Consider the following 56,537-nt stretch of genomic DNA (forward strand, 5'->3'; position numbering starts at 1 on the left):
GCGACGGGCCCCAATGCCTGCGTGCTGCACTATCGCGCCGGCCCTGCCGAGTTGCGCGATGGCGACCTGTGCCTGATCGACGCGGGCTGCGAACTGGACGGTTACGCGTCGGATATCACCCGCACGTTTCCGGTATCCGGCCGCTTTTCCCCGGCGCAGCGCGAGCTGTATGACCTGGTGCAAGCCGCGCAGGACGCCGCGATTGCCGAGACGCGTGTAGGCGTGCCGTACAACGTGCCGCATGATGCCGCCGTGCGCGTATTGGCACAGGGCATGCTGGACACGGGCCTGCTCGACCGCAACAAGGAAGGCACGCTCGACGACGTGCTGGCCAGCGGCAGCTATCGCCGCTTCTACATGCACCGCACCGGCCACTGGCTCGGCATGGATGTCCACGACGTGGGCGAGTACCGTGTGCCCGGCCCGCTGCCGGCCGGCCAGGAAGGCGAGCGCCCGTGGCGCCCGCTGGAGGCCGGCATGGTGTTGACCATCGAGCCGGGCATCTATGTGCGCCCGGCCGAAGATGTACCCGAACGCTACTGGCACATCGGCATCCGCATCGAGGACGACGCCGTGGTGACCTCGGGGGCTTGTGAACTGATCACGCGCGGCGTGCCTGTGAAGGCCGACGAGATCGAGGCACTGATGCGCGACACCGGAGGCACGTCGCGATGAAGGCATTGTTGAGCAAACTGTTCGGAACCGGCGTGACGAAGACCCACTCGACGCGCGCAGTCGATCCGAACGAACCATTTGTGATCAATCTCTACGACGATCGCGTCGTGGTGCATCGCCCCGATGGCCAGCGCGAGGAACTGGCCTGGGACGCGCTGGAGAAGGTCGTGGTGCGCGTCTCTGACCGCGCGCCGTGGGCTGGCCGCGCGTGGCTGATCCTGGCGGGCGACGCAGCCAGCCATCAGGGCTGTGTGGTGCCGATGAACGCGGCCAACAGCGATGCGCTGGTACGGCGCCTGCAGGCGCTGCCGGGCTTCCATCAGCAGAAGCTCGACAACGCACTGCGCGACGCCGCGGCAAGCAAGTCGCGCACCGATGCGAACCTGTGGAAACGGTCGGAGGCGGAAGCCAGCGCCCAACAGGACGAGGAAGCCAGCCATGACGCCACCGGACAGCACTGAGACGCTCGCCGAGCCGCACGACATTGCCATCGTCGGCGGCGGGCCGGTGGGCCTGGCGCTTGCAGGACAACTGCTGCGCACCACACCGTGGCGCATCACGCTGATCGACGCGGCAACCCCCGCTCGCGCTGCTCGCGATCCGCGTGCGATTGCGCTGTCGCACGGCAGCCGCCAGTTGCTCGAGCAGATCGGCGCGTGGCCGGTGCCGGCGCAGCCGATCGAGCATATTCATGTGTCGCAGCGTGGCCGTTTCGGCCACGTGAAGCTCCACGGTGACGACTACGGCGTGCCCGCGCTCGGCTATGTGGTCAAGTACGGCGACCTGTGCCAGACGCTCGAACGCGCACTGGCCCGCGCCGCCGATGCCGCGCCCGGGCGGCTCGAACGCGCGTTCGAGACACGCATCGACAGCATCGACCAGGGTGACCGGAACGAAAGCGCCGTCGTGCAGCTGACTGGTACCTCGCACGCGGAACAGGAAGGCATGCCGGTGGTGTTTGCCGCACGCATCGCGGTGCAGGCGGAAGGCGGGCTGTTCCACCAGCAGATACAGCGCCTGTCGCCTGGCACCGAAGCCACGCGGCGGCGCGACTATCAGCAAACCGCGATCATCGGCCATGTGACCTGCACGCAACCACAGCCAGGCTGGGCATGGGAACGCTTTACCGAGGAAGGCCCGCTGGCGCTGCTGCCGCATGATGAACACGGCCAGCCGGGTTACGCGCTGGTCTGGTGCTGCCCGCCCGAGCAGGCCGCGCGCCGGCTTGCGCTGCCCGACGACGCGTTTGCCGAAGAACTGGGCCAGGCTTTCGGCACACGCCTGGGCAGGTTCACGCTGGTCGGCAAGCGCCATGCGTTCCCGCTTGGCCTCAATGCCGCGCCGATCACGGTGAACGGCCGCGTGGCCGCCGTGGGAAATGCCGCGCAGACGCTTCACCCGGTGGCCGGGCAGGGTCTGAACCTGGGCCTGCGCGACGCGTTCGCGCTGGCGGACTCGCTGCGCGTGGGCTGCACACCGCAGGCGCTGCAGGCGTTTGCCGGACGTCACCGCGTCGACCGCGCCATGACGATCGGCATCACGGACCTGCTGCCGCGCGTCTTCGCCGTTGGCGGGCCGCTGGCCGCCCACGCACGTGGTGCATCGCTGGCCGCGCTGGCCTGCATGGCACCGCTCAAGCACGCGCTGGCGCGACAGATGATGTATGGGGCACGTGGGTAATTCGCCCACCCCTCAGCTCGGTAGCGCTTGACGAGCCTGCCCTCTCCCCCGGCCCCTCTCCCGCAGAGCGGGAGAGGGGAGAAAATCACCAGCCTTTGATAGCTTCACCGCCCTGCCCATGATATTTGCTCATTTCTTGAGCAACCGTACCAGTTTGGCGGTAAAATGCCGCCCTCGCGCATGACCCGACTCGCGCCGGCCCAAGGGTTCGGCAGGGGCATGTCGTGGCATATCGCCAGCAACGCCAGAACGCATCCAACGCACCTCCATCACCGCTCCATCGTGCAGATCGGTCCGCATCAACTTCGCAACAACCTGTTTGTCGCCCCAATGGCCGGGGTGACCGACCGGCCGTTCCGGCAGCTTTGCAAGCAGCTTGGCGCGGGCTATGCGGTGTCCGAGATGGTGGCGTCCAACGCGCAACTCTGGAAAAGCGAGAAGACCATGCGCCGTGCGAATCACGCCGGCGAGGTGGAACCGATCTCCGTGCAGATCGCCGGGGCGGAGCCGTCGATGATGGCCGAGGCGGCGCGCTACAACGTGGACCGCGGCGCCCAGATCATCGACATCAATATGGGCTGCCCGGCCAAGAAGGTCTGCAATGTGGCTGCCGGATCGGCGCTGCTGCAGAACGAGCCGCTCGTGGTGCGCATCGTCGAAGCCGTGGTGGGCGCCGTGGGCGACCGTGTGCCGGTCACGCTGAAGATCCGCACTGGCTGGGACCGCGAGCACAAGAATGCGCTGCGCGTGGCGCGCATGGTCGAGGACGCCGGCATCAGCATGCTGACGATCCACGGCCGCACGCGCGCCGATCTTTATCACGGCGAAGCCGAGTACGAGACGATCGCCGCCGTCAAGGCGTCGATCCGCATCCCGGTGGTTGCCAACGGCGACATCACCACCCCCCAGAAGGCCAGCCACGTGCTGGCCGTGACCGGCGCCGACGCGATCATGATTGGCCGCGCCGCGCAGGGCCGCCCGTGGCTGTTCCGCGAGATCGAGCACTATCTGAAGACCGGCGAACTGTTGCCGTCGCCCGAGGTGGCGGAGATCCGCGCGATCATGAACCATCACCTGGCGGACCACTACGCGTTCTATGGCGAGTTCACCGGGGTGCGCACCGCGCGCAAGCATATTGCTTGGTACACGCGCGGGCTCAAGGGTGCGAACCTGTTCCGGCATCGCATGAACACGCTGGAATCGACCGACGCGCAGCTGGCGGCCGTCAACGCATTCTTCGACGAACAGGCACAGATCTCCGATCGCCTGGTCTATGTCGACGAGAATGCCGCGGCGGACGACGACGAGTGCATCGACAACAACAAGAAACGGGAACTGCTTGCCGCATGAGCCGCAACGCCATTGACCAATGCATCCGGGACAGCCTGGATACCTACTTTCGTGACCTGGACGGCGAAGAGCCATCCAACATGTACAACATGGTGCTGGAGGCCGTGGAGCGGCCCCTGCTGGAAGCCGTGATGGTGCGCGCAGAGCGCAACCAGTCGCTGGCGGCCGCGTATCTCGGCATCAATCGCAATACCCTTCGCAAGAAGCTGCAGCAACACGGTTTACTTTGAATTTGACGCGTTCCTCCAAGCCATGATCAAGCAAGCTCTTCTCTCCGTTTCAGACAAAACCGGCATCGTCGATTTCGCGCGTGAACTCAACGCGCTCGGCGTTACGCTGCTTTCCACCGGCGGTACCGCCAAGCTGCTGGCCGACGCCGGCCTGCCGGTGACCGAGGTGGCCGACTACACCGGTTTCCCCGAAATGCTCGACGGCCGCGTGAAAACGCTGCACCCGAAGGTTCACGGCGGCATCCTGGCGCGCCGCGACCTGCCCGAGCACATGGCCGCGCTGGCCGAGCACAACATCCCGACGATCGACCTGCTGGTGGTGAACCTTTACCCGTTCCAGCAGACCGTGGCCAAGGATGATTGCACGCTGCCCGACGCGATCGAGAACATCGACATCGGCGGCCCGACCATGCTGCGTTCGGCGGCCAAGAACCACCGCGACGTAACCGTGATCGTCGATCCGGCCGACTACGCCGTGGTGCTCGATGAGATGCGCGCCAATGGCAACAACGTTGGCTACGACACCAACTTCCGCCTGGCCACCAAGGTGTTCGCCCACACGGCCCAGTACGACGGCGCGATCACGAACTACCTGACCAGCCTTGGCGCCGACAAGTCGCACCAGGCGCGCAGCGCCTATCCGCAGACGCTGAACCTGGCCTTCGAGAAGGTTCAGGAAATGCGCTACGGCGAGAACCCGCACCAGTCGGCCGCGTTCTACCGCGATCTCAAGACCGTGGATGGCGCGCTGGCCAACTATGTGCAGCTGCAGGGCAAGGAACTGTCCTACAACAACATCGCCGACGCGGACGCCGCGTGGGAATGCGTGAAGTCGTTCAACGCCGCTGCCGGCGCCGCATGCGTGATCATCAAGCACGCCAATCCGTGCGGCGTGGCCGTCGGCGTGAACGCGCTGGAGGCCTACGACAAGGCATTCAAGACCGATTCGACCTCGGCCTTCGGCGGCATCATCGCCTTCAACGTGGAACTGGACGCAGCGGCAGCGCAGGCCGTGGCCAAGCAGTTCGTGGAAGTGCTGATCGCCCCGTCGTTCAGCGCTGCCGCACGCGAAGTGTTTGCCGCCAAGCAGAACGTACGCCTGCTGGAGATCCCGCTGGGCAAGGGCGTGAACCAGTATGACCTGAAGCGCGTGGGCGGCGGCCTGCTGGTGCAGGGCCCGGACGCACGCAACGTGCAGCCGTCCGAGCTGCGCGTGGTGACGCGCCGTCATCCGACGCCGAAGGAAATGGACGACCTGATGTTCGCCTGGCGCGTGGCCAAGTTCGTCAAGTCGAACGCGATCGTGTTCTGCGGCAACGGCATGACGCTGGGCGTGGGCGCCGGCCAGATGAGCCGCGTGGACTCGGCCCGCATCGCCAGCATCAAGGCACAGAATGCAGGCCTGACGCTGGCTGGTTCGGCGGTGGCGTCTGACGCGTTCTTCCCGTTCCGCGATGGCCTGGACGTGGTTGTGGATGCTGGTGCGACGGTAGTGATCCAGCCGGGCGGTTCGATGCGCGACGACGAAGTGATCGCCGCTGCGGACGAACGCGGCATCGCGATGGTGCTGACCGGCACGCGCCACTTCCGCCACTGATCCCGAAGGCCGAATCGAGGCTGTTGGTTGTTTAACGACCGACGCCGCCGGCCGCGCCCAAGTGGGCTCAGGAGGTAGTGTCTTGGCTCTCTCTCCCCTCATGGGGAGAGAGTAGGAGAGAGGGGTGGTACAGCAAGGGACCACATCGAGCAAAGCTGTCGGTTTGATCCAGCACGGCGGCACTTGAAGCCCCTGCCCTCTCCCCCAACCCCTCTCCCGCCTTGCGGGAGAGGGGAGCAAACCAGTGGCACGGGTCAGGTGCCACATCAAGCAAAACCAGCGGGAGAGGGGAGCAAACCCGCAGCAATTCGGGCTTTGCCAGCGTACACTACGCGCATTTCCCCCCTCCCCTTGCTGCATGCGTATTCTCGGCATCGATCCCGGATTGCGAACCACTGGCTTTGGCGTGCTCGAAAAGCACGGCAACAAGCTTGTCTATGTCGCTTCGGGCACGATCCGCAGCAATGGCGAGACGAGCCTGCCTGAACGCCTGAAAACGCTCTACGACGGCATTTCGGAAGTCGCCCGGACCTACACGCCCGACTGCGCGGCGATCGAAAAGGTCTTCGTCAACGTCAACCCGCAATCGACGCTGATGCTCGGCCAGGCGCGTGGCGCGGCGATCTGCGGGCTGGTCGGGCAAGGGCTGCCGGTGTTCGAATATACGGCGCTGCAACTCAAGGTGGCGGTAGTCGGCTATGGCCGGGCCAACAAGGAACAGGTGCAGGAGATGGTGATGCGGCTGCTGTCGCTGTCCGGCCGTCCCAGTTCCGATGCGGCCGATGCGCTTGGCGTGGCGATCTGTCATGCCAACGGCGGCGATACGCTCGGCACGCTCGCGGGCCTTGCGCCCGATCTGGCGCGCAAGGGCATGCGCGTCAGGCGCGGCCGACTGGTGGGCTGACGGTAAGCTGAAGGTTGGCTGAACCGCCCCTTACAATCGGCATTCGCGACATTGTCAGGAATGCCCCCGATGCCCGATCCGCTCGTCACCCGACGTTCATTTGCCGCAGCAATCGCCAGCCTGGCCGCTAGTCTGATCGCCGGCTGCGCTGCGCCACCGCAAGCACCCACGACTGCAGCGCCCGCCGCTCCTACCGCTATCGCGCCGAAGCCGCTGGTCATCGGCCATCGCGGCGCCAGCGCGCTGCGGCCCGAACATACGCTGGCGTCCTACCAGAAGGCCATCGACGACGGCGCAGACATTATCGAGCCCGATCTCGTTGCGACGAAAGACGGCGTGCTGGTGGCGCGCCACGAGAACGACATCACCGGCACCACCAATGTGGCCGAGCTGCCCCAGTTTGCCGACCGCAAGCGCCTGAAGGTCATCGACGGCGAACGGTTGACCGGCTGGTTCACCGAGGACTTCACGCTGGCCGAGCTGAAGACGTTGCGCGCGCGTGAGCGGATTCCAAAACTGCGCCCGGACAACGCGAAATACAACGACCAGTTCGAAATCCCGACATTCGACGAGATCCTGAAGCTGGCCGCGCAGGCGGCCACGAAGCGCGGACGCCCGGTGGGGATCTATCCCGAACTCAAGCACCCGAGCTACTTCCGTGGCATCGGGCTGCCGCTCGAGGAACGGCTCGTGACTGCGCTGCGGGGTAACGCCTACGCGAATGACGCGCCGATCTACGTGCAGTCGTTCGAGACCGCGCCGCTGCGAACGGTAAAGCGGCTGCTTGGCGGGTCCATGCCGAACGTGAAGATCGTGCAGCTCATCGGCAATCCACGTAGCCGCCCGGCTGACTGGCGACTGGCCGGCGACACGCGCACCTACGCAGACATGGTGACGCCGTTCGGCCTGCGCGAAGTGGCCACCTATGCGAACGGCATCGGCCCCGAGAAGAACGCCGTGATTCCGCGCAATGCACAGGGAGACCTTGCCGCGCCGACAGCGCTCGTCGCCAATGCCCATGCGGCGGGCCTGGTGGTGCATCCGTACACGTTCCGGCCCGAAAACGCGTTCCTGCCGAAGTCGCTGCGCGCACCCGGCGGCGACGCCACGCGTAACCCAGCCGGCATGATCCGCGAAGTGCAGGTGTTTATCGATGCGGGCATAGACGGGTTCTTTACCGATGATCCCGCGCTCGGCCGTCGCGCCGTGGACGTCTCTCCCGTCTCCCACTAGCGTGAGAAGGAAGCAAACACGGCGCATGGATGCCGCTGGCCGCGCTACACTTGCGGCCAGTTTCGCATCTCCATCGCACCCATCATGATCGGACGCATCGCCGGCACCCTGCTTGAGAAGAATCCCCCGCATCTGCTGGTCGACTGCCACGGCGTCGGCTATGAGATCGACGTGCCGATGAGCACGTTCTACAACCTGCCCGCGATTGGCCACCCCGTCACGCTGCTGACCCAGCAGATCGTGCGGGAGGACGCGCACCTGCTGTTCGGTTTTGCCACGGCCACCGAGCGCAATACGTTTCGCGAGCTGATCAAGATCACCGGCATCGGCGCGCGCACGGCGCTGGCCGTGCTGTCGGGGCTATCTGTGCCGGAGCTGGCGCAGGCCGTCACGATGCAGGAAGCGGGCCGGCTGACGAAGATCCCCGGCATCGGCAAGAAGACCGCCGAACGGCTGCTGCTGGAACTCAAGGGCAAGCTCGGTGCCGAACTCGGCCACGCGCCGGGGGTCACGCCGGTATCCGATAGCGCCGTCGATGTTCTCAACGCGCTGCTGGCGCTGGGCTACTCGGAGAAGGAAGCCGCGCTGGCGATCAAGCAGGTTCCGGCCGGCACTGGAGTATCCGACGGCATCAAGCTTGCGCTGAAGGCACTGTCGAAGGGTTGAAGAACGGCTGAGGAAGCGTTGTGGGAGAGTTAAGGGAGAGTTGAGGCCGGGGGCCGCAGCGTAGAATGGCGGCAAATTGCTTCTGACTGCCATGATTGAAACCGACAAGCTGACCGGCGCCGACCGCCTGCCCGACCGCGTGATCTCGGCCACGCCCGCCTCCAGCCACGAGGAAGCGTTCGAGCGCGCACTGCGCCCGAAGCTGCTCGACGAGTACGTCGGCCAGGAAAAGATACGCGGCCAGCTGGACATCTTCATGCACGCGGCCCGCAAGCGCCGCGAGGCACTGGATCACGTGCTGCTGTTTGGCCCGCCTGGGCTGGGCAAGACCACGCTGGCCCACATCATCGCGCGCGAGATGGGCGTCAACCTGCGGCAGACTTCGGGCCCGGTGCTGGAGCGCCCGGGCGACCTGGCCGCGCTGCTGACCAACCTCGAAGCCCACGACGTCCTGTTCATCGACGAAATTCACCGGCTGTCGCCGGTGGTCGAGGAAATCCTGTATCCGGCGCTGGAGGACTACCAGATCGACATCATGATCGGCGAAGGCCCCGCGGCCCGGTCGGTCAAGCTCGACCTGCAGCCGTTCACGCTGGTGGGCGCCACCACGCGCGCCGGCATGCTGACCAATCCGCTGCGCGACCGCTTCGGCATCGTGGCGCGGCTGGAGTTCTATACGCCGGAGGAACTGTCGCGCATCGTGGCGCGTTCGGCCCATTTGCTCAACGCCACCATCGACTCCGCCGGAGCGCTGGAGATCGCGCGCCGTGCGCGAGGCACGCCGCGAATCGCCAACCGGCTGCTGCGCCGCGTGCGCGACTACGCCGAGGTCAAGGGTGACGGCACAATCACCCAGAAACTTGCGGATGCGGCACTTGCGATGCTCGATGTCGACACCGTCGGCTTCGACCTGATGGACCGCAAGCTGCTGGAAGCCGTGCTGCACAAGTTCGACGGCGGGCCGGTTGGTGTGGACAACCTGGCCGCCGCGATCGGCGAATCGCGCGACACGATCGAAGACGTACTAGAGCCGTATCTGATCCAGCAGGGGTATCTGCAGCGCACACCGCGCGGCCGCGTCGCCACAGCCGCCGCATACCGCCATTTCGGCCTGGCATCGCCGCGGAACAACGGCGGCGCCGAGATGTTCGACGCTCCCTGATCCTTCCTGCTCCTCCGGCACGCGGCGGGCGCCTCAATTAAACGTTTTAGGGCCCGTCGCAAATTTTTTCGAAGTGGATTGCTGGCCTCTGGCCGGTTGTCCACAATGGCTGAATCCCTTTACTACAAGCGCGCTCGCGCAATAAGGATCAGCCATGACACTCCGAGCCAGCCGTACCTCCCTGATTTCCGCACTCTCCGCCGCTGCCTGCCTGGCATTCGGCGTGGCAGGTGCAGCCCATGCACAGAAGCCGTCGACGACGCCGGCGCCGATCGGCGTGGCCGAGGAGGCCGTGGTCAGCGGCAAGGTGGTCGATATCGACCCGCAGTCCAAAGCCGTGCTCGTACAGGGCCCGCGCGGCAATCTCGTCGAACTGGTGGCCGGTGACGAAGCCAAGAACATCGGCAACGTGCGCAAGGGTGACATCGTCACGCTGACGCGCGGCGCGGCCATCGTCGCGTCGCTGGAGCCGGTGGGCAGCAAGGACACCGCGCTGATGGAACAGGTGGAGCGCGTTTCCCATGCACAGGAGGGCGGCAAGCCGGGCGTGATGCGCGAGATCACGACCACGATCACCGCGCAGATCACCAAGGTGGATGTGGCCAAGCGCCTGGTGACGTTCCGCGGCCCGCGCGAAACCCTGCGTACCGTGAAGGTGCAGGATCCGAATATCGACCTGGCGAACGTCAAGCAGGGACAAATGGCCAAGATCGTTGTGCGCGAAGTGGTAGCCATCACCGTCAAGTCGCCGACCGCCGGCTGATTTCCAGCCTGTGACCCGCCTGCGATCCCAATCAGGAGAACAACAATGAATCGACGCCACTTTGTCACCCGCGTGGCCGGGTCTGGTCTGCTTGCCGCCACCGCGGTGGCGGCGGGCTGCACGACCACCGGCTCCAGCGATTCGAAGGACCCCGTGGCCCGGCGCCAGGAGATCGACGCTGGTTCCGAGGGGACATTGAACCGTCTGTTCACCTCGGTCGACGGCTCGCGCGATCTGGCAAACAAGGCCCAGGGCATTCTGGTGTTCCCGCGCGTGCTGGCAGGCGGGCTGGTGATTGGTGGCGAGTACGGCGATGGCTCGCTGCGCAGCAAGGGTTCGACGGTGGGCTACTACCGCACGATCGCCGCATCGTTCGGCCTGACCGCCGGCGGCCAGTCGCGCTCGGTGGTCATCATGTTCATGACGCCGGAGGCCTACAACAAGTTCGTGCAGTCGAAGGGCTGGACGGCCGGCGTGGATGCCAGCGTGGCGCTGGCCAAGGTCGGCGCCAACGGCAAAGTGGACACGGTCACGGGACAACAGCCGGTGATCGCCTTCGTGCAGACCAATGCCGGCCTGATGTTCGACGTTTCGCTCGATGGGTCCAAGATCAGCAAGCTGGAGCTGTAACGCGCAGGGTTTCTCCTCCTCCTGCGATTGGACAACTCCCGGCTCAGGCCGGGAGTTTTTTATGGTGGGACCGGGTGCCGGCGCCAAGCGCGTGGTGCTGGCGAAGTCGAAGCTGTGGTCCGGCGGCCGCTGGCCCCGCCACGCTCCCGCTTCTAGGGGACGCGTCGATCCACTTCGTCGAGCGTAAGCGCTTCCAGGTGGCTGACATCGGCCCACTGGAGCAGCGTCAGGTTGGCGCTGTCGCAGCGCAACCGGTTGATGCTGGCATTGAGCAGTTCGTGCTCGCGCGGGGCTTCAAGCGTCATGCCCATCGCCTCGCGATAGAGGCAGTCGAGCACGCCGCCGTGGGCCACCAGCGCGATCCGCTCGCCGGGATGGCGGCGCGACAGCGACAACGCCACCTCCACGGCCCGATCGTGAAACTCGCGCAGCGATTCACCGGCGGGCGGCGCGTAATCAGGCACGCGCGCCTGCCAGCGCGCGAAATCCTCGGGGCGCTTCTCGGCCACCTCGGCGTAGGTCATGCCTTCAAGGTCGCCATAGCAACGCTCGCGCAGGCGCCGCTCGCGCCGCACCTGCAGCCCCAGCGTCTCGGCAAGCGGCGCAGCCGTTTCCATGGCACGGCCGAGGTCGCTCGTGTAGACCGCATCGATCGGCTCGCCGGCCAGCGCCTCGGCCAGCGCGCGGGCCTGTGCGCGTCCGGTCTCGTTGAGCGGAATGTCGATCTGGCCCTGCAGCCGCCGTTCGCGGTTCCAGGCCGTCTCGCCATGGCGGATCACGATCAGGTGGGTGTAGGCCAGCGTTTGCGGGCCGGTGCTTTGCAACATTCCGGTTCCTCGGGGGGCGGCGGTTCGCGCCAGGTCTGGTGCCCGGCATCGCGAACAGGGTTATTTCACGAGCCTCGGGTTAAGGGTGTACGTCCCGGTCAGGCGGGCCTCGGCCAGCACATGACCCTGGATCGCACGACGAACGTCCGCACCGGTGAACTTGCCCTCGACCGGCACGCGGTCGATGTCCAGCGCGTACACGGTGAAAACGTAGTGGTGGATGATCGAATCGTTCCACGGCGGGCACGGGCCGTCATAGCCGAAATAGTCGCCCTTCATGTCCGCGTCGCCAGCGAACCAGCCCGTGTAGTCGTTCAGGCCGTGGCGCAGCCCGCCTGCCGTGGCGGTACCCGCCAGCGCCTCTGGGCCCGGCTTGCCGCGCGCGATCACGCCGTCGCTGTGCGAGCCGGCAGGGACCGAGTTCAGGCCGGGCGGGATGTCCACCAGCACCCAATGGAAGAAGTCCACGCGCGGCAGCGATGCCGGTATCTCGCGGCCCTCCTGGTTCACGTCGTCACCCTTGCTCGGCACGTCGCCATCGTGGCAGATCAGCACGAACGAACGCGTGCCGGCAGGTGCGTCATCCCAATGCAGGTCCGGGTTGCGGTTGCTCGACAGCGTCACATGGCTAGCCGCGTCGGGCACGCAGAACGCAAATTCGCCGGGGATCGGCGCATTGTCGGCAAATGCCTTGCTCCAGAGTTTCATGGGGATCTCCTTGGATGTCGATGTCAGGCGGCGGTCAGGCGTTCGCGGCCGGCGGCACGCGCAGCCAGAACGTCACGGGACCATCATTTGTCAGGCTGACTTGCATCATCGCGCCGAATTCGCCGGTCTGCACCGACGGATGCGCAACGCGCGCGCGGGTCACGAAGTGATCGTACAGGCGGCGGCCGTCCTCGGGCGAGGCAGCCGGGGTGAAGCTGGGACGCGTGCCGCTGTTGGTATCGGCGGCCAGCGTGAACTGGGACACCACGAGCAGGCCGCCCGCCGTCCCGCTGCCATCGATGTTCTGCACCGGCAGGTTCATCTTGCCATCCGCGTCGGAAAACACGCGGTACGACAGCAGCTTGGCCAGCAACCGCTCGGCCTGCGCCTCGGTATCGCCGCGCTCGGCGCAGACCAGCGCCAGCAGGCCAGCGCCGATTTCGCCGGTGGTACGGCCATCCACGGTCACGCGCGCCTGCGATACGCGCTGGATCAGGGCGATCATCGCTGGCTCGGGCTCAGGACAGCGTCACGCGAGCAAAGCGGCGCTTGCCCACCTGCACCACGTACGTGCCCGCCGTCACCTTGGTCGACTTGTCGCTGACCACGGCGCCGTCGATCTTCACGCCGCCCTGCTCGATATTGCGGTTGGCCTCGGACGTCGACGGCACCAGGTTGGCCTGCTTGAGCAGTTGCGCGATGCCCAGCGGCGCGCCTTCGAGGCTCACGGCCGGGATGTCGTCGGGCACGCCGCCGCGCGCGCGGTGGTTGAAATCCTCGAGCGCGCGCTCGGCGTCAGCCTGGCTGTGGAAGCGCGTGACAATCTCCTGCGCCAGCGCCACCTTGCAGTCGCGCGGGTTGCGGCCCAGGGCCACCTCTTCCTTCATCAGGTCGATTTCGTTCATCGGGCGGAACGACAGCAGCGTGTAGTACTGCCACATGAGGTCGTCCGAGATGCTCATCAGCTTGCCGAACATGTCGTTCGGAGCCTCGGTCACGCCGATGTAGTTGTTCTTGGACTTGGACATCTTCTCGACGCCGTCCAGGCCCACCAGCAGCGGCATGGTCAGGATGCACTGCGACTCCTGGCCGTACTCCTTCTGCAGTTCGCGCCCCACCAGCAGGTTGAACTTCTGGTCGGTGCCGCCGAGTTCCAGGTCGGACTTCAGGGCGACCGAATCGTAACCCTGCATCAACGGGTAAAGGAACTCATGGACCGAAATCGGAATCCCAGACCGGAACCGTTTGGTGAAGTCGTCACGCTCCATCATCCGGGCGACGGTGTACTTGGCCGCGAGCTGGATCATGCCGCGTGCGCCCAGTGGGTCACACCACTCGCTGTTGTAGCGGATCTCGGTCCGGGCCGGGTCCAGCACCAGGCTGGCCTGCCGATAGTAGGTCTGGGCGTTGGCCTCGATCTGCTCGCGGGTCAGCGGCGGGCGGGTGGAGTTGCGGCCGGACGGATCGCCGATCGTCGACGTGAAGTCGCCGATCAGGAAGATCACCTGGTGGCCCAGGTCCTGGAGCTGTCGCAGCTTGTTCAGGACCACCGTGTGGCCCAGGTGGATATCGGGAGCAGTCGGATCCAGGCCAAGCTTGATCCGCAGCGGCACGCCGGTGGCCTCGCTGCGGGCCAGCTTGCGCAGCCATTCGGATTCAACCAGGAGCTCGTCGCAGCCGCGCTTGGTGATCTCCAGTGCGCGCATCACCGACGGCGTAAGTGGATAGTTGGCCGCGGCGGCCGGGGACACTTCACTCATGACGTAAGTCGTTGAAATCAATAAAGAATCTACGACGGACATCCAGACTTGTTCTGGTATAATCCGCGCTTTGTGCCAGTCGGGGCTACCCGTCGGCCAACCGTCATTTTAGGCGGCAAACAAACAACGCCCGCACCGCACCTCGGGGGAGGAAGGCAGACGACACATATCGTCGCGGCAGCGGCCCTGGCAATACAGAAAGCTTGAATTCTACGTGATGTGGTCTAGTCTCCGCGAAGTTTTCGCGCGCGAGCTGGTGGTCCTTGTCGACCCTACGAACCCCCAGCATGCCCGCCGCCGCAAGCAATTGACCGTCGCCGTCGGCGCGGTCTTCACGCTCGGCATGGCTGCGGCAATGGGCGTTGCCCCCCGCAACGCATTCGACGATCCGCTCGCCCCGCGCGTGCAGCAGTCTCTGCGCATGCCGGACGTGCGCCAGCAGCTTGAACTGCTGACTGAAACCGATGAACACAGCGTCTACGTGCGCCAGGAACGCATGCAGCGTGGCGATACCATCGCCACGCTGCTGCGCCGGCTCGGCGTCGACGATCCTGACGTGCAGTCGTTCATCATCAAGAACGCGACCGCGCGCGGCCTGTTCGACCTGAACCCTGGCCAGACCGTGCAGGCCGAGGTCGACGACAGCAACCTGCTGGTGTCGCTCCACGCCAACCTTGGCGGCGATGCCTCGGCCTCGCGCGAACTTGTGGTGGAGCGCGTGGCCCCGCAGAAGGAAGGCGGCGACTACTCCTACAAGGCGCGCGTCGCGTCGGTGAACAACGACGTGCACTACGAGATGGCCTCTGGCGCCATCGACGCCAACGGCTTCTTCAAGTCGATGGACGCCGCCAACGTGCCGGACGATGTCGTCGGCCAGATGATCTCGATCTTCTCGGGGGTCATCGACTTCCACCACGACATTGCGCGTGGCGACCGCTTCCGCATCGTCTACGAAGCGGGCTTCCGCGACGGCGCGTTCGTGCGCAACGGCCGTGTGGTGGCCATCGAGCTGATCAACCGCAACACGCTGTACCAGGCACTCTGGTACGCGCCGACTGACGGCGAGTCCGGCGCCTACTACACGTTCGACGGGCGCAGCATGAAGCGGCCGTTCCTGCGCTCTCCCGTGGAGTTCTCGCGCGTGTCGTCTGGCTTTGGCGGGCGCGACCATCCGCTTCACCACAAGTGGGCGCAGCACAAGGGCGTCGACTTCGCCGCCCCCACCGGCACCAAGGTATTTGCGTCGGGCGAAGGCACGGTCGAATTCGTCGGCCAGCAGAACGGCTACGGCAACCTCATCGTCCTGCGGCACGCTGGCGGCTACTCCACGTACTACGCGCACCTGTCCCGCTTTGCCGGCGTGCGTGACGGCCAGCACGTGAGCCAGGGCGAGGTGATTGGCTATGTCGGCGCCACGGGCTGGGCCACCGGGCCGCACCTGCATTACGAGTTCCGCTACAACGACGTACCGCAGAACCCGCTGACGACGACGCTGATGGAAGCACCGACGCTGACCGGCAAGTCGCGCGGGGAATTCCTGAACTACACGAGCGCCATGCTGAGCCGCATCAACATGCTGCGCACCTATAACGTCCTGACCGCAAGCAACTGACCATGCCCGCCGCCACGCAGTCCAGCGAGATGTATATCGGCCTGATGTCCGGCACCTCCATGGACGGCGCGGACGGCGTGCTCGTCGATTTCTCGGGCGCGCAGCCCGTGGTGCTGGCGGCCGCCCACACCCCGTTCCCCGCGCCACTGCGCGAGGCGTTCGGCGCGCTGCAGCAGCCTGGCGACGATGAGATTCATCGCGAGGCAATGGCATCGAACAGCCTGGCGCGAGTCTATGCGGACTGCGTGGCCGCACTGCTGCGCACGGCCGATGTGCCGGCCGGCAGCGTGACCGCGATCGGCGCGCACGGCCAGACGATCCGCCATCGGCCAGGCCAGTACGACGGCATCGGCTATACCCGCCAGAGCCAGCACCCCGCGCTGCTGGCCGAGCTGGCCGACATCGATGTGGTGGCGGACTTCCGTAGCCGTGACATTGCCGCCGGTGGCCAGGGCGCGCCGCTGGTGCCGGCGGTGCACGCCGCGCTGTTCGGCGCTGCCGGCGAAACGCGCGTGGTCTGCAATATCGGCGGCATCTCCAATATCAGCATCCTGCCCGCAACCAATACCGGACGTCCGGTGACGGGATTCGACTGCGGTCCCGGCAATGCGCTGCTCGACGACTGGAATCAACGGCACTGCGGCACGCCCTACGATGATGGCGGCGCGTGGGCCGCGAGCGGCAAGGTCGATACGGCGCTGCTGGCGCAAATGCTGGCCGAGCCCTACTTCCGCGCCCCGCCGCCCAAGAGCACCGGGCGCGACCTGTTTCATCCGGGATGGCTGCAGACGCTGCTGGAGCCGCTTGACGATAGGCAGCCGCCTGCCGTTGACGTGCAGGCGACGCTGGCCACGCTGACGGCCACCGCGATCGCTCAGGACGTTCAGCGGTACGCGCCCCATGCGCAAAGGCTGATCGTCTGCGGCGGCGGCGCGCACAACGCGTTTGTCATGGCCACGCTGGCGCAGCTGTTGCCGCACGTGCAGGTACAGACAACGGCGGACTTTGGCGTGCCGGTATCGCAAGTGGAAGCCATCGCGTTTGCATGGCTGGCACGGCAATGCGTGCGGCGCGCTTTTGGAAACGTTCCAACCGTTACTGGCGCTGCAGGCCCGCGCGTGCTGGGAGCCATCTACCCGCGCTGAATATCAGGCTCAGCCGGAGACGTCGGGATAAAAAAAGCGCACCAGCTGGTGCGCTTTTTTCTTGGGGACGAGCCCGGATCAGACCGAGAACGACGAACCACAACCGCAGGTGGTCGATGCATTCGGGTTCTTGATCACGAATTGCGCGCCGTTGATGTCTTCCTTGTAGTCGATCTCGGCGCCAACCAGATACTGGTAGCTCATCGAGTCGATCAACAGCGTCACGCCATTCTTGACCATCGTGGTGTCGTCTTCATTGACGTCTTCATCAAACGTGAAGCCGTACTGGAAGCCAGAGCAGCCGCCACCCTGCACGAACACGCGCAGCTTCAGGTCGGCATTGCCCTCTTCCTCAATCAACTGCTTGACCTTGTCGGCTGCGCTGTCAGTAAAGACGAACGGTGCCGGCACGTCTTCGGTTGCGGGTGCCTCTGCGACTGCGTTCATGGGGAATCTCCTGGTTAGATACGCCCGTATTCTAAGCGCTACTCACAAATCGTGCCGAAACCCTTGGTTTTCAAGGGACTATGGCTACTTATGCAGCACTGCTCGACGACGCCAAATCAGCGCGTCATCAACAGCTCAAGCGGCGACTCCGGCACCTTCCGGAGCCTTGCCGTCCTCATCGGACTCCTGCCCCGATGGTGCGGCGGCGGCATCGGTGACGTCGCAAGCCTCCACTGCCGGAACGGACGGGGCATGGTTGGGGAGGGCCTTCACTTCGGTCTGTACCAGCGGTACCAGCCGGCCCTCGACAATCGCGCCCTGGTGCATTTCAAGCGCCGCGTAGCGCACCTCACCGTAGACCCGCGCGTGCGGCTGCAGCTCCAGCAGTTCGCCCGCGTGCACGGGACCAGTTACGGTGCCGTTCAGGATCAGGTGGTCCACGCGGACCTCGCCTTCGACCACGCCCTTCTCGCTGATCACCAGCATGCTGGGCTTGCCTTCGGCAGCCACCACGTTGCCACGCACCCGACCATCGAGGCGCAGTCCGCCGGAAAACGTCACATCGCCCTCCATGGAGGCGCCCTGGCCAATCAAGGTGTCGATGGACAGGCCCTTCTTCTTCGAAAACAGCATGTTTTTTCTCCTCTTCACGCGAACTACGGCGTTGCCGACTGCGTCGCCCGTACCTGGCCGTTCTGAACGATACGGACCGAGACGGTACGCACTTCGGCATCCTGCGGAATCCTCAGGTCGCCTTCCAGGCGTTGGTAATGTGTCAGCCGAACCGCTGGCAATGGCGGGTCGCCCGGTTGCGGCAAGGCCAGCGTCAGCGGCTTGCCACCCCGAATCGCTGATACCGTGAATTGCAGATCACCCTTGAACTCGGACTGCTCGACAAACGCTTTTGACCCTCCTTGCATCGCGAGCAGGCGATAGTGCACGGCGCGCGGCTGCGCTTCGTCCAGCGAGACGCGGAAACTGCGTACATGGATACCCGACGTATCCCCGGTAGCTGGAAGCAGCGATTCGAAGAACCCCAAATCCTCCTTCAGTTGACCGGTTTCGGCCTCCGCGGCCTTGAACTGCTGTGCAAGCCGTTCCTGCGCCGTACGCGACATCTGCAACTCGGCCTCCGCAGTATTCGCGGTGGCGCGCAGGCGATCCCGCTCCGCGGTCAGGTCAGCCAGTTGCTGACGCAACTGCGCCACGGCTTCAGCCGAATCAGCCACCGGACCGGCAACCGGCGTGGCCGAACGCCGCCCGGCATCGTACGCCCCGGCAGCCAGCACGCCGCCAACCAGAACCGATGCAAGCAGTGCCAGCAACAGGGTCCGCCAGGGTCGGTGCGCACGGATCACCGATGCCGGCAGCCGCAAACCGCGGCGCGGTCGCAATGGCCGGTATCTCAAACCCATCGTGCGTTCCCATCACCCATTGTCGCCCCCCTCGCTTCACAGGCCCGTGATTGTATCGCTGGCTGAACATTGCGCGAATGAAAAGTGTGACAATTGGTATACATGCACCATAAAGGCGGAAGTACTCGGCTGTTTTCGGACGAAAAAAAACCGCACGGCATAGCGTGCGGTTTTTTCGGATTTGCCGGCCCCGCGCAGCGGAACCAGCAAATGCGCATCAGCGCTTCGAGAACTGCTTCCGGCGACGTGCCTTGTGCAGACCGACCTTCTTACGCTCGACTTCACGAGCATCACGAGTCACGTAGCCAGCCTTCGACAGAGCCGACTTCAGCGTGGCATCGTAATCGATCAGGGCGCGCGTGATGCCGTGGCGGACAGCGCCGGCCTGGCCGGTTTCACCACCACCGGTCACGTTGACCTTGATATCGAACGTTTCGCCGTGAGCCGTCAGCTCCAGCGGCTGGCGCACGATCATCAGCGAGGTTTCGCGAGCGAAGTACTCTTTGATGGGCTTGCCGTTGACGACGATGTCGCCCTTGCCAGACTTGATGAAGACACGAGCCACAGCGCTCTTGCGGCGGCCAGTACCGTAATTCCAGTTACCGATCATGGATTGGCCCCCTTAGATTTCCAGCACCTTGGGCTGCTGTGCGCTATGCGGATGCTCGCCTTCGGCATAAACCTTCAGCTTCTTGATCATCGCGTAGCCCAGCGGACCCTTCGGCAGCATGCCCTTCACGGCCTTTTCCAGGGCGCGACCCGGGAAACGCTGTTGCATCTTGCCGAACGTCGTTTCGTAGATACCGCCCGGGTAGCCCGAGTGACGGTAGTACTTCTTGTCCTGTTCCTTGGTACCCGTCACGCGCAGCTTGGCTGCATTGACGATGATGATGAAATCACCGGTGTCGACGTGAGGAGTGAATTCCGGCTTGTGCTTGCCGCGCAGTCGGCGTGCCACTTCGCTGGCAACACGGCCGAGGACCTTGTCCGTCGCGTCAATCACGTACCAGTCGCGCTTTACCTCTGCAGGCTTGGCGGAAAAGGTCTTCATGATTTTTCCTGATTTTTGAAATCTGCCCGAAGTTGACGGTCGCCGTTTTAGCGTCCTGTCAATTGGCCGGCCCTTGGGACCTGGCCTTCCTGCTTGGATCTGCAGGCTCTCCCTACTCTTTTTCCGGGGGCAATGACCGGAAAAGTCGGCCATTATACGGGCTGACGATCAGATCGCACAAGCAAAGTTGTGCCTTTTCGTCAAGATGCTGACGCATCCCCATGCATCCGGGCACCAGAAGCGCAGCCGGAATCACTACATCGCCCGACAAGCCTTGTAAGCAGGCCTTGTAAAAGACGAAAAAAAACCCAAGTCGGTTGGACTTGGGTTTGAATCCACCAAAGGAGGAGGGTGGAGGAGACACCGGGCGATCAACGGGGCCAGTCATGGCGGGCGGTGCGGCGAGCGATTTGGGTACGTTACCGGCTTTCGCTTTCGCACTCTGGCGCGCTCTTGTGCGCCGTCGTTCGATGGATTGGATTATACATATCGCAGCCCATAACGCAAGAAAATTTGCAGTGCGAAATGCAATACCATAATACGAAATGATTTATGCGTCACGCATAAAGATGTTTTTTCCTTTAAAAACAAATATTTAAACCAAACATACCGATGGATCCGAGACGTCGCTTTAGAGGAGACCCTCGGAAATATGAGGGTAATCCCGCACCCAGGAGCCATCCCTTCGATGTCATATACTGACGAAATGCAAGGTGCGTGATCGCGCGGTGCGGCGCGGCCACAGACAATCAGGAACCGAGGAACGAAAAAGATGGAATGCAAAGTGACATGGATGGGCCCGGAAGGCATGAGCTTCGTGGCCCAGACGGGCAGCGGACACATCGTGGCCATGGATGGCGCCCCCGATGGTGGCGGTAATAATCTTGCGCCGCGTCCGATGGAAATGGTGCTGCTGGGCACCGGCGGCTGCACGGCTTATGACGTGGTGCTGATCCTCAAGCGCGGCCGCCAGGATGTGCGCGGCTGTACGGTCAAGCTGGAAGCCGAGCGCGCCGAGACAGAGCCGAAGGTCTTCACGAAGATCAACTTCCACTTCACCGTGACGGGCCGCAACCTGGACCCGGCCAAGGTGGAACGGGCCATCGAGCTGTCGCACGAGAAGTACTGCTCGGCCTCGATCATGCTGGCCAAGACGGCCGAGATCACCCACACGATGGAAATCGTCGAGGGCTGAGACGCCCCCTGAGAGCAGCCCAAAACAAAAACGCCCGGTGCAATGCCGGGCGTTTTTGTATCTGAAATCTGAAGCAAAGCAGGCCGATAAGCCGGATTCTGTGCACCCCGCGTGCCTTGCGGCCCTTGGGGCGTGACAACCATTCCTCTAGGCCGACCGTTACCGGCCGGCTCCAGCTCCCTACCCGCAGACTCGGCGGGCCGCTTCATCGTCTGCCTATTTGGGATTGCTCCAGGTGGAGGTTACCGCGTTTCACCCTTCCCGCCAGCCGAAGCCGGCGGCAAGACTCGTCTCTGTGGCCCTATTCCGCACGTTGCCGTGGATGGCTGTTAGCCAACACCCTGCCCTGTGGAGTCCGGACTTTCCTCCCCTTGCATCTTGCGATGCAAGCAGCGGTTGTCTGTCCTGCTTTGCGGGCCGCAGTCTAACACCGATGCGTTCGCCGGTCAGCCTGCCAAGGCCTCGGCACCGGTATCCCGGCGTCCGGGACGGAACACGCTGGCATCGTCATAGAAGCCGGGATCGGCATTTTCGTTGCACCAGTCCGGTATGCCCAGCACCGGCAGCGGCGCGAAACTGCGGCCGCCCTTGAGCCGGCCCTGCTCAGCAGCCTCGGCCAACGACACCGCCAGCATGCCGTCGAGAACGTGCAAAGGCGTGGCCGGGGACGCGGAAATCCACCATGTGTGAGCGGTCACGGATTTGTACGGTCGCACCAGCCTTTCCAGCAGCGCATGGCCAAAGGGCATCACCATGCAGGCTTCGGCCCATGCATCACGACGTGATATAAACAGCTCGCGCCATGCAAAACCACACAGTGCATCGGCCATGGACCGATCCTCACAAACGAGGATGACCGCGTTTTCGTCGAAAAGCGTCGCCGCATCACGAAGGCCGCCGCGCACGGCTTGCACGCCATCGCGCGCAATGGCCTCGGCTTGCAGCCGGTTGAGCAGCCGCTTGGTCTCGGGGAAATGCAGCCAGATCAGTGCGTTGAACGCGTCGTGCAGGTTGTCGCGCGTTGGCACCTGGCCGGTGGCGAAGATGTGGGCCTCGTAGGCCACGCCTTCAGGCAGATCTTCCTGCGGAACAAAGCGCAGCGGCAAACCCCGGGCATTAAGCCAGCCCGAGGCCGCCGCATTGAGCCCCTCGCGCAAATCCACGCCACGCAGGCGAGAAGCGGACGCGGCGAACGGCCGGAACCACGGCCGCGTCCAGTCGATCGCCGACAGCAAGCGGATCAGCTCGCGCGCCAGCGCAGTGTCTCGCCGGCACGGAGCGGCACCAGCGTGGTGTCGCCATACGGCAGCTCGGCCGGCAGTTCCCAGTCTTCGCGCGTCAGCGTCAGCGTGCCGGTGTTGCGCGGCAGGCCGTAGAACGCCGGACCGTTGAAGCTGGCGAACGCCTCGAGCTTGTCCAGTGCGCCCGCTGCGTCGAACGCTTCGGCATACAGCTCCATCGCATGCAGCGCCGTGTAGCAACCGGCACATCCGCAGGCATGCTCCTTGAGACCGCGCGCATGCGGCGCGCTATCCGTGCCGAGGAAGAAGCGCGGGCTGCCCGAAGTGGCGGCCTTGACCAGCGCTTCACGGTGAATTTCGCGCTTGAGCACCGGCAGGCAGTAGTAATGCGGACGGATGCCGCCGGTGAAGATCGCGTTGCGGTTGTACAGCAGGTGATGCGCGGTGATCGTCGCGCCAACCGGGCCTTCTGCTTCGGCCACGTACTGTGCGGCATCACGCGTGGTGATGTGCTCGAACACTACCTTCAGTTCGGGGAAGTCGCGGCGCAGCGGCTTCATCACGCGATCGATAAACACCGCTTCGCGATCGAAGATATCGATGTCGCCATCGGTGACCTCGCCGTGCACCAGCAGCGGCAGGCCCTCGCGCTGCATCGCTTCGAGCGTGGCGGCGCAGCGGCCGATATCGGTCACACCGGCGTCGCTGTTGGTCGTGGCGCCGGCCGGATACAGCTTGACCGCGTGGACAAAACCGCTGGCGCGTGCCGCGATGATCTCCTCGGGCGGCGTGTTGTCGGTCAGGTACAGCGTCATCAGCGGCTCGAAGGCCATGCCGGCTGGCAGCGCGGCCAGGATGCGGGCGCGATAGGCACTGGCCTGCTCCACCGTGGTCACGGGCGGCTTCAGGTTCGGCATGATGATGGCGCGCGAGAACTGGCGCGCCGTATCGGGCAGCACGGCTGCCAGCGCCGCGCCGTCGCGCAGGTGCAGGTGCCAGTCGTCCGGGCGGGTGATCGTGAGCTTCTGGGTCATGGGGACGAGCGAAAACGAGAGAAAACGGGGAGAACTAGAGAATCAGGATGGCGCGGTAGTCGTTCACATTGGTACGTGTCGGGCCTGTCACGACGAGGTCGCCAACGGCGTCGAAGAAGCCCCATGCGTCGTGGGCATCAAGCTTCTGCCGGGCCGATACGCCGCCACTTTCCGCCCGCGCGAGCGAATCGGGCGACAGCAGCGCGCCGGCATTGTCCTCGGACCCGTCGATGCCATCGGTATCGGCGGCGATCGCGTGGACATTCGGTGCTCCACTGATTTCGATCGCCAGCGACAGCAGGAATTCAGAACAACGCCCGCCGCGGGCTGCCCCGGACGCGCCACTCGGCAAAGTGACCGTACATTCACCGCCCGAGATCAACGCCACCGGCGCGGAGAACGGCGCATTGTACGCCCGAATTTCGCGCACCAGTGCCGCGTAGACGCGCGCCACCTCCTGCGCCTCGCCGGTCACGGTATCGCCCAGCACGACGGCCTCGATGCCATGGCGACGAAATACCGCCGCGGCTGCCTCCAGGCTGTCGTGGGCAGTGGCGATCATGCGGTTGTCCACACGCATGAACAGCGGGTCGCCGGGCTTCGGGGTCTCGTCGACCTCGCCGCGCGCACCGCGTTCCAGATGCCCCTGCACCGACGCTGGCACCGTGGCGCCATAGCGTTTGAGAATCGCCAGTGCATCGGCGTAGGTGCTCGGGTCCGCCACGGTCGGGCCCGATGCAATGGCACTCGGGTCGTCACCGGCTACGTCCGAGACGATCAGCGTGGTCACTGGCGCACGGCTGGCCTGCGCCAGGCGCCCGCCCTGGATACGCGAGATGTGCTTGCGCACGATGTTCATGTCGGTGATTGGCGCCCCGCAGCGCAGCAATTCCCGAGTGGTGGCCTTGAGGTCGGCCATCGGGATGCCGTCGGCCGGCAGTGACAGCAGGCTCGACCCTCCGCCCGAAACCAGCACGATCAGCCTGTCGTCGGGGCCCAGCGACTGCACACGCGCGAGGATGTCCGCTGCGGCCTGCTCGCCTGCCTCGTCGGGTACCGGGTGGCCAGCTTCGATCACGCGGATTTGCTCGGTCGGCAGGCCGTGCGCGTAGCGCGTCACGACGATGCCTTCCAGCGCGGCGCGGCCCTTGTAGGCGCGCTCGACGGCCAGTGCCATCGACGCCGCAGCCTTGCCGGCACCCACCACCAGCGTGCGGCCGTCGGCATGCGGCGACGGCAGGTGGGCGGCCACGATCTCGAGCGGATCGGCTGCCGCCACGGCGGCGCGGAAGCTGTCGAGCAGCAATGTACGGGGATCGACCTGAGCGTTCACAGCGCCTCCGCAATGGCCTGGCCAAGATCGGCCGTGGAAGCGGTGCCGCCAATGTCGCGCGTCAGCGGCGCATGGCCCGGCCCTGCTGCCAGCACCCGCTCGATCGTCTGCAGCACGGCTGCGCCGGCATCGGCGTGCCCCAGGTGCTCGAGCATCATTGCACCGCACCAGATCTGGCCGATCGGATTGGCGATGCCCTTGCCCGCGATGTCGGGCGCGGAGCCGTGCACGGGCTCGAATAGGCTCGGGTAGACCTTGTCCGGGTTGATGTTGCCCGACGGCGCCACGCCAATGGTGCCCGTGCAGGCCGGGCCAAGATCGGACAGGATGTCGCCGAACAGGTTGCTGGCCACCACCACGTCGAACCAGTCGGGGTGCTGCACGAAGTGCGCGGTCAGGATGTCGATGTGGTACTTGTCGACCTTCATCCCCGGGTAGTTGGCGGCCATTGCCTCCACACGCTCGTCCCAGTACGGCATCGTGATCGAGATGCCGTTGGACTTGGTGGCCGACGTCAGGTGCTTCTTTGGGCGTTTCTGCGCCAGTTCGAACGCGAACTTCAGGATGCGGTCCACGCCGTGACGGCTCATCACTGTTTCCTGCACCACGATTTCACGCTCGGTGCCGGGATACATCCGGCCGCCGATGCTCGAATACTCGCCCTCGGTGTTCTCGCGCACCACGTAGAAATCGATGTCGCCCGGCTTGCGGTCGGCCAGCGGGCTCTTGATGCCGGGCATCAGCCGGACCGGGCGCAGGTTCACGTACTGGTCGAACGAGCGCCGGAATTGCAGCAGCGAGCCCCACAGCGACACATGGTCGGCGATCTTCGCGGGCCAGCCCACCGCGCCAAAGTAGATCGCGTCGTACTTGACCAGCGTGTCGAACCAGTCGTCCGGCAGCATCTTGCCGTGGCGCTCGTAGTACGCGTAGCTGGAAAAATCGAAGTGGTCCCACTGGAAGTCGATGCCGAAGCGGCGTGCGGCGGCGTCCATCACGCGAATGCCTTCTGGCATCACTTCCGTTCCGATTCCATCACCGGGAATGACAGCGATCTTGTATTGACTCATGGCTGGGAAGGAGGGATGACTGCGCGGGGAGGCGCGTACCGCCGCCGCGCTTGGCAGCGCCCGGCACGCGCAGGATAATGCCTGCATTCTATTGCAAAGCGGCAGCCCCCTGCCGCACGGTGCCCTTGCCATGTGCCAGCTTCTAGGCATGAACTGCGCCACGCCCACGGACGTGACGTTCTCCTTCACCGGCTTCGCCGCCCGCGGTGGCGTGACCGACCATCACGCCGACGGTTTCGGCGTGGCATTCTTCGAGGACAAGGCCTGCCGGCTGTTCATCGACAACCAGTCGGCCGGCACTTCGCCGGTGGCGGACCTGATCAAGCGTTATCCGATCAAGTCGAAGAATGTCATCTCGCATATCCGCAAGGCCACGCAAGGCACGGTCCTGCTGGAGAACTGCCATCCGTTCATGCGGGAACTGTGGGGGCGGCACTGGATCTTCGCCCACAACGGCGACCTGCACGGGTTCACGCCGTTCCTGTCCGGCGTCTACCAGCCGGTGGGCGATACCGACAGCGAGTTGGCGTTTTGCACACTGATGCAGGGCCTGCGCAAGCGTTTTCCGGGCTCGCAGCCGCCGCTCAACGAACTCGGCCATGCGCTCGCGGACATCACGCGCGACATCACGCTGCATGGGGTGTTCAACTTCTTGCTCTGCAACGGGCAGGCGCTGTTCGCACATTGCTCCACGCGGCTGTATTACATCGTGCGGCAGTGGCCGTTCTCGAAGGCGCACCTGATCGACGCCGACCTGTCGATCGACTTCGCGCAGGTCACCACTCCCGACGACCGCGTGGCCGTGATCGCCACCGCACCGCTGACCGATAACGAAACGTGGACGCAGTTCCAGCCGGGCGAGCTGATCATGTTCGAGGACGGCAGGCCGACCACGACGTGGTCGGTGCCGATTCCGCCTGAGGTACAGGCGAAGAACGCGGCGAATACGGCTTGTACTTGAGGGAGATCGGCGGATTGCCGGTGGTGTGGTCCCCTCTCCCGCTACGCGGGAGAGGGGCTGAGGGAGAGGGCAAGGGTATCAAACGCTGACGGAATGGAACAAACCGCCAGCTTCGCTGAATGTGGCGCCTTGCTGAGCCACCCCTCTCTCCCACTCTCTCCCCATGAGGGGAGAGAGAGCCAAGACACTATTACCTGATAGCACTTGGGCGTGACTCGCGGCGTCGGCCGTCAAACAACCGACAGCCCCGACACGCGCCGCTTGCTTCAATGATGCAAAATCTTCGACAGGAACTGCTTTGCGCGATCCGAGCGCGCATCGATGTTGCCGAAGAACTCTTCCTTGGCGCAGTCTTCCACGATCTTGCCGGCGTCCATGAAGATCACGCGGTTGGCCACCTTGCGTGCGAAGCCCATCTCGTGGGTCACGCACATCATGGTCATGCCTTCCTGCGCGAGCTGCACCATCACGTCCAGCACTTCGTTGACCATTTCGGGGTCAAGCGCCGAGGTCGGTTCGTCGAACAGCATGCAGATCGGATCCATTGACAGCGCGCGGGCGATTGCCACACGCTGCTGCTGACCACCCGAGAGCTGGCCCGGATACTTCGCGGCCTGGTTCTTGAGGCCCACACGCTCCAGGTACTTCAGGCCCTTGGCCGTTGCCTCGTCCTTCGAGCGGCCCAGCACTTTCATCTGGGCGATCGTCAGGTTCTCGGTAATCGACAGGTGCGGGAACAGTTCGAAGTTCTGGAACACCATGCCCACGCGCGAACGCAGCTTGGGCAGGTTGGTCTTCGGATTGCCCACCGACGTGCCGTCAACGAGGATGTCGCCCTTCTGGAACGGCTCGAGCGCATTCACGGTCTTGATCAGCGTGGACTTGCCCGACCCGGACGGGCCGCACACCACCACCACTTCACCCTTTGCGACCTTGGTCGTGCAGTCGGTCAGCACCTGGAAGGCGCCGTACCACTTGGAAACGTTATTAATTTCGATCATACGGCCACCTTTTTCTGATAACGCTTGACCAGCAGCGAAGCGGAGAAACAAATGATGAAGTACACGAGGCCCGCGAACAGCAGCATCTCGACAATGCGGCCGTCACGCTCGCCAATGCCATAGGCCTGACCGAAGAAGTCCGCCAGCGCGCTCACGTAGACCAGCGACGTATCCTGGAACAGGATGATGCCCTGCGTCAGCAGCAGCGGCACCATGTTGCGGAACGCCTGCGGCAGGATCACCAGGCGCATGGTCTGGCCATAGGTCATGCCCAGCGCCTGCGCCGCGAACATCTGCCCGCGCGACACGCTCTGGATACCGGCGCGGATGATCTCCGAGTAATACGCGGCTTCGAACAGCGAGAACGCGATCAGCGCGGAGGTCATGCGCAGGTCGGACGCCGCCGACAGGTTGAACGTCTTCTGCAGCAACTGCGGGATGATCAGGAAGAACCAGAGCAGCACCATCACCAGCGGAATGGACCGGAAGAGCGTCACATACGCTTGTGCAAACCAGTTCAGCGGCTTGATCGACGACAGGCGCATCATCGCCAGGATGGTGCCCCACACGATGCCGACGATCACTGCGGTCACGGTGATCTTGGCCGAAACGAGCATGCCTTCGCCCAGCACATGCAGCGTGGACGGGTTGATCGAGCTGAAATCGAATTCGTATGCCATGTCAGCTCCTTACTTGCTGCCGATAAAGCCCGGCACGCGGGTACGGCGTTCCACCCAGCGCATCAGGAACATCACCGTGAAGTTGATGAGGGCGTACAGGACCGTAACCGCGATGAACGATTCATACGGGCGCGCGGTGTAGTCCACCAGCTGGCGGCCCTGTGCGGCCAGTTCCAGCAGGCCGATCGTCGACGCCACGGCCGAGTTCTTGAAGATGTTCAGGAATTCGGACGTGATCGGCGGCACGATGACGCGAAACGCCATCGGCAGCAGCACGAAGCGATACGTCTGCGACAGCGTGAAGCCCATGGCCAGGCCGGCGTTCTTCTGGCCGCGCGGCAACGAGTTGATGCCCGAGCGCACCTGTTCGCAAACCCGGGCCGCCGTGAACGTGCCCAGGCAGAGCATGGCGGCCAGGAACTGCTGCGTGAACGGATTCATCTGCTTGATGGCTTCGCCGCCCGGCAGCAGCTCGGGACCGACGAAGTACCAGATGAACAGCTGCACCAGCAGCGGAATATTCCGGAAGATTTCAACGTAGGTGGCTGCAATCCCCGACAGCCACTTGTTCGGCACGGTGCGCAGCACGCCAAGCACCGATCCGATGACGAGAGCGATGATCCACGACGTCAGGCCGAGCGCGATCGTCACCTTGAGACCGGAAATCATCCAGTCCAGGTACGTCTCGTTCGCGGCAGCCTGTTCGAGGAAGACTCCCCAGTGAAAAGCGTAATCCATGATGCGTCCTCAAAAAGAAACGGAAGGACTGCTCCTTCCGTTTCGCACTGCTCAAATCTCTGGGATCAGTCGAGTGCCTTGTCGTTCGGATTCTTGAAGAGCGCCTTCATGTCGTCGGACAGCGGGAAGTCCAGGTTCAGGCCCTTCGGCGGCACCGGTTGCATGAACCACTTCGTGTACATGGTGTTGATCGTGCCATCCTTCATCAGGCCGGCGATCACGTGATCGGACACCTTCTTGAACGGTGCGTCATCCTTGCGGATCATGCAGCCATAGGCCTCACGCGATTGCGGCTTGCCAACCACGATCCAGTCGTTCGGGTTCTTGGCCTTGGCGCGCTCGCCATAGAGCAGCGCATCGTCCATCATGAATGCCACAGCACGGCCCGATTCCAGCGTCAGGAACGACTGGCCATGGTCCTTGGTGCTGATGATGTTCATGCCCAGCTTCTGGTCATCGTTCATCTTGCGCAGCAGGCGCTCGGATGTCGTGCCAGCGGTGGTCACCACGTTCTTGCCCTTCAGGTCGGACCAGTCCTTGATGCCGCCGTCCTTCTTCACCATGATGCGCGTGCCGATGATGAAGATGGTGTCGGTGAACCCGACCTGCTTCTGGCGCTCCAGGTTATTGGTCGTGGAGCCGCACTCGATGTCGATCGTGCCGTTCTGCAGCAGCGTAATGCGGTTCTGCGACGTGATCGGGATTTCCTTGACCTGCAGATTCGGCAGCTTCAGTTGATCCTTGATGGCTTCCACGATCTTCATGTTGATATCGTAGGAATAGCCCACCTGGCGCACGCCGCCCAGGTTGTAGTTGAAAGGAATCGACGAATCCCGCACGCCCAGCGTGATGACACCCGTATCCTTGATCTTCTGCAGCGTGCCCGTCAGCGGCTCGGCGGCCTGCGCGGTACTGCACAGGACGCCTGCGGCGATCATGAGGCCAGCCAGCTTGGCTACATTCATAACATCTCCTTGACCTTGAAGAGAATGGCGGGGCCATACCAATTGCCCCACCGGCGAAACAGTATTGCCTAGCTCGTCACTCCGCACATCGGGTTTTCCCCTAATTGGTGCGAAATAAGGCATGAATTCGCGACAAAGCTCAAAAACGAGACACAAGTGAGAACGAATGCACCGGAGCCATCAGGGATAAAAAAACGCGGCGACCGGAACAATCCGATCGCCGCGCCTTGATGTCATCCAGGCAACGGAACGGCATGCTGCATCGCAGCATCCACGTTCCGTCCCAAGCCCTGTCTCATCAGGGGTACAGGCCGCGCATTTCGCGCGCCTGCAGGATGCGCGTACAGGCGACGATAAACGCAGCCGTCCGCAGCGTGACCTTGTTGTCCAGGGCGACTTGCCAGATTGCCCGGAATGCCTCTTGCATGATTCGTACCAGGCGCTCGTTAATCTCCTCCTCGGTCCAGAAGAAGCTAGAGAAATCCTGCACCCACTCGAAGTAGGACACGGTCACGCCGCCGGCGTTGGCGATCACGTCCGGGCAGACGAGGATGTTGCGCTCGCGCAGGATGTCGTCCGCTTCAGGCGTGGTCGGGCCGTTGGCGCCCTCGATCACGAGCTTCGCCTTGATCTTCGGTGCGTTCTTGGCCGTGAGCTGGCCTTCCAGCGCGGCCGGGATCAGGATGTCGCAGTCGACTTCCCAGAACTGCTCGGTCGAGATGACTTCGGCGCGATAACCTTCGATCGTGCCGCTGTGCGCGGAATATTCCATCATGGCCGGGACGTCCAGGCCAGCCGGGTCGAACAGCGTGGTGCGGTGATCCTGCACGGCCACCACCTTGGCGCCCGCCTCCTGGAACAGCTTGGCAGCCACGGCGCCAACGTTGCCGAAGCCCTGCACGGCCACGCGCGCACCCTTGATGTCCATGCCCAGATTGCGGGCAGCTTCCGAGCCAACGACGAACACGCCGCGGCCGGTTGCTTCGTGACGGCCCAGCGAGCCGCCCAGCGAGATCGGCTTGCCGGTCACCACGCCGGTGGACGTGCTGCCCGAGTTCATCGAGTACGTGTCCATCATCCAGGCCATGACCTGGGCGTTGGTGTTCACGTCCGGCGCCGGAATGTCCTTGGTCGGGCCGATGATGAGGTTGATTTCGCTCGTGTAGCGGCGGGTCAGGCGTTCCAGTTCCGCATGCGACAGCGTGCGCGGGTCCACGCGGATACCGCCCTTGGCACCGCCGTACGGCACGTTCACGGCCGCGTTCTTGACCGACATCCATGCAGACAGCGCCATCACTTCAGACAGCGTCACGTCCTGGTGGAAACGGATGCCGCCCTTGCCCGGGCCGCGCGACAGGTTGTGCTGCACGCGATAGCCCTCGAAGTGGGCAATCGTGCCGTTGTCGAGTTCGATGGGGACGTCGACGACCAGCGCGCGCTTGGGGCGCTTCAGGGTTTCCACCCAGCGTGCCAGCGAGCCCAGGTAGGGCGTGACACGGTCGACTTGCTGCAGGTAGATGCCCCACGGGCCGAGATTGTCGGCGTTCAGGTACGAAGGCAGGGCGTGAGCATTGGAGACGTTTTGCGTCGGTGCTGCGGAAGACATCGTTGGGTCCCGAGTAAAGGTGACCGGGAGCATATCGGTGGCCCCATACCCGAATCCAATGCCGATTGGTCATCCACCCCCGCATGGTTATGCAAGTCCCGCATAACCCTTATCAGTGACCCCCGAACTCCCCTGAAGACGCCATCAAAATGAAGCGAAGTGGCATCTCATGGCGTCCCATCGCACCCCCGTCGCATCGAATCACGCGCCTCAAGCCGTCAGCGCAGCCCAGACCTTGTCCACAAGCTGCCGCTTGCGGCGCTGCTGGCCGCCGCGGCGGTCGTTGGCGTTGTCCGACGGACTCTCGCGATATAGCCGAATCTCCATGTCGATCGACTGGGGCAAGCCCCGCGCGGCGTCGGCGCGCACCAGCCGGCCGGCGGCCACGTCTTCGCGCACCGCACTCTCGGGCAGGAACGCCATACCGTGACCGGCCAGCGCCATGACCTTGAGCGCCTCGGCCATATCGGTCTCGTAACACTTGTCGAGCTTGAGCGTTTCCGTCGATTCGGCCAGCAGCATGTCCACCATGCGGCCCAGGAACGCATTGGGCGTGTAGCTCAGGTACGGCACCGGCTTCTTGTCGGTACCGGGCAGACGGAACAGTGGCCGGCCGGCCGGATCGGGCACGCTGTATGGCGACAGGCGCTCGGTGCCGAGCACCAGCATGTCGTAGTGGGCGGGATCGAGCTGGATGGCCTGGCGCGAATGGTGGTAGACCATGACGAGGTCACACCCGCCTTCCACGAGCATCAGCACGGCATCATGGACGTTCAGCGCACGCAGCCGGCACGGCAGCGTGCCGACCTTGCGCTCCACCGCCTTGAGCCACTCGGGGAAGAACGTCAGCGAAAGCGTATGCGGCACCGCGAATTCCAGCACCTGCGCGTTCGCCGACCGCTGGCCGCGCATCAGCGCCCGCGTCTCGCTGACTTGCGCCAGCATCGCCAGTGCCTGTTCGTAAAAGACCTTGCCGGCCGCCGTCAGGCTGGTCGGGTAGCTCGAACGGTCGATCAACTCGGTGCCGACCCACGCCTCTAGCGACTGGATCCGGCGCGAGAACGCCGGCTGCGTGACGTGCCGCAGCTCCGCCGAGCGCGAGAAGCTGTGCGTCTCGGCCAGGCTGACGAAGTCTTCAAGCCATTTGATTTCCATGGCGCGGATTATCGCCTGCCGTCGACCCTCGCGCACGATGCGCAAAATTATTCCCTTACGCTCGCAACCAATAGAACAGGATTACAATTTCCAACCATTCCAGACCAAAATTTGCATGTCTGTGCTCGGAGGGCCCCCTTATGATGGCTGCCATAACACCACCAATACGAGTTCGCCATGCAAACCTCCGCCCTCTGTGCCCGTTCAGGCACCCCGGAACCGTCGCTGCTGACGCCGTTCGCCGCCGGGATGGAAGCCACCCTGGCTCAAAGTGCGCGCCTGGTTGCCGCGGAAGTCGCCGCAAGCCTGCCCGATGCCGAGACGCTGCTGGCCAGCCTGCCGCCGGGTGCCCTGGAAGGCAGCCCGGAAACGTACACGCGCCATCTGGTCCATGCCGATCCGTTCGAGCGCTTTTCCGTCATGGTGCTGGTCTGGCGCCCGGGACAATTCAGCCCCGTCCACGGCCATCGCACCTGGTGCGCCTATCGCGTGCTGCGCGGCACGCTGGCCGAACGTCACTACCGCTGGGATCCGGCAAGCCGCACGGCGTCGCAAGTTGGCGCCGTAACGCGCGAGGCCGGCGACACGTTCAGCGTCCCGGCGGGCCTGCAACATATCCACTCCCTCGGGAATGCCAGCGATGCGGTGGCCGTATCGCTGCACATCTACGGCGTGGAAGCGGACCGCATCTCCACCGGCGTCAACCTGCTGGTGGACACCGTCACAAGCTGACACTCGCACCGCACGGGTGGCGGGTGTTCAGCGCGCTCTCACCCTTGACCGCGAGATCCCATGGACCGCTATGACCGCCAGATCCTCGGCATCCTGCAAGAGGATGCCACCGTGCCCGTCGCCGAGATTGGCGAGCAGGTCGGACTGACATCCACGCCTTGCTGGCGGCGGGTACAAAAGCTGGAGGAATCCGGCGTCATCCGCAAGCGCGTTGCGCTGCTCGACCCAGCCAAACTGAATGTCGGCGTAACCGTCTTCGTCTCGGTCCGCACGAGCCAGCACAACGTGCAATGGCTGAAGGCCTTCCACGGGCTGGTGGCAACGATTCCCGAGGTCACCGAGTTCTACCGGATGGCGGGCGACACCGACTACCTGCTGCGCGTGGTGGTACCCGATATCGCCGCCTATGACGCCGTCTACAAGAAGCTGATCCAGGGCGCGGAGCTGGCCGACGTAAGTTCGAGCTTTGCGATGGAGCAGATCAAGTACACGACGGCGCTGCCGCTGGACTACGCGTAGCGGCAGCGCAGGTCGCCCATGCTCCCGGGGCGACCAACTCGGCTGGCTTACCGCCTGATTAGCGCCTGTAACGCGTCGACATGACGCGCAGCAGTTCGCCGTTATCATCCCCCGAGAAATCGCTGGCGAATACGCCGCCAAGCTTGCCTGGCTCCTGGATCAGGTCGACCTTGCGCTGTACGACCGCGCGACTGTCCCAGGACCAGAACGTCCAGCCATCGTAGCGGAACGCACCCATTGACGTCGTGTCGACGTAGCTGCGATAGCCACGCAGACGCTTGATGTCCCGGTAGTCCTTGACATCGCTGCCGAACCGGCTCGCGGCACTGCGCCCATCCATCCGCAGCCCGTTCTGCCGGCCTCGCTGAACATCGGTCCAGCCATGGCCATGCATCGGTATGCCATAGACCTGTTTCACTTCCGGCACTCCGGCATCGCCCACGCGCTGCATGACGCCAGTCAGGCTCCGGTGACGCATGTCGGCCGCATTGCCCGGCGTCGCCCCGTTCGGCACGCGGATTGCACTGGCATGGCCAGTCGTCGCGTCGGCACCGACGGTGAAGTCATACGCATGCACGTTGATCCAGTTGAGCTCGGAGGCAATGGCGATCGCCGTCTTCCTACCGGGGAAGTCCTCGGCCGGGTTCATGCTCGCCGTCAACAGGTGATCGCCGCCCGCCGTGTCGATCGCATCGCGAAATGCCTTGACGAGTTCGAGATAGTCGCTCCACTCGATCGATTGCACCGCGCCCTCGCGCACATTGGCCGTACGTGGTGCCAGCCATTCGAGGTTGATGCCATTGAAGACCCCTTTCGCCACGCCATTGCCGCCGGCGCTGCGCGGAATCGCCGGCAGGTTGCCTGCGATATAGCGATCGACGCAGCTTTCGGCCAGCGCCTTCCGTCCCGCCGCTGTACTTGCAGCCACGGCGAAAGCGGCATGCTTGCCCTCGCCACCGATCGAGATCAGCGTCTTCATGCGGTAAGCCTGCTTGAGTTTGCGCAGCTGATTGAAATTGCCGCGCAGCGGCGAGCGCGACGAATTGTCACTGATCCGATCGACCGAATCCACGCCGATGAACAGCTTGCCATAGTCTGCGAACGCATCGGTCTCGCCTGCCGCGCACCGGTAGTGCCCGTCTGCGCCTGCCTGAATATCGGCATAGCCATAGTTCAGATACGAAAGGCTGCCTGCCGTGCCTGTTCGCCGCAGATCGCTGATCTTGAAGTTCCGGGCGTAGCCGCTTTCGCGCGTGTACGTGCCGCCGATCTGGCGAGTACCGGGCGCCAGGTGGACTCGTCGCGGCTCGGCGGCCGGCTCCGACCCGCCAGGTGTTTCCGGATCCGCCGGCGTGACGGGGTCGTCCGGGTCCACAGGGTCGGGGGCCTTCGTGCCGCCTTCAATCTGCAGATCCACATCGAGGCTGAAGACACGATGCGCCTGATCGGCGAGTGCACCTTCAGCGTTGCGCAACGCGACCTGGTGTGGCCGCACAGTGCGCAGCCGCATGGCGGCGGCAGGATCGCGCAGCGACTGGTTGTCTTCGTCCAGCAGTTCCAGCACAAGGAAGCCGATGCCATTGGCCCCAGGGCCCGGCAGCCGGCACGACGCCGCCACACGCTCGCCGGTCGCATCCTCCTGCGCGGCACGATAGGCGCGCAGCGTGAGTACCGTGTCATCGCCGCGATCGTCAAAGGCTTTCACGGCAAATTTGTCGAATCCGCCAGCAGGACAAGCGGACGTGCCTTGCTCCGGGCCCGACATGTTGGCGTAAGTGGTGGCATACCACGCCGTACGATTGCCGACAGGTGCCAGCGGCAGCACGACACGTCGCTTGTCCTTGTCAAATCCGATCGACTCCGAACGTGCGCTGCGATGGACGATGTCAACGCCCAGCGTCAATGCCTGCAGCACGGGCCGGTCGGCGAGATCCCCGCCGATCGCCTCAAGACGCAGCCGCTGCGTGGCCGGCGTGCGATAGCGTTGCCCCGGACGCAGCCCCTGATTGTCGGCCGGTTCATACCAGACCACGAGCGTGCCCGGGCCGGCGGGACCGCCGGATCCATCCATCTGAACACGCGCACCGTCATAGCCGGTACCTGTGGTATTGCGCTGCGCACGCAGCCGCACCGGTACCAGGCGGCCAGGCTGCGACGCCTGCTCTGCCATGACGTCAAGAAACGTGACCTGCCCCTCCACGGCCGGGCGCGCATCGTTTCGAGGCTGGCCCGGCCGGACGGCCAGGAAATGAACACTCGTGCGTGCGGACGGAATGACAACATGAACCCGTGGCTGCGGGTCCTGGCCCGCGGCAACGGCCACTTCGATGTCAGGATTCGCCTTTGGCGCCACGTACTCGCCCAGCTCGAACCACAACTGGGCGCTCGGACCACGTTTGTCGCCGGGATATACCGAGTACGGGAAGCCGGGGAACTGCCCCGGGTAGGCGTGGCGGTCATTGGACCAGACGCGGCCTCGATACGTGATACAGCTTTCAGCAGGATACGCGGCAGTGAATCGCCACGGCACCACATCCCGGCAGTCTGCCGGTGTAGCCGGGCGGGCGGCCGCGGCACTGCCAGTTGCCGATACAAGTGCAGCGAAGACCGCTGAGGAGATAGCGGCCTGGCGGAAGGGGTTCGCAATCATGGTCGGACCTAGAGTCGTTAAGGAAAGCGCCGGTATCAACCGGCGCCGAGACTCTAGGTCGAAGACTGGACGACGAATATCGCCCTATCGCCAAATTCGGGAGCGTCTTAACTACGATCCATCAAACTGAGAAGTTTCCGAGATCATTGCGAATTTGTGCAACGATTTCCGCCCGGACGCATCTCGCCGGCCATGCGGTTTTCGATCGCCACGAACCGCGTGCCGGCGCCCGACTCCGCTATGCATCCTGCGTGGCATCGCCCACGTCGATCGCCAGCGCATCGGCATCGGGCCCTCCCTGCGCGGCGTTGCGCGCCTGGATCTGCCACATCTCCGCGTAGTGGCCGTTCGCGCGCATCAGTTCGGCATGGGTGCCGCGCTCGATGATTCGGCCGCGATCCATGACCAGGATCTGGTCAGCGTGCACCACGGTTGAAAGCCTGTGCGCGATCAGCAGCGTGGTGCGGTTCTGCGCAAGCCGCATCAGTTCGGCCTGGATAGCCTGCTCGGTGCGAGAGTCCAGCGCCGACGTTGCTTCGTCGAACACCAGGATCGGCGGATTCTTGAGCAGCGTGCGCGCGATGGCCACGCGCTGCTTCTCGCCGCCGGACAGCTTCAGGCCGCGCTCGCCCACCGGCGTATCGTAGCCTTGCGGCAGTTCGCTGATAAAGCTGTCGATCTGCGCGGCACGCGCGGCGGCGATGACTTCCTCGTGCGTGGCCTCCGGGCGGCCATACGCGATGTTGTAGTAGATGCTGTCGTTGAACAGCACGGTGTCCTGCGGCACGATGCCGGTCGACGCGCGCAGGCTGGTCTGGCGGACCTTGCGGATATCCTGCCCATCGACCTCGATGCTGCCCTGCGTCACATCGTAGAAGCGGAACAGCAGCCGCGCGAGCGTCGATTTCCCGGAGCCGCTGTGCCCGACCACAGCCGTCGTCGTGCCCGCCGCGATCGTGAAATCGACATCATCGAGAATCACGCGGTTCTTCTCGTAGCCAAAGCCGACATGCCGGAAGCGCACCTCGGCGCCGTTGACGCGCAGCACAGGCGCGTCGGGGGCATCGGCCACCTCCTGTTCCGTGCCGAGCAGCACGAACATGCGGTCCATGTCCGTGGTTGCCTGCTTGATCTCGCGATAGATCACGCCCAGGAAGTTGAGCGGGATATAGAGCTGGATCATCAGCGTGTTGACCAGCACGAGGTCGCCCAGCGTGAGCTTGCCGGCAGCCACGCCAACCGTGGCGCGCCAGAGGATCAGGATCAGGCCCACGGCAATGATCGCCTGCTGGCCGAAGTTCAGCAGCGACAGCGAGTTCTGCGAACGAATCGCGGCCGTGCGGTAGGTGCGCAGGTTCTCGTCATACCGGCGCGCTTCGTACTCCTCGTTGCCGAAGTACTTCACGGTCTCGAAATTCAGCAGCGAATCGATCGCCTTCTGGTTGGCGCGCGAGTCAAGCTCGTTCATCTTGCGCCGGAAGTGGGTGCGCCACTCGGTGACGACGATCGTGAAGATGATGTAGCCAGTCAGCGCGCAAACCGTGATCGCGGCAAACCAGATGTCGTAGCGCACGACGAAGAAGCCGATCACGAGCGACATCTCCACCAGCGTGGGCAGGATGCTGTACAGCGAATAGGAGATCAGTGACTGGATGCCGCGCGTGCCGCGCTCGATGTCGCGGCTCATGCCGCCGGTCTGTCGTTCCAGATGAAAGCGCAACGACAGCGCGTGCAGATGACGAAACACCTGCAGCGCAATCTCGCGCACCGCGCTTTGCGTGACCTTCGAGAAGAGGATTTCGCGCAACTCGGTGAACAGCGTGCCCGAGAGCCGCAACAAGCCGTAGCCGACGATCAGCCCCACCGGCACCACCAGCAGCGCCGCTGGATTGCCAGGGGCGATGTTCATGCTGTCGACCAGCTTCTTCATCAGCACCGGCACGCCGAGGTTGGCGACTTTCGCCGCCACCAGGCAGGTCAGCGCCAGCATCACTCGCCACTTGTAATGCCAGACGTAGGGCAGCAGGTTGCGGACGGTCTGCCAGTCGCTGCGACGCGTACCGGCACCCTGGAACAGTGAATTGGCCGGCTCGGCGGGGGCGGGCTCGGCAGTCGTGGAAAAGCGGCGCATACGTTAGAATTTGGGCCAATGCCGCGATTGTCGCAGAGATCCGACAACCCGGCAGGCCACTGCATCATCCGCCCCGGAAAGACCCGCCATGACCGCCTCCAGCCCCATCTCCGAACTCCCTTCCGGCAAGAATCCCGCGCTGCGCGTGGTGCCGATGCCGGCCGACGCCAATGTGCACGGCGATGTATTCGGAGGCTGGATCATGTCGCAGGTCGACATCGCCGGATCGATCCCCGCCGTGGAGCGCGCGCAAGGCCGCGTGGCCACCGTGGCGGTGAACTCGTTCCTGTTCAAGTACCCGGTGTTTGTTGGCGACCTGGTCAGCTTCTATGCCGGCATCGTCAAGACCGGCCGCACGTCCATCACCGTGTCGGTCGAGGTCTACGCGCAACGCATGCGCCACGCCAACGAGATCGTGAAAGTGACGGAAGCCACGCTGACTTACGTGGCCACCGATGAAAGCCGCCAGCCGAGGGTGCTGCCGGTGGTTTGAATGGCGCGGTGTATTAAGCTCCCCTCTCCCATGCAATGGGAGAGGGGTTGGGGGAGAGGGCGTTGCGATTCAAATCGCGACATCGCATCTTGAGACGCCTGCCCTCTCCCCCGCCCCTCTCCCGCCATGCGGGAGAGGGGAGAACACCAACAGCGATGTAGTCACATCAGTTGAACTTCGAAAAGTCCGGCTTCCGCTTTTCGAAGAACGCGGTGAAGGCCTCCTTGGCTTCCGGCGCCAGCAGCATGCGGCCGAACACCTCGCCCTCCTCGGCCATCTTCTTGTCCACGGCCGCCACATCGTCGCCCTTCATCAGCCGCTTGGTCTCACGCAACGACGACGCTGGCAGCGCTGCCAGCTTGGCCGCCTGCTGACGCACGTACGCCTGCAGTTCCGCCACCGGCAATACCTTCGTCACCAGGCCAATCGCATGAGCTTCCTGGGCGCTGAATGCCTCGCCGAGCAGCAGCTTCTCGGCGGCGCGCTGATAGCCGAGCATGCGCGGCAGCAGCAGGCTCGAAGCAGCCTCCGGGCACAGGCCCAGTTGCGCGAACGGCAGGGACAGCTTGGCCGTATCAGACGCGTAGACCAGGTCGCAATGCAGCAGCAGCGTGGTGCCGATGCCAACGGCCGCGCCGCTGACCGATGCCACCACCGGCTTCGTGGCATGGCTGATTGCATCGAGGAACTGGAACACCGGCGGCTTCGTGCCGTCGCTGCCTGGCGTCGGCGGACGCTTCATGAAGTCTTCCAGGTCGTTGCCGGCCGTAAAGACCTCGGGCTTGCCTTCGATCACGATCACGCGCACGGCGGCATCGGTTTCCGCGGCGCGCAGCGCGTCGGCCATGGTCTGGTACATGGCCGCGGTAATCGCGTTCTTCCTGTCGATGCGATCGAAGCCAATGGTCAGTACGCCCTGGTCGATGCTGGTTGCAATACTCATCTCTACCTCGTCTCCGTATAAGAACGAAACCGCTCACACAAACGGTGGTGGCGATTCAGAAAGATAACTCACGCCAAACGCGCCCGCTCCCACGTTCAGCGCAACGGTCAGGCTCATCGGTGCCAGCATCAGCTCAATGTCTCGCGATGCTGCAGTGCGTTTCAGTGACTCCCAGGCCGGCCACGACTCGACTTCGTCGATATCGCCCGCATAGCAGGCGGCAACGGTCGGCGTCAGCAGGTGACCGCCCCGGATACAGGCTTCCACATGCGCCAGCAAGCGACGGATACCGTCCTCGGTGCCGCGCGCCTTGGCAATCGCAGCGGTTTCGCCCTGATGCATGCGGATCACCGGACGGATGTTGAACGCGTTGCCGAGCATGTAGCGGCTCCACGTGATGCTGTTCTCGCCCTTGAGCTTGGCGCGCGTGTACATGTAGAGCAGCTCGTCCGGAATCAGGAACATGTGCGCTGCGTCGCGCAGCCGGTTCTCGACCGCGTCGACCACCGCCGTCGCACTGGCGCCGGCAGCCAGCATGCGCGCGGCCTCATGCACGATCAGCGCCTGGCCGGGACCGATCGCGCCCGTGTCGATCACGGTCAGGTCAAACAACCCGCTGCGGCCAGCGTCCTTGCGCAGCTTGAAGCTGCGCGCGACGGTGCCGACGACCGCGCCCGTGGCATTCGCGTAGAGCTTGCTGCGGCTGCTGGCAATCGTCAGCAGGATGGCGCGATCACAGCCAGCCACCACATTCTTGAGCAGGTGGTCTTCAAGCTCGCGCTCGAGCAGCGGGATGGATTCCGCGTAGTGGTCCTGCTTGCCGACCAGATACTGCTGATATAGGTTGGGAAGTTCGGCTTCGTCGCGCGTGTCGGCAACAAAGCGGTCTCCGGCGCGAACGCGGAACGGAATCGTGCGAACGCCCAGCGCGTCCATCGTCGCGCGCGGCATGTCACATGCCGCGTCGGCCAGAATCGTTGTCTCCTGCATATTGTTTTTTCCTCCGCTTCAGTGTGTTGGCATCTCCGTGTCCATACATTTCTTCACCTGATCGAAGGTCGGGACAGCCCCACCCTGCGGGCTGCCCCAAGGCGCGTTTTATTTACACGCGCTCGAAAATTCCGGCTGCGCCCATGCCCGTACCGACGCACATGGTCACCATGCCGTACTTCAAGTTGTGGCGACGCAGTGCGTGCACCACGGTGGCCGAACGGATCGCGCCGGTCGCGCCGAGCGGGTGGCCCAGTGCGATCGCGCCGCCCATGCGGTTCACGCGGGCCGGGTCGAGCTCCAGGTCACGCATTACCGCCAGCGATTGCGCGGCAAAAGCTTCGTTCAGCTCGATCCAGTCGATCTGGTCCTGCGTCAGGCCTGCAGCCTTCAGCGCGGCCGGAATCGCGGCCTTCGGACCAATCCCCATGATCTCCGGCGGCACGCCACGCACCGCGAACGATACGAAGCGGGCCAGCGGCACCAGGTTGAACTGCTTGAGGATTTTCTCCGAAACCAGAATCAGCGCGCCAGCGCCATCGGACGTCTGCGAGCTGTTACCGGCCGTCACGCTGCCCTTGTTGGCGAACACCGGGCGCAGCTTGCCCAGACCTTCCACCGACGTATCGGGACGCGGACCCTCGTCCAGCGAGATAGTACGCGTCTTGACGCTGATCTGACCAGATGCGAGGTCCGGGAACTTCTCGACTACCTCAATCGAGGTAATCTCGTCGTTGAACTCACCCGCCTGCTGCGCCGCAATGGCCTTCTGGTGCGATGCCAGCGAAAACGCGTCCTGGTCCTCGCGGCTGACGTTCCATTGCGTGGCTACTTTCTCGGCGGTCAGGCCCATGCCGTAGGCAATGCCGATGTTCTCGTCGCGCTCGAAGATCGACGGCGACATCGACGGCGAGTTGCCCATCATCGGCACCATGCTCATCGATTCAACACCGGCGGCGATCATCACATCCGACTCGCCCACGCGGATGCGGTCAGCGGCCATCGCCACGGCGGACAGGCCCGAGGCGCAGAAGCGGTTCACCGTGATGCCGCCAACGGTATTAGGCAGGCCGGCCAGCAGCGCACCGATACGTGCAACGTTCAGGCCCTGTTGCGCTTCGGGAATCGCGCAGCCGACGATCGCGTCTTCGATCAGCGCGGGGTCCAGGCCCGGCACCTGGGCCACGGCCGATTTCAGGATCGTGGCCAGCAGGTCATCGGGACGCGTGTTCTTGAACGCGCCCTTGGGGGCTTTGCCAATCGGCGAACGGGTAGCCGCAACAATGTAGGCGTCTTGCAGTTGTTTCATGATGAAGGTTCCTCGTTGGCCTGATTAGTTGCGCACCGGCTTGCCCGTTTGCAGCATGCCCATGATCCGCTCCTGCGTCTTGCCATTGCCCAGCAGGTCGATGAAGGCGCGACGCTCCAGCGCCAGCAGCCAGTCTTCACTGACCAGCGAGCCCGCTTCCACGTCCCCGCCGCAGACCACTTCGGCGATGCGCGAGGCGATCAGGAAATCGTGCGCGGAGATGAAGTTGCCATCGCGCATGTTGACCAGCGACGCCTTGATCGTGGCAATGCCCGAGCGGCCGGCCACCGGAATCAGCTGGCCGGGAAGCGGCGCGCGGTAACCGGCGTTTGCCAGCGCGCGCACTTCGCTCTGCGCCACGTACAACAGTTCATGGACGTTGTAGACGATCGTGTCAGTGGGTTGCACGTAGCCGATCTTTTGCGCGTCCAGCGCCGAGGTCGATACCTTGGCCATCGCCGCCGCCTGGAAGCGGTTGGTGACGAAGTTCAGGTAGTTCGTGCTGCCGGCAGCCTGCGCGGCCTTGGCAGCTGCGATTGCCGCTTCCTTGAGACCGCCACCGGCCGGCACCAGACCCACGCCGACTTCGACGAGACCAACATAGCTCTCCAGTGCCACCACGCGCTTTGCCGAATGCAGCATCAGTTCGCAGCCGCCGCCGAGCGCAATGCCCGACACGGCCGGCACCACCGGCACCGCTGCGTACTTCACGCGCATCATCGTGTCCTGGAACTTCTTGACGAACGGCTCGATGCCCTTGGCACCGCCCATCATGAAGGCCGGCATGGCCGCTTCCAGGTTCGCACCCGCCGAGAACGGGCCGCCCGGCGCGCCCAGCTGCAGCGACGTGGGCTGCCACACCACCAGGCCCTTGTAGTTCGCTTCGGCCAGTTCCACGGCGCGCACGATGGAATCGAGCACATCCGGACCAACCGTGTTCATCTTGCTCTTGAACGAGATCACGAGCACGTCGTCAGCGCCTTCGCTGGTCCAGATGCGCGCGCCGTCGTTCTCCTCGATCGTCTTGCCCGCACGGCGCGGGTCGGCGGATTCCGTGCCCTTGATCGCGGCACGGAACACCTGACGCTGGTACACCGGCAGTTCGGCACGCTTGACGAACGCATTGGCCGCCGGCGACCACGAACCCTGCGCGCTGTGCACGCCCTGGTTCTCGGCCACGGCGCCGTTCAGCACCCATGCGGGCAGCGCTGCGTTGGACAGGGCCTTGCCTGCCTCGATGTCTTCCTTGACCCACTCGGCCACCTGCTTCCAGCCGGCGGCCTGCCAGTCCTCGAACGGACCCGAGTTCCAGCCGAAGCCCCAGCGGATGGCCAGGTCGATATCGGCAGCCGAGCCAGCGATCTGCTCAAGATAGACGGCGATGTAGTGGAAGACGTCGCGGAACACGCCCCACAGGAACTGGGCCTGCGGGTTGGTCGATTCGCGCAGCAGCTTGATACGCTCGGCCGGGTCCTTCTTCAGGATGCGCACGACGATCTCGTCGGCCTTCTTGCCCGACTCGACGTACTGGCCGGTCTTCGCGTCCAGCACCTTGATTGCCTTGCCTTCCTTCTTGTAGAAACCGGCACCGGTCTTCTGGCCGAGTGCGCCAGCGTCGACCAGACCCTTCAGCACGGCCGGCGTCTTGTAGACCGGCGCGAACGGATCGTCGGTCAGGTTGTCCTGCATCGTCTTGATGACGTGTGCCATCGTGTCCAGACCCACCACATCGGCGGTGCGGAACGTGGCGGACTTGGCGCGGCCCAGCTTGGTGCCGGTCAGGTCATCGACGATATCGAACGGAATGCCGAACTTCTCGGCTTCGGCAAACACGGCCAGGATCGAGAAGATACCGACGCGGTTGGCGATGAAGTTCGGCGTGTCCTTCGCACGTACCACGCCCTTGCCGAGCGAGGTGGTCAGGAATGCCTCCAGGCGGTCCAGGATCTCCGGCTTCGTCGTGGCGGTCGGGATCAGTTCCACCAGATGCATGTAGCGCGGCGGATTGAAGAAGTGCACGCCGCAGAAGCGCGCCTTCAGCTCGGCGTCGAAACCGTCCGACAGTGCCGTGATCGACAGACCCGACGTATTGGTGGCGAAAATCGCGTTCGGCGCCAGGTGCGGGGCCACCTTCTTGTAGAGGTCGTGCTTCCAATCCATGCGCTCGGCGATCGCCTCGATCACCACATCGCACTCCTTGAGCAGGGCGATATCGTCCTCGTAGTTGGCCGCGCGGATCAGGCCGGCTTCCTCCTTGATGCCAAGCGGCGCTGGCGACAGCTTCTTCAGGTTCTCGATCGCACGATTGGCGATACCGTTCTTTGGGCCTTCCTTGGCCGGCAGGTCGAACAGCACCACGGGCACGCGGGCGTTGACCAGGTGGGCGGCAATCTGCGCCCCCATGACGCCGGCACCAAGCACGGCGACTTTCTTGACGATGAAATTGGACATGCGCGCTCCTTGGGTCGTGAGCGTTTGTGAGGAGAGATGTTTATGCTTTGGGTGGACTCCCCTCTCCCGCATGCGGGAGAGGGGTTGGGGGAGAGGGTCAGCAGTTCAAATTGAAATTGATCGCAACTTGAAGCGCCATGCCCTCTCCCCCGGCCCCTCTCCCATTTGCATGGGAGAGGGGAGCAGAGCCCACTTAGAACAGATCGGCGTCCATCGCCATCAGCGTCGACGCACCAGCGCGTGCCTTGCGGATTTCCGCGGCGGTTTCCGGCAGCAGCTTGGCGAAGTAGAAGCGTGCCGTGGCCAGCTTGCTCTTGTAGAATTTGTCGCCGCTGTCCTGCTTCTCCAGCGCGATCTTGGCCATGCGGGCCCAGAAGTACGAGAACACCAGGTGACCCACCACGCGCAGGTACGGCACGGCGGCGGCGCCAACTTCGTCGGCATTGCCCATCGCCTTCATGCCGATTTCCATCGTCAGCTTCTGAACCTTGTCGCCGATGTCGGCCAGCGGGTTGATGAATTCCTGCATCGCCTCGTTCGTGCCCTCTTCTTCGACGAACGTCTGCACGATCTTGCCGAAGGCCTTCATCTTGGCGCCCATGTCGCCAAGAATCTTGCGGCCCAGCAGGTCCAGCGCCTGAATCGTGTTGGTGCCTTCGTAGATCATGTTGATGCGGGCGTCGCGCACGTACTGCTCCATGCCCCACTCGGAGATGTAGCCGTGGCCGCCGAATACCTGCATGCCTTCGTTGGTCGCCGTGAAGGCGTTGTCGGTCAGGAAGGCCTTGATCACAGGGGTCAGCAGCGCGACCAGGTCGCCCGCTTCCTTGCGCACGCTTTCATCGGGGTGCGACAGTTCGCGGTCGATCTGCAGCGCAGTCCAGTAGCTGAACGCGCGGCCGCCTTCGGCATAAGCCTTTTGCGTCAGCAGCATGCGGCGCACGTCCGGATGCACGATGATCGGGTCGGCTGCCTTGTCCGGTGCCTTCGGGCCGGTCAGCGCACGCATCTGCAGGCGGTCCTTCGCGTAGGCCAGCGAATTCTGATAGGCCACTTCGGTCAGGCCCAGACCCTGCGCGCCCACGCCCAGGCGTGCGGCGTTCATCATCACGAACATCGCGTTGAGGCCCTTGTTGGGCTCGCCCACCATCCAGCCGCGCGCGCCGTCGAGGTTCATCACGCAGGTGGCGTTGCCGTGGATGCCCATCTTGTGCTCGATCGAGCCGCACTTGATGCCGTTGCGCTCGCCCGGGTTGCCGTTGGCATCGGGAATGAACTTCGGCACGACGAACAGCGAGATGCCCTTGGTACCGCCCGGCGCGTCCGGCAGGCGGGCCAGCACGAGGTGGATGATGTTCTCGGCCAGGTCATGCTCGCCGGCCGAAATGAAGATCTTGGTGCCCGTGATCGCGTACGAGCCGTCGGCCTGAGGTTCGGCCTTGGAACGCAGGATGCCCAGGTCGGTGCCGCAGTGCGGCTCGGTCAGGCACATCGTGCCGGTCCACACGCCAGACACCAGCTTCGGAAGATAGGTCTGCTGCAGTTCGGGGGTGCCGTGCGCATGCAGCGCCTCATAGGCACCGTGCGACAGGCCCGGGTACATCGTCCAGGCCTGGCCCGCCGAGTTCAGCATCTCGTACAGCGTGTTATTGATGATGATCGGCAGGCCCTGGCCGCCGAACTCAGGATCGCACGCCAGTGCCGGCCAGCCGGCCTCGACGAACTGCTGGTAGGCTTCCTTGAAGCCCTTCGGTGCGCGCACCACGCCGTCGCCGACATAGGTGCAGCCTTCACGGTCGCCGGACTGGTTCAGCGGGAACACCACGTCGGCGCAGAACTTGCCGGCTTCTTCGATGACCTGGTTGATGGTTTCCGCGTCGATGTCCGCATGCTGCGGCATCGCCTTGAGTTCGGCTTCAGCGCCGAGCAGTTCATGGAGCACGAACTGCATGTCGCGCAACGGTGCGGTGTACTGGCCCATCAAAGACTCCTTGGAGGTTTGCTAGTGCCGCCACACGCGCATGCCGCACACCCTGGAAAGCGGGAGTGCGCGACCGTTGCCCGGGGGCGGCTCAGGTTCTGTAAGACTGAATCAGTTTGTTGAGCGCAACCATGGCAAGCTCGGCACTGTCCGGCAGGCGCAGAAAGCGGGCGTCATGATGCAAGCCTAGTTCAAGGCTATACATTTCGAACAGCATCAGGCGCGGATCGCAATCCGCACGCAGGTGCCCCTCTTCCCTTGCCTGGTCGATCGCACGCATCAGCGCGGCACGCCAGATCGTGACGCTCTTGACGAGTTCGTCACGTACCGGGCTTTCCGCGCGATCGTCGTACTCGACGGCCCCGCTGATGTAGATGCACCCCGTGGTCACTTCCTGAATGCGCTTTTCCATCCACCGGCGCACCATCGACCACAGGCGAGGCAAACCGCGCGGCTCCTGCAGCGAGGGGTAGAAGACCTCCTGCTCGAACCGGCGGTGATACTCGCGCACCACTTCCACCTGCAGGTCTTCGCGCGAACCAAAATGCGCGAACACACCGCTCTTGCTCATCTGCATGCGTTCCGCGAGCAGGCCGATGGTCAGCCCTTCAAGCCCGTCGCGGGACGACAGTTCCAGTGCGGCATCGAGAATCGCCACGCGCGTCATCTCACCCTTGCGCAAGGGCGCGGGCGCGGCGGCGGATTCAAGACGAACTGACTGGTGTCGCATGGTTTTCTCTCCGTTCTTTACAGTGCCCACCTGGGCACTGTTCTTGACCTGACGTTGCGGTCGGCAGGCACCGTAGCTGCTGCCTTTTCGATGTGCCGGCAGCCACGAATGCACGAAGTCTAAGCCAAAAAAGAACGGTCGTTCAGATTATTCTGGCGAGGCCGATTGGCATCAAGCAATTAATTAGACCCGTGTTTCTAAACGGGCTGCATCGCGCGGGCAATTTGCGGCGCAATGCAGCAACGGCTTAAAACGGCGTGGAATGGCCGGGATGCGCGCATGCAGGGGGCGCGGCTGCGGCAGGGCAGCATGTTACCGTGGGTGGCGTTGGGTCGATTCAGTAGGGCCCGGTGACGCCGGCAATCACGACGCCGAGACGCAACACGTAGTAGGCCGCCCAATTGGCGAACCGGCGCAGTCGCGGCAGCCGCGCGTGGATCTCCGGCATCACACGCGCGCTGCGCTGCGCCATTGCCAGTTCGAGCCGCGTACGCAGTTCATCGGCGAACGTGGCGTCGTAGACCGCGACGTTGGCTTCTCGCGCCAGCAGCAGGCTGAACGGGTCCATGTTGCTGGAGCCAACCGTGGCCCAGGTATCGTCGACCACGGCGACCTTCGCATGCAGGAAGCTCGCCTCGTATTCGTAAATCTCGACACCGGCCTCTAGCAGCCGCGCGTACAGCGCGTGGGTGGCGTAATGCTGCAACCGGTATTCGACCATCCCCTGCAGCAGCAGCCGCACGCGCACCCCACGCTCCCGGCACGCAAGCAGCGCACGCCGCATCTTGCGCCCCGGCAGGAAGTAGGCATTCGCCAGGATCACATCACGGCGCGCCGAACCAAGCGCATACAGATACTCGCGCTCGATCGTGCGGCGATTGCGCAGGTTGTCGCGCAGCAGCAGGGCCGCGGACACGCCGCCCGGATGAAGGTCTCGCCGCGCCTGGCGCGCCGCCCTCATCAGCCCCTCCACTTCCGTGAACGCGGCGGCGGTCTGGCGCAGGCCCCTGCGTTGTGCGATGCGAAACCACAGCCGCGCGGAAGCCAGCGCGATCTGCGCCACCAGTGGACCGCGCACACGTACGGCGAAGTCATAGCGCGGCCCCACTTCAGGCAGGTCCAGCGGGCCATGGTTGTGGTCGTCGATGATGTTGATGCCGCCGACGAAGGCCACCTTGTCGTCGATCACCGCAAGCTTTCGGTGCAGCCGCCGCAGATGGCGCCGCGCGAACTTGAATCCATGTAGCGGCCGGTAGACCTCCAGCCTGACGCCGCCCTCGCGCAGCCTGTCCACCAGCGCGGCGGGCATGTCGCCTGCGCCGAAGCCATCGACCACGAGCCGCACGTCCACACCGCGTTGCGCGGCCCGGACCAGTGCATCGGTCACGCGCGCGCCAACATCGTCATCGGCATAGATATAGGTTTCCAGCACCACGTGCACGCGCGCCAAGTCGATCGCGTCGATCAGTGCCGGGAAGAACTCCTGGCCGTTGCGCAGCAAATCGACCAGGTTGCCCGGCACCGGACTGCCGCGCCGGCGCACCCAGTGCAACAGACGCGTGCCCGGCGCAGCGCCTGTCGCACCAGCGCCCGCGCCGTCCACCCCGTCCCGCAGCGACAGGCCTGGCGGCAGTTCCTGCGTGCCGGGTGCATTGGACGGTTGGGGCGCAGCCCGATCGTAGATCCGTGACATGGCTCGATTATCGGCCAACCGGCGGCTCCTGCACATGCCCCGGGCGAACTCTGATAATGTCGAACCATTGTGACGCCCCCAGGGAAACATTGTGAAGGTATTCGGCATCGCCGGCTCATCGGGCAGTGGCAAGACCACGCTACTGGACCAGTTGATTCCCCGCTTTGTGGCCGACGGCCTGCGCGTTGCCGGCATCAAGCACACGCACCACGGTTTCGATCCCGACACGCCGGGCAAGGATTCCTGGCGCATGCGCGAGGCTGGCTGCGAGAACGTGGTGCTGGTGGGCGCGCGGCACCTGACGCTGATGCGCCACTATCCCGAAGACAAGCCGTCTCCGGAGATCAACGAGGCGCTGGCCGTACTGCCGGCGGACACCGATCTGGTGATGGTGGAAGGCTACAAGTGGAGCGAATTCCCGAAGCTGGAGATATATCGCCCTGCCAACGGCAAGGCGCCGCTTTGGACCGACGTCCCTGAAGTGGTGGCCGTGGCGACGGACGCCCAGGCGGAAGTGGCCCGGCAGACGAACCTGCCGATCCTAGATCTTGCGGACATCGACGCCATTCACGCGTGGATCCGCGACTACCTCAACAAGTAGCGAAGCAAGCCCTACGCTTCCGGAATGGCTACCCGCCGGGCCAGTTCCGCCATCAGCGGCACATGGTCCGATCGTTCCGCCCATTCGCGGCCGGTAAGCGCCTGCGTCCGCTCGAACTCGAAACCGCGCACATAGATGCGATCCAGCTGCCACCACGGCATATGGCTCGGGAACGTACGGATACGCCCGTCCTTTGCGTGCGCCGACTCCACCGCATTGAGCGTGTTGCAGATTTTCGAATCGAGCTTGTGGTTCCAGTCGTTGAAATCCCCGGCGATCACCAGTGGCGCGTCTGCGGGCACCACGCTGCGCACGCGGTCCACAAGTGCCGAGGTCTGGCGCGCCCGGCTGCCCGCGAACAGCCCGAAGTGCACGCAGATCAGGTGGGCCTCGACGCCATTGATATCGGCAACGGCATGTAGCAGCCCGCGTTGCTCGAAGCGGTGGTCGGAGATGTCGAGGTTCTCCGACATCAGGATTGGATGGCGCGACAGAATCGCGTTGCCGTGATGGCCGTGTTCGTACACGGCATTGCGGCCGTAGACCGAGTGCGGATAGGCGTCCGTTGCCAGGTAATTGAGCTGCGTGTGGTCGGGGTCGAACAACTCCGCTGCGACCAGGCGGTCGTTGCGATCCTGCACCTCCTGCAGGAACACGATGTCCGCGTCCATCGACTGGAGCCCGGTGCGGACACTCTGGATGCGCGGCTTGCCCGTGAACCCCTTGACGCCCTTGTGAATGTTGTAGGTAACAACACGCAGCTTCATGGTGCGGCGGCTCCGGTGGTGACATCGAGCCCCGTGCCTGGGTCGGTCCCCGTGCGCCAGACAAGCTGGCGCACCGCTTCGGCGTTGCTGCTGGAGAAACAGCGCTCGGCCGCCGCCTGCCACGGCAGCCACTCGTAGCGCAGGTGTTCACGCGGCGCCAGCGTCACCGGCAGCGGCGCGGGCACGCACAGGCCGAACCAGTGTTCGGTATTGCGCGTGATGCCGGGCGCATAGCGGTGGCGCCATCGGGGATAAATCTCGTAGTCGATCGTGTGATGCCAGTCGGTCAGTTCGTACCGGCCGGCGTCGATTCCGGTTTCCTCGGCCACCTCGCGTGCGGCGGTAGAAGCCAGCGGTTCGTCTTCGGCGTCGAGGCTGCCGGTGACCGACTGCCAGTAGCCTGGCCGGTCAGCGCGCTCGATCAACAGGACTTGCAGGTCCGGCGTGTGGATGACGACCAGTACCGATTCGGGAATCTTGTAGCGCATGGGATGGGTGGCAGGGACAAACCCAAGCATAGCGCAGCCAGGCGGCCATGACGCGCTCCTGGCCGCGATTCATCCCGCAAGTCAGGCCAGCGTGTGCTCGCCGGGTCGGTGCGTGGCCGTGCGGACACCTGCCACATCGGTTGCCGGCGCGGTGCGCAGCCACGTGTCGAACACCTCGGGCGAGTCGCCATGGCCCCATGCCGCCCGCAGTTGCTGCATCAGCGGTGCCAGCGCCCGCGTGTAACGCTGCGACGCCGCGTGCGCATGCTCCGCCAGCGCATTGGTGCTTTCGCGCACCGTTGTTTCCATCGCCGCGCGCTCCTGGCCGATCTCCTTCTCGCGCACGCCGAGCTGGTTGTATTTCTGGATCAGGAAGCGCTGATAATCGCCCGCTTCCACGCCCTGGGCCGCCTGGGCATTGACCTGCTCGAAGCGCATCACGATGCTGGCGGTTTCCTGTTCGACATGAGCAGCTTCGGCGTTGAGCGCCTGGAGCGCTTCCTGCAGGCGCAGCGCTTCGCGCCGATCCGTCTGCAGCCGCGCGGCCTCGTCCTCGAAGGTCCGTTGCGCGGCCAGATAGGCCTGCACAACGGGCTGGGGCGCCACCACCAGCAGCGGGTCTGCGCCGCCGGCGCGACGGCCCGAGAGCAGCGAATCTTCGGCCAGACGCAGGTTGCCGACGTCCTCAAGCCAGCGGCTTCGCGCCATCACCGTGGCCACGGTATCGAGCGCCAGCCGCCGCAGGGCCTCGGCGCGTTGTGTCGCCACCGGCACCGGGCCAGCGGCATTTTCCGGCGCCGCCGGCTGCGCTTGCTGCACGGCGTGCGCGATGTCCGGCACGCAGGCCGCCACGGTGGTTGCCACCGATTCCGACATCGCTAGCGCCGACTTGCGCACGGCGCGGCGCAATTCGAAACGCGCCAGCAGCATTATCAGCAACCCGGCCACCAGCCAGGTCAGGATTGTTTCCGCATGGGCATGCAGGAACGCACGGATCAGTTCGGTATCGAGATTCACGGCACAAGTCCTCCCACGTCGCGGCGGCCTTCGTGGCGGGCTCGCATCACGCGTATCAAGGCAGAAAGACATTGTCTTCCGTGGCTTCGTTCCGGACGGTAACAAATGGAAACGCATCCTTTCGCCGAAAACAAAAAAGCCGCGCACAAGCGCGGCTTTTTTGCAGGATGGTGCAACGATCAGGCCGTGGGCTTCGGCTCCTGCGCACGCAGGCGGATGTGCAGTTCGCGCAGCTGCTTCTCGTCGACCGGGCTCGGTGCCTGGGTCAGCAGGTCCTGTGCACGCTGGGTCTTCGGGAACGCGATCACGTCACGGATGGAATCGGCACCGGCCATCATCGTCACGATGCGGTCCAGGCCGAACGCCAGGCCACCGTGCGGCGGCGCGCCGTATTGCAGCGCGTCGAGCAGGTAGCCGAACTTGGCGCGGGCTTCCTCGGCGTTGATCTTCAGTGCGCGGAAGACCTTGCTCTGCACGTCTTCGCGATAGATACGCACCGAACCGCCGCCCATTTCCCAGCCGTTCAGCACCATGTCGTAGGCCTTGGCGATGCACTTGCCCGGATCGGTTTCCAGGTACTGCATGTGCTCGTCCTTCGGGCTCGTGAACGGGTGGTGCATGGCCACCCAGCGAGCGTCTTCCTCGTCGTACTCGAACATCGGGAAGTCGATCACCCACAGCGGCTTCCAGGTGTCCTCGAACAGGCCGGTGCTCTTGCCGAATTCCGAGTGACCGATCTTCAGGCGCAGCGCGCCGATCGCGTCGTTGACGATCTTCGCCTTGTCGGCGCCGAAGAAGATGATGTCGCCATCCTTGGCTTCGGTACGCTTCAGGATCTCGGCAATCGCGGCGTCGTGCAGGTTCTTCACGATCGGCGATTGCAGGCCGTCGCGGCCCTTGGCCACTTCATTGACCTTGATCCAGGCCAGGCCCTTCGCGCCGTAGATGCCCACGAACTGCGTGTAGGCATCGATTTCGCCGCGCGAGATCGCGCTGCCGCCCGGCACGCGCAGGCCAACCACACGGCCGTTTTCGCTGTTGGCCGGGCCCGAGAACACCTTGAAGTCGACGTCCTTCATCACTTCGGTCAGCTCGGTGAATTCCAGCTTGACGCGCAGGTCCGGCTTGTCCGAGCCAAAACGGGCCATCGCCTCGCGGAATTCCATCACCGGGAACTTGGAGACCAGGTCCACGTCGATGGCGTTCTTGAACACCGTGCGCATCATGTCCTCGAACAGGTCACGAATCTCCTGCTCGGTCAGGAACGACGTCTCGCAGTCGATCTGCGTGAACTCCGGCTGGCGGTCGGCGCGCAGGTCCTCGTCGCGGAAGCACTTGGTGATCTGGTAGTAGCGGTCGAAGCCGGAGACCATCAGCATCTGCTTGAAGATCTGCGGCGACTGCGGCAGCGCGAAGAAATGGCCCGGGTTCACGCGCGACGGCACCAGGTAATCGCGCGCGCCTTCCGGCGTGCTCTTGCCGAGCATCGGCGTTTCGATATCGATGAAGCCTTGCGCGTCCAGGTACTTGCGCACTTCCATCGCCACCTTGTAGCGCAGGCGCAGGTTGTATTGCATCTGCGGGCGGCGCAGGTCCAGCACGCGGTGCGTGAGGCGCGTGGTTTCCGACAGGTTGTCGTCGTCAAGCTGGAACGGGGGCGTGACCGACGGGTTCAGCACGGTCAACTCATGGCACAGCACCTCGATCTTGCCCGACGTCAGGTTGGCGTTCTCGGTGCCGGCCGGACGCGGACGCACCTTGCCGACCACGCGGATGCAGAACTCGTTGCGGATCTCTTCGGCCGCCTTGAACATTTCCGGACGATCCGGATCGCACACCACCTGCACCAGACCCTCGCGGTCGCGCAGGTCGACGAAGATCACGCCACCGTGATCGCGGCGGCGCTGCACCCAGCCGGTCAGGGCCACTTCCTGGCCGATCAGTTGTTCGGTCACCAGACCGCAGTAGTGAGTACGCATGGAGGACATAGGAGAGATTCCCTGTAATGCGCGACCGCAAGGCGCGGCCGCGCGCAATCAATTGGTGTGAGTATCGGCGACGGCGGCTTCAGCGTCCGCGTCTTCGGCATTGGCCGGGTGCGGCTCGTTTTCAGCCTTGCGCGGCAGGTCCGCCGGCGCCACCACGCCCATCGAGACGATGTACTTCAGGGCCGCGTCGACGGTCATGTCGAGTTCGATCGTGTCGGCCTTGGGCATCATCAGGAAGAAGCCCGAGGTCGGGTTCGGCGTGGTCGGCACATAGACGCTGACGTACTCGCCTTGCAGGTGATTCTGCACGTCTCCGCCCGGTCTGCCAGTCAGAAACGCAATCGTCCACGATCCTTCGCGGGGATACTGCACCAGCAGCGCCTTGCGGAACGCGTTGCCGGACGACGACAGAAGCGTGTCCGAGACCTGCTTCACGCTGGTGTAGATCGGGCCCACCACGGGGATATGGCCAACCAGCGCTTCCCACCAGCGCACCAGGCGCTGGCCAATGAAGTTGTGGGCCAGCACGCCCACCACGAGGATGAACAGCAGCGTCAGGATGGCGCCGAGGCCCGGAATGCGGCGCCCGAACAGGTTCTCGGGCTGCCACGCCAGCGGCAGCAGGGCCATGCTCTGGTCCATCGTACTGATGACCAGGTTGAGCACCCACAGCGTGATGCCCAGCGGCACGAGCACGAGCAGACCGGTCAGGAACCAGGTCTTGACGGCGGAGGTTTTCTTGGCGGCCACGGCTTGCCTGGGTGTCAGTGGCAAGCGCACGAACCGGCGCAACCACCGGCGGCCGGCGCGGCCGAAGCCGATGCGGTCGACGTTTCGGTGGACGCCGCAGCCGCGGCAGCCGGCGCGGCGGTGCCGGTCGACGTGGCCGGGGCACTGGTGCCGCCGCTGCCGCCGCTGCCGCCGCGGAAGTCCGTGACGTACCAGCCCGAACCCTTGAGCTGGAATCCGGCTGCGGTCAATTGCTTCTTGAAGGTTCCGGCGGCGCCGCAGGATGGGCAGTCCGTGAGCGGGGCATCGCTCATTTTCTGCAGCACATCGCGCCCGTGGCCGCAGGCGTCGCAACGGTAGGCATAAATCGGCATGGTGACTCTTTCGCGGAAATCTGAAACGTAATGCTGGTAGATGGCAGCGCCGCGCCAATTGACAAGAGCGCCGGCGGGGGCGAAACGCGCAAAAAGGGGGCGCGCGACGATGCAAAGCCTTGGATTATAAACCGTTGGCGGGGTGTCTACCGGCAGGAAAAGGGGACATTCGGGGCCGCAAACGTCCGCAAGACGTCCGCAGAAGGCCCCTAAGGCATAAAGTTATGCAATGTGCACTTCACGCACCGGCGGGCGATCACTGATCCATTGCGGCAGCAGCGAGCCGAATACCATGCCGCTCACCGAGAACAGCAGGCCTACCATCTGGGGCGGCACTGCAGCATCTGCGAACGCATATTCACAGGTCAGCCACGAGACCAGACCAAGCAGGATCGCGGCCAGGCCGCCCTGGCGGGTGGCCGGCTTCCAGAACAGCCCGAACGCCAACGGCACGAACGACGACACCAGCGTCACCTTGTACGCGTTCTCGACCATATGGAAGATCGACAGGTGCGAGTTCAGCGCGAACAGCGTGACCAGCGTCGTGAAGACCAGCACCACCGCCTGCATCACGCGCAGGAACTGCTTGTCGGAAAGGTGCCGGAAGTACGGACGCAGGATGTTCTCGGCAAACGTCACCGACGGCGCCAGCAGCGTGGCCGAGGCGCAGCTCTTGATGGCAGAGAGCAGCGCGCCGAAGAACATCACCTGCGCGAACATCGGCGCATGCGTCAGGATCAGTTGCGGCAGGATCAGCTGCGAATCCGAGTTGATGTACTTTTCGACCATTGCCGGGTCGATCAGCGTGGCCGAATAGGCAAGGAACATCGGGATGAACGCGAAGAAGAAGTACAGCACGCCGCCGAGCACCGAGGCACGCCCGGCGATCTGCTCGGTGCGGGAAGACGTGACGCGCTGGAACACGTCCTGCTGCGGGATCGATCCGAGCATCATCGTGAACAGCGCCGCGGCGAAACCGATGATCTGGACCAGATCGAGCGATGGCAGGAATTCGAACTTGCCGGCTGCCGCCGCGTGCGACACCACGGCCGTCACGCCACCGGCCTGGCCGCTTACCTCATAGCCGATATAGAGCATGCCGACCACGATGATGATC

The 56,537-nt window shown here is 64.3% G+C and carries 55 protein-coding genes and 1 other RNA gene (2 of these 56 cut by a window edge); 20 read left to right on the top strand and 36 right to left on the bottom strand.

Features of this window, described 5'->3' with window-relative positions; translation table 11 throughout:
• The 12 genes from B552_RS0100575 to B552_RS0100630 all read left to right on the top strand — a co-directional run.
• Window positions 1–675, top strand: partial view of an aminopeptidase P N-terminal domain-containing protein gene (locus B552_RS0100575; protein WP_019447040.1) — the final stretch only. It extends 729 nt beyond the left edge of the window; the window shows 675 of its 1,404 coding nt (coding positions 730–1,404); its start codon lies off the left edge, out of view; the stop codon is at window positions 673–675.
• On the top strand, window positions 672–1,136 hold the full coding sequence (locus B552_RS0100580; RefSeq protein ID WP_019447041.1) for a hypothetical protein: 465 nt from the start codon (window positions 672–674) through the stop codon (window positions 1,134–1,136). The genes B552_RS0100575 and B552_RS0100580 overlap by 4 nt, the downstream gene beginning before the upstream one ends.
• The gene (locus B552_RS0100585) at window positions 1,114–2,355 is read left to right on the top strand and encodes a UbiH/UbiF/VisC/COQ6 family ubiquinone biosynthesis hydroxylase (protein ID WP_019447042.1); all 1,242 of its coding nucleotides are present in this window, start codon (window positions 1,114–1,116) and stop codon (window positions 2,353–2,355) included. Before B552_RS0100580 ends, B552_RS0100585 begins: the two co-directional genes overlap by 23 nt.
• Before the next feature lie 282 nt (window positions 2,356–2,637).
• Entirely contained in the window at window positions 2,638–3,705 is a 1,068-nt protein-coding gene (dusB, locus tag B552_RS0100590; protein ID WP_026035155.1) for a tRNA dihydrouridine synthase DusB, read from the top strand.
• Complete coding sequence (locus B552_RS0100595) at window positions 3,702–3,935, top strand: Fis family transcriptional regulator (protein WP_019447044.1); 234 nt, start codon at window positions 3,702–3,704, stop codon at window positions 3,933–3,935. Before dusB ends, B552_RS0100595 begins: the two co-directional genes overlap by 4 nt.
• Before the next feature lie 22 nt (window positions 3,936–3,957).
• Entirely contained in the window at window positions 3,958–5,532 is a 1,575-nt protein-coding gene (gene purH / locus B552_RS0100600) for a bifunctional phosphoribosylaminoimidazolecarboxamide formyltransferase/IMP cyclohydrolase (RefSeq protein WP_019447045.1), read from the top strand.
• A 358-nt stretch (window positions 5,533–5,890) separates the two neighbouring features.
• Window positions 5,891–6,436: a crossover junction endodeoxyribonuclease RuvC gene (gene ruvC, locus B552_RS0100605; RefSeq protein ID WP_019447046.1), complete on the top strand. Its 546-nt coding sequence runs from the start codon at window positions 5,891–5,893 to the stop codon at window positions 6,434–6,436.
• A 69-nt stretch (window positions 6,437–6,505) separates the two neighbouring features.
• On the top strand, window positions 6,506–7,669 hold the full coding sequence (locus B552_RS0100610; protein WP_019447047.1) for a glycerophosphodiester phosphodiesterase: 1,164 nt from the start codon (window positions 6,506–6,508) through the stop codon (window positions 7,667–7,669).
• 84 nt (window positions 7,670–7,753) lie between these two features.
• Window positions 7,754–8,335: a Holliday junction branch migration protein RuvA gene (gene ruvA / locus B552_RS0100615; RefSeq protein WP_019447048.1), complete on the top strand. Its 582-nt coding sequence runs from the start codon at window positions 7,754–7,756 to the stop codon at window positions 8,333–8,335.
• A 91-nt stretch (window positions 8,336–8,426) separates the two neighbouring features.
• Window positions 8,427–9,497 (top strand): Holliday junction branch migration DNA helicase RuvB, encoded by a 1,071-nt coding sequence (ruvB, locus tag B552_RS0100620; RefSeq protein WP_019447049.1) that lies wholly within the window; start codon window positions 8,427–8,429, stop codon window positions 9,495–9,497.
• A 154-nt stretch (window positions 9,498–9,651) separates the two neighbouring features.
• A complete protein-coding gene (locus B552_RS0100625) occupies window positions 9,652–10,260 on the top strand; it encodes a hypothetical protein (protein ID WP_019447050.1) in 609 nt (202 codons plus the stop codon).
• A gap of 45 nt (window positions 10,261–10,305) precedes the next feature.
• Window positions 10,306–10,890, top strand: a complete 585-nt coding sequence (locus B552_RS0100630; protein WP_019447051.1) for a YSC84-related protein — start codon at window positions 10,306–10,308, stop codon at window positions 10,888–10,890.
• Between the two features lie 152 nt (window positions 10,891–11,042).
• Here the strand turns inward: B552_RS0100630 and B552_RS0100635 are convergent, their stop codons facing one another.
• Genes B552_RS0100635 through tyrS form a run of 4 tightly spaced genes read right to left on the bottom strand, consistent with a single transcriptional unit; the run spans window position 11,043 to window position 14,185 of the window.
• Window positions 11,043–11,717, bottom strand: a complete 675-nt coding sequence (locus B552_RS0100635; protein WP_019447052.1) for a histidine phosphatase family protein — start codon at window positions 11,715–11,717, stop codon at window positions 11,043–11,045.
• 60 nt (window positions 11,718–11,777) lie between these two features.
• Complete coding sequence (locus B552_RS0100640) at window positions 11,778–12,425, bottom strand: YbhB/YbcL family Raf kinase inhibitor-like protein (protein WP_019447053.1); 648 nt, start codon at window positions 12,423–12,425, stop codon at window positions 11,778–11,780.
• Window positions 12,426–12,459: 34 nt separating this feature from the next.
• Window positions 12,460–12,930 carry a D-aminoacyl-tRNA deacylase gene (gene dtd, locus B552_RS0100645; protein ID WP_019447054.1) on the bottom strand — a complete coding sequence of 157 codons (471 nt, stop codon included), beginning with the start codon at window positions 12,928–12,930 and terminating at the stop codon, window positions 12,460–12,462.
• 13 nt (window positions 12,931–12,943) lie between these two features.
• Window positions 12,944–14,185 (bottom strand): tyrosine--tRNA ligase, encoded by a 1,242-nt coding sequence (tyrS, locus tag B552_RS0100650; protein ID WP_019447055.1) that lies wholly within the window; start codon window positions 14,183–14,185, stop codon window positions 12,944–12,946.
• A 217-nt stretch (window positions 14,186–14,402) separates the two neighbouring features.
• On the opposite strand from tyrS, the gene B552_RS0100655 reads away from it, so the two are divergent.
• Together B552_RS0100655 and B552_RS0100660 are read left to right on the top strand one after the other, a co-directional pair.
• Complete coding sequence (locus tag B552_RS0100655) at window positions 14,403–15,797, top strand: M23 family metallopeptidase (protein ID WP_019447056.1); 1,395 nt, start codon at window positions 14,403–14,405, stop codon at window positions 15,795–15,797.
• 2 nt (window positions 15,798–15,799) lie between these two features.
• On the top strand, window positions 15,800–16,942 hold the full coding sequence (locus B552_RS0100660) for an anhydro-N-acetylmuramic acid kinase (RefSeq protein ID WP_019447057.1): 1,143 nt from the start codon (window positions 15,800–15,802) through the stop codon (window positions 16,940–16,942).
• Window positions 16,943–17,020: 78 nt separating this feature from the next.
• Here the strand turns inward: B552_RS0100660 and erpA are convergent, their stop codons facing one another.
• From erpA to rplM, 5 genes are all read right to left on the bottom strand, one after another.
• Entirely contained in the window at window positions 17,021–17,389 is a 369-nt protein-coding gene (gene erpA, locus B552_RS0100665; protein ID WP_019447058.1) for an iron-sulfur cluster insertion protein ErpA, read from the bottom strand.
• 135 nt (window positions 17,390–17,524) lie between these two features.
• On the bottom strand, window positions 17,525–18,022 hold the full coding sequence (locus B552_RS0100670) for a polymer-forming cytoskeletal protein (protein ID WP_019447059.1): 498 nt from the start codon (window positions 18,020–18,022) through the stop codon (window positions 17,525–17,527).
• 23 nt (window positions 18,023–18,045) lie between these two features.
• A complete protein-coding gene (locus tag B552_RS0100675) occupies window positions 18,046–18,714 on the bottom strand; it encodes a DUF6776 family protein (RefSeq protein ID WP_237718135.1) in 669 nt (222 codons plus the stop codon).
• Window positions 18,715–19,021: 307 nt separating this feature from the next.
• Entirely contained in the window at window positions 19,022–19,414 is a 393-nt protein-coding gene (rpsI, locus tag B552_RS0100680; RefSeq protein WP_019447061.1) for a 30S ribosomal protein S9, read from the bottom strand.
• Window positions 19,415–19,426: 12 nt separating this feature from the next.
• A complete protein-coding gene (gene rplM, locus B552_RS0100685; RefSeq protein ID WP_019447062.1) occupies window positions 19,427–19,855 on the bottom strand; it encodes a 50S ribosomal protein L13 in 429 nt (142 codons plus the stop codon).
• A gap of 772 nt (window positions 19,856–20,627) precedes the next feature.
• Here rplM and B552_RS0100690 point away from each other — a divergent pair.
• The gene (locus B552_RS0100690; RefSeq protein WP_019447063.1) at window positions 20,628–21,050 is read left to right on the top strand and encodes an OsmC family protein; all 423 of its coding nucleotides are present in this window, start codon (window positions 20,628–20,630) and stop codon (window positions 21,048–21,050) included.
• 71 nt (window positions 21,051–21,121) lie between these two features.
• On the opposite strand, the gene rnpB is transcribed toward B552_RS0100690, so the two are convergent.
• The 5 genes from rnpB to B552_RS0100710 all read right to left on the bottom strand — a co-directional run bounded on the left by rnpB (window position 21,122) and on the right by B552_RS0100710 (window position 25,728).
• Window positions 21,122–21,462, bottom strand: an RNA gene (gene rnpB / locus B552_RS28045) — RNase P RNA component class A.
• Window positions 21,463–21,496: 34 nt separating this feature from the next.
• The gene (locus B552_RS0100695) at window positions 21,497–22,285 is read right to left on the bottom strand and encodes a DUF3025 domain-containing protein (protein ID WP_019447064.1); all 789 of its coding nucleotides are present in this window, start codon (window positions 22,283–22,285) and stop codon (window positions 21,497–21,499) included.
• A 5-nt stretch (window positions 22,286–22,290) separates the two neighbouring features.
• Window positions 22,291–23,325, bottom strand: coding sequence for a dihydroorotase (gene pyrC, locus B552_RS0100700; RefSeq protein ID WP_019447065.1), 1,035 nt, complete (start codon window positions 23,323–23,325; stop codon window positions 22,291–22,293).
• Between the two features lie 34 nt (window positions 23,326–23,359).
• Entirely contained in the window at window positions 23,360–24,658 is a 1,299-nt protein-coding gene (locus B552_RS0100705; RefSeq protein ID WP_026035158.1) for a glycerate kinase, read from the bottom strand.
• On the bottom strand, window positions 24,655–25,728 hold the full coding sequence (locus tag B552_RS0100710) for a tartrate dehydrogenase (RefSeq protein ID WP_019447067.1): 1,074 nt from the start codon (window positions 25,726–25,728) through the stop codon (window positions 24,655–24,657). Before B552_RS0100710 ends, B552_RS0100705 begins: the two co-directional genes overlap by 4 nt.
• A gap of 130 nt (window positions 25,729–25,858) precedes the next feature.
• Between B552_RS0100710 and B552_RS0100715 the strand changes: the two genes are divergently transcribed.
• Complete coding sequence (locus tag B552_RS0100715; protein WP_026035159.1) at window positions 25,859–26,689, top strand: class II glutamine amidotransferase; 831 nt, start codon at window positions 25,859–25,861, stop codon at window positions 26,687–26,689.
• Window positions 26,690–26,955: 266 nt separating this feature from the next.
• On the opposite strand, the gene B552_RS0100720 is transcribed toward B552_RS0100715, so the two are convergent.
• The 6 genes from B552_RS0100720 to B552_RS0100745 all read right to left on the bottom strand — a co-directional run bounded on the left by B552_RS0100720 (window position 26,956) and on the right by B552_RS0100745 (window position 32,834).
• Window positions 26,956–27,690: an amino acid ABC transporter ATP-binding protein gene (locus tag B552_RS0100720; protein ID WP_019447069.1), complete on the bottom strand. Its 735-nt coding sequence runs from the start codon at window positions 27,688–27,690 to the stop codon at window positions 26,956–26,958.
• A complete protein-coding gene (gltK, locus tag B552_RS0100725; protein ID WP_019447070.1) occupies window positions 27,687–28,370 on the bottom strand; it encodes a glutamate/aspartate ABC transporter permease GltK in 684 nt (227 codons plus the stop codon). Before gltK ends, B552_RS0100720 begins: the two co-directional genes overlap by 4 nt.
• Window positions 28,371–28,379: 9 nt before the next feature.
• Window positions 28,380–29,108: an amino acid ABC transporter permease gene (locus tag B552_RS0100730; protein ID WP_019447071.1), complete on the bottom strand. Its 729-nt coding sequence runs from the start codon at window positions 29,106–29,108 to the stop codon at window positions 28,380–28,382.
• A 65-nt stretch (window positions 29,109–29,173) separates the two neighbouring features.
• Complete coding sequence (locus B552_RS0100735) at window positions 29,174–30,073, bottom strand: glutamate/aspartate ABC transporter substrate-binding protein (RefSeq protein WP_019447072.1); 900 nt, start codon at window positions 30,071–30,073, stop codon at window positions 29,174–29,176.
• Window positions 30,074–30,371: 298 nt separating this feature from the next.
• Window positions 30,372–31,679, bottom strand: coding sequence for a Glu/Leu/Phe/Val dehydrogenase (locus B552_RS0100740; RefSeq protein ID WP_019447073.1), 1,308 nt, complete (start codon window positions 31,677–31,679; stop codon window positions 30,372–30,374).
• 210 nt (window positions 31,680–31,889) lie between these two features.
• Window positions 31,890–32,834 (bottom strand): LysR family transcriptional regulator, encoded by a 945-nt coding sequence (locus B552_RS0100745; protein ID WP_026035160.1) that lies wholly within the window; start codon window positions 32,832–32,834, stop codon window positions 31,890–31,892.
• A 177-nt stretch (window positions 32,835–33,011) separates the two neighbouring features.
• Here B552_RS0100745 and B552_RS0100750 point away from each other — a divergent pair, with 177 nt between their 5' ends.
• Together B552_RS0100750 and B552_RS0100755 are read left to right on the top strand one after the other, a co-directional pair.
• Window positions 33,012–33,566 (top strand): cysteine dioxygenase family protein, encoded by a 555-nt coding sequence (locus B552_RS0100750; protein ID WP_019447075.1) that lies wholly within the window; start codon window positions 33,012–33,014, stop codon window positions 33,564–33,566.
• 60 nt (window positions 33,567–33,626) lie between these two features.
• Window positions 33,627–34,085 carry an Lrp/AsnC family transcriptional regulator gene (locus B552_RS0100755; RefSeq protein WP_019447076.1) on the top strand — a complete coding sequence of 153 codons (459 nt, stop codon included), beginning with the start codon at window positions 33,627–33,629 and terminating at the stop codon, window positions 34,083–34,085.
• Window positions 34,086–34,143: 58 nt separating this feature from the next.
• Here the strand turns inward: B552_RS0100755 and B552_RS0100760 are convergent, their stop codons facing one another.
• Both B552_RS0100760 and B552_RS0100765 read right to left on the bottom strand, forming a co-directional pair.
• Window positions 34,144–36,735: a glycosyl hydrolase family 18 protein gene (locus B552_RS0100760; protein ID WP_083860199.1), complete on the bottom strand. Its 2,592-nt coding sequence runs from the start codon at window positions 36,733–36,735 to the stop codon at window positions 34,144–34,146.
• Window positions 36,736–36,973: 238 nt separating this feature from the next.
• Window positions 36,974–38,866 carry an ABC transporter ATP-binding protein/permease gene (locus tag B552_RS0100765; RefSeq protein WP_019447078.1) on the bottom strand — a complete coding sequence of 631 codons (1,893 nt, stop codon included), beginning with the start codon at window positions 38,864–38,866 and terminating at the stop codon, window positions 36,974–36,976.
• An 88-nt stretch (window positions 38,867–38,954) separates the two neighbouring features.
• Between B552_RS0100765 and B552_RS26975 the strand changes: the two genes are divergently transcribed.
• Window positions 38,955–39,359, top strand: coding sequence for an acyl-CoA thioesterase (locus tag B552_RS26975; RefSeq protein WP_019447079.1), 405 nt, complete (start codon window positions 38,955–38,957; stop codon window positions 39,357–39,359).
• Window positions 39,360–39,525: 166 nt separating this feature from the next.
• Here B552_RS26975 and B552_RS0100775 read toward each other — a convergent pair whose 3' ends face one another.
• From B552_RS0100775 to clsB, 7 genes are all read right to left on the bottom strand, one after another.
• Entirely contained in the window at window positions 39,526–40,302 is a 777-nt protein-coding gene (locus tag B552_RS0100775) for an enoyl-CoA hydratase (protein ID WP_019447080.1), read from the bottom strand.
• A 33-nt stretch (window positions 40,303–40,335) separates the two neighbouring features.
• On the bottom strand, window positions 40,336–41,292 hold the full coding sequence (locus tag B552_RS0100780; RefSeq protein WP_019447081.1) for a DegV family protein: 957 nt from the start codon (window positions 41,290–41,292) through the stop codon (window positions 40,336–40,338).
• 112 nt (window positions 41,293–41,404) lie between these two features.
• Window positions 41,405–42,604 (bottom strand): acetyl-CoA C-acyltransferase, encoded by a 1,200-nt coding sequence (locus tag B552_RS0100785; protein ID WP_026035161.1) that lies wholly within the window; start codon window positions 42,602–42,604, stop codon window positions 41,405–41,407.
• Window positions 42,605–42,625: 21 nt separating this feature from the next.
• On the bottom strand, window positions 42,626–45,052 hold the full coding sequence (locus tag B552_RS0100790; RefSeq protein ID WP_019447083.1) for a 3-hydroxyacyl-CoA dehydrogenase/enoyl-CoA hydratase family protein: 2,427 nt from the start codon (window positions 45,050–45,052) through the stop codon (window positions 42,626–42,628).
• 193 nt (window positions 45,053–45,245) lie between these two features.
• Entirely contained in the window at window positions 45,246–47,033 is a 1,788-nt protein-coding gene (locus tag B552_RS0100795; RefSeq protein WP_019447084.1) for an acyl-CoA dehydrogenase C-terminal domain-containing protein, read from the bottom strand.
• 91 nt (window positions 47,034–47,124) lie between these two features.
• Window positions 47,125–47,715, bottom strand: a complete 591-nt coding sequence (locus B552_RS0100800; protein WP_026035162.1) for a TetR/AcrR family transcriptional regulator — start codon at window positions 47,713–47,715, stop codon at window positions 47,125–47,127.
• A gap of 385 nt (window positions 47,716–48,100) precedes the next feature.
• Window positions 48,101–49,492, bottom strand: a complete 1,392-nt coding sequence (clsB, locus tag B552_RS0100805) for a cardiolipin synthase ClsB (RefSeq protein ID WP_026035163.1) — start codon at window positions 49,490–49,492, stop codon at window positions 48,101–48,103.
• Between the two features lie 55 nt (window positions 49,493–49,547).
• Here clsB and mobB point away from each other — a divergent pair, with 55 nt between their 5' ends.
• Window positions 49,548–50,057: a molybdopterin-guanine dinucleotide biosynthesis protein B gene (mobB, locus tag B552_RS0100810; RefSeq protein ID WP_019447087.1), complete on the top strand. Its 510-nt coding sequence runs from the start codon at window positions 49,548–49,550 to the stop codon at window positions 50,055–50,057.
• Between the two features lie 11 nt (window positions 50,058–50,068).
• Here mobB and B552_RS0100815 read toward each other — a convergent pair whose 3' ends face one another.
• The 7 genes from B552_RS0100815 to B552_RS0100850 all read right to left on the bottom strand — a co-directional run.
• Window positions 50,069–50,824, bottom strand: coding sequence for an endonuclease/exonuclease/phosphatase family protein (locus B552_RS0100815; RefSeq protein WP_019447088.1), 756 nt, complete (start codon window positions 50,822–50,824; stop codon window positions 50,069–50,071).
• A complete protein-coding gene (nudB, locus tag B552_RS0100820) occupies window positions 50,821–51,312 on the bottom strand; it encodes a dihydroneopterin triphosphate diphosphatase (RefSeq protein ID WP_019447089.1) in 492 nt (163 codons plus the stop codon). The genes B552_RS0100815 and nudB overlap by 4 nt, the downstream gene beginning before the upstream one ends.
• Before the next feature lie 81 nt (window positions 51,313–51,393).
• On the bottom strand, window positions 51,394–52,329 hold the full coding sequence (locus B552_RS0100825; RefSeq protein ID WP_019447090.1) for a hypothetical protein: 936 nt from the start codon (window positions 52,327–52,329) through the stop codon (window positions 51,394–51,396).
• A 179-nt stretch (window positions 52,330–52,508) separates the two neighbouring features.
• Window positions 52,509–54,317, bottom strand: coding sequence for an aspartate--tRNA ligase (gene aspS / locus B552_RS0100830; RefSeq protein ID WP_019447091.1), 1,809 nt, complete (start codon window positions 54,315–54,317; stop codon window positions 52,509–52,511).
• A gap of 48 nt (window positions 54,318–54,365) precedes the next feature.
• Window positions 54,366–55,067: a DUF502 domain-containing protein gene (locus tag B552_RS0100835; RefSeq protein WP_019447092.1), complete on the bottom strand. Its 702-nt coding sequence runs from the start codon at window positions 55,065–55,067 to the stop codon at window positions 54,366–54,368.
• 14 nt (window positions 55,068–55,081) lie between these two features.
• Complete coding sequence (locus B552_RS0100840) at window positions 55,082–55,420, bottom strand: FmdB family zinc ribbon protein (RefSeq protein ID WP_019447093.1); 339 nt, start codon at window positions 55,418–55,420, stop codon at window positions 55,082–55,084.
• A gap of 222 nt (window positions 55,421–55,642) precedes the next feature.
• Window positions 55,643–56,537, bottom strand: partial view of a sodium:solute symporter family protein gene (locus tag B552_RS0100850; RefSeq protein ID WP_019447095.1) — the 3' portion only. It continues 542 nt past the right edge of the window; the window shows 895 of its 1,437 coding nt (coding positions 543–1,437); the start codon falls outside the window, past its right edge — the gene reads right to left on this strand; it ends in the stop codon at window positions 55,643–55,645.

This window comes from Cupriavidus sp. BIS7, from assembly GCF_000292345.1.
GTDB lineage: Bacteria > Pseudomonadota > Gammaproteobacteria > Burkholderiales > Burkholderiaceae > Cupriavidus.

What these genes read in the sequence shown, in the direction of transcription:
- B552_RS0100735 (WP_019447072.1), bottom strand. Translation starts at nt 30,073, where the DNA reads ATGAATGTAGCCAAGCTGGCTGGCCTCATGATCGCCGCAGGCGTCCTG.
- B552_RS0100795 (WP_019447084.1), bottom strand. Translation starts at nt 47,033, where the DNA reads ATGGGCCAGTACACCGCACCGTTGCGCGACATGCAGTTCGTGCTCCAT.
- pyrC (WP_019447065.1), bottom strand. Translation starts at nt 23,325, where the DNA reads ATGACCCAGAAGCTCACGATCACCCGCCCGGACGACTGGCACCTGCAC.
- B552_RS0100640 (WP_019447053.1), bottom strand. Translation starts at nt 12,425, where the DNA reads ATGAAACTCTGGAGCAAGGCATTTGCCGACAATGCGCCGATCCCCGGC.
- B552_RS0100630 (WP_019447051.1), top strand. Translation starts at nt 10,306, where the DNA reads ATGAATCGACGCCACTTTGTCACCCGCGTGGCCGGGTCTGGTCTGCTT.
- B552_RS0100720 (WP_019447069.1), bottom strand. Translation starts at nt 27,690, where the DNA reads ATGATCGAAATTAATAACGTTTCCAAGTGGTACGGCGCCTTCCAGGTG.
- purH (WP_019447045.1), top strand. Translation starts at nt 3,958, where the DNA reads ATGATCAAGCAAGCTCTTCTCTCCGTTTCAGACAAAACCGGCATCGTC.
- B552_RS0100760 (WP_083860199.1), bottom strand. Translation starts at nt 36,735, where the DNA reads ATGATTGCGAACCCCTTCCGCCAGGCCGCTATCTCCTCAGCGGTCTTC.
- clsB (WP_026035163.1), bottom strand. Translation starts at nt 49,492, where the DNA reads ATGTGCAGGAGCCGCCGGTTGGCCGATAATCGAGCCATGTCACGGATC.
- B552_RS0100635 (WP_019447052.1), bottom strand. Translation starts at nt 11,717, where the DNA reads ATGTTGCAAAGCACCGGCCCGCAAACGCTGGCCTACACCCACCTGATC.
- B552_RS0100580 (WP_019447041.1), top strand. Translation starts at nt 672, where the DNA reads ATGAAGGCATTGTTGAGCAAACTGTTCGGAACCGGCGTGACGAAGACC.
- B552_RS0100585 (WP_019447042.1), top strand. Translation starts at nt 1,114, where the DNA reads ATGACGCCACCGGACAGCACTGAGACGCTCGCCGAGCCGCACGACATT.
- B552_RS0100625 (WP_019447050.1), top strand. Translation starts at nt 9,652, where the DNA reads ATGACACTCCGAGCCAGCCGTACCTCCCTGATTTCCGCACTCTCCGCC.
- gltK (WP_019447070.1), bottom strand. Translation starts at nt 28,370, where the DNA reads ATGGCATACGAATTCGATTTCAGCTCGATCAACCCGTCCACGCTGCAT.
- dtd (WP_019447054.1), bottom strand. Translation starts at nt 12,930, where the DNA reads ATGATCGCCCTGATCCAGCGCGTATCGCAGGCGCGCGTGACCGTGGAT.
- B552_RS0100710 (WP_019447067.1), bottom strand. Translation starts at nt 25,728, where the DNA reads ATGAGTCAATACAAGATCGCTGTCATTCCCGGTGATGGAATCGGAACG.
- B552_RS0100670 (WP_019447059.1), bottom strand. Translation starts at nt 18,022, where the DNA reads ATGCTGTTTTCGAAGAAGAAGGGCCTGTCCATCGACACCTTGATTGGC.
- B552_RS0100765 (WP_019447078.1), bottom strand. Translation starts at nt 38,866, where the DNA reads ATGCGCCGCTTTTCCACGACTGCCGAGCCCGCCCCCGCCGAGCCGGCC.
- B552_RS0100775 (WP_019447080.1), bottom strand. Translation starts at nt 40,302, where the DNA reads ATGAGTATTGCAACCAGCATCGACCAGGGCGTACTGACCATTGGCTTC.
- ruvA (WP_019447048.1), top strand. Translation starts at nt 7,754, where the DNA reads ATGATCGGACGCATCGCCGGCACCCTGCTTGAGAAGAATCCCCCGCAT.
- erpA (WP_019447058.1), bottom strand. Translation starts at nt 17,389, where the DNA reads ATGAACGCAGTCGCAGAGGCACCCGCAACCGAAGACGTGCCGGCACCG.
- aspS (WP_019447091.1), bottom strand. Translation starts at nt 54,317, where the DNA reads ATGTCCTCCATGCGTACTCACTACTGCGGTCTGGTGACCGAACAACTG.
- B552_RS0100610 (WP_019447047.1), top strand. Translation starts at nt 6,506, where the DNA reads ATGCCCGATCCGCTCGTCACCCGACGTTCATTTGCCGCAGCAATCGCC.
- B552_RS0100660 (WP_019447057.1), top strand. Translation starts at nt 15,800, where the DNA reads ATGCCCGCCGCCACGCAGTCCAGCGAGATGTATATCGGCCTGATGTCC.
- rpsI (WP_019447061.1), bottom strand. Translation starts at nt 19,414, where the DNA reads ATGATCGGTAACTGGAATTACGGTACTGGCCGCCGCAAGAGCGCTGTG.
- B552_RS0100815 (WP_019447088.1), bottom strand. Translation starts at nt 50,824, where the DNA reads ATGAAGCTGCGTGTTGTTACCTACAACATTCACAAGGGCGTCAAGGGG.
- ruvB (WP_019447049.1), top strand. Translation starts at nt 8,427, where the DNA reads ATGATTGAAACCGACAAGCTGACCGGCGCCGACCGCCTGCCCGACCGC.
- B552_RS0100595 (WP_019447044.1), top strand. Translation starts at nt 3,702, where the DNA reads ATGAGCCGCAACGCCATTGACCAATGCATCCGGGACAGCCTGGATACC.
- B552_RS0100790 (WP_019447083.1), bottom strand. Translation starts at nt 45,052, where the DNA reads ATGTCCAATTTCATCGTCAAGAAAGTCGCCGTGCTTGGTGCCGGCGTC.
- B552_RS0100755 (WP_019447076.1), top strand. Translation starts at nt 33,627, where the DNA reads ATGGACCGCTATGACCGCCAGATCCTCGGCATCCTGCAAGAGGATGCC.
- B552_RS26975 (WP_019447079.1), top strand. Translation starts at nt 38,955, where the DNA reads ATGACCGCCTCCAGCCCCATCTCCGAACTCCCTTCCGGCAAGAATCCC.
- rplM (WP_019447062.1), bottom strand. Translation starts at nt 19,855, where the DNA reads ATGAAGACCTTTTCCGCCAAGCCTGCAGAGGTAAAGCGCGACTGGTAC.
- B552_RS0100745 (WP_026035160.1), bottom strand. Translation starts at nt 32,834, where the DNA reads ATGGAAATCAAATGGCTTGAAGACTTCGTCAGCCTGGCCGAGACGCAC.
- B552_RS0100750 (WP_019447075.1), top strand. Translation starts at nt 33,012, where the DNA reads ATGCAAACCTCCGCCCTCTGTGCCCGTTCAGGCACCCCGGAACCGTCG.
- nudB (WP_019447089.1), bottom strand. Translation starts at nt 51,312, where the DNA reads ATGCGCTACAAGATTCCCGAATCGGTACTGGTCGTCATCCACACGCCG.
- B552_RS0100730 (WP_019447071.1), bottom strand. Translation starts at nt 29,108, where the DNA reads ATGGATTACGCTTTTCACTGGGGAGTCTTCCTCGAACAGGCTGCCGCG.
- B552_RS0100840 (WP_019447093.1), bottom strand. Translation starts at nt 55,420, where the DNA reads ATGCCGATTTATGCCTACCGTTGCGACGCCTGCGGCCACGGGCGCGAT.
- B552_RS0100780 (WP_019447081.1), bottom strand. Translation starts at nt 41,292, where the DNA reads ATGCAGGAGACAACGATTCTGGCCGACGCGGCATGTGACATGCCGCGC.
- B552_RS0100740 (WP_019447073.1), bottom strand. Translation starts at nt 31,679, where the DNA reads ATGTCTTCCGCAGCACCGACGCAAAACGTCTCCAATGCTCACGCCCTG.
- tyrS (WP_019447055.1), bottom strand. Translation starts at nt 14,185, where the DNA reads ATGAGTGAAGTGTCCCCGGCCGCCGCGGCCAACTATCCACTTACGCCG.
- B552_RS0100690 (WP_019447063.1), top strand. Translation starts at nt 20,628, where the DNA reads ATGGAATGCAAAGTGACATGGATGGGCCCGGAAGGCATGAGCTTCGTG.
- ruvC (WP_019447046.1), top strand. Translation starts at nt 5,891, where the DNA reads ATGCGTATTCTCGGCATCGATCCCGGATTGCGAACCACTGGCTTTGGC.
- B552_RS0100715 (WP_026035159.1), top strand. Translation starts at nt 25,859, where the DNA reads ATGTGCCAGCTTCTAGGCATGAACTGCGCCACGCCCACGGACGTGACG.
- B552_RS0100655 (WP_019447056.1), top strand. Translation starts at nt 14,403, where the DNA reads ATGTGGTCTAGTCTCCGCGAAGTTTTCGCGCGCGAGCTGGTGGTCCTT.